This is a genomic window from Erythrobacter donghaensis (assembly GCF_002155425.1).
GTDB lineage: Bacteria > Pseudomonadota > Alphaproteobacteria > Sphingomonadales > Sphingomonadaceae > Erythrobacter > Erythrobacter donghaensis.
Map to the genome: position 1 here is coordinate 217930 of NZ_MUYG01000007.1, position 55276 is coordinate 273205.

Sequence of the window (55276 nt, forward strand, 5' to 3'; positions counted from 1 at the left end):
CATCACCGGCTTCGATCCGCGGTAGAGGTTCCCCGCCTCGGCCAGCTTCAGCAGCTCGGCGACGATCACCGCCTCGCTCTCCTTCTGCATGGTGAGGTAGGGGTGGTCCCAATCGCCCATGATGCCGAGGCGCTTCAGCTGCCCGCGCTGCACGTCGACCCAGCGCTGCGCATAGGCGCGGCACTCGTCGCGGAAGGCCTTGACCGCCGCCTCGTCACGCCCTGCGCCGGTGAGTACGGGCTTGGTCTTCTTCTCTTTGCGGTACTGCTCCTCGACCTTCCATTCGATGGGGAGGCCGTGGCAGTCCCAGCCGGGCACGTAAGGCGCATCGCGGCCCAGCAGGTTCTGGGTGCGGCAGACCATGTCCTTGAGGATGTGGTTCAGCGCATGGCCCACGTGGATGTCGCCATTGGCATAGGGCGGGCCATCGTGGAGGATGAATTTCTCGCGCCCCCGGCGGGCTTTCCGCAGCGCCTCATACAGCCCGATCTGCTCCCAGCGCGCGGCAATGCCCGGCTCCTTCTGGGGGAGGCCGGCCTTCATGGGGAAATCGGTCTTCGGCAGGAAGACGGTGTCCCGGTAATCGCGCGCTGCGGTATCGTCAGTCATGGTGCGCGGGGCCTTAGCGGGCGGGCGGGCTTTGCGCAATTTGTCTTAAGGGAAGAGAGTTCACGCAGAGACGCGGAGAAGAAAGGGGAGACGCGGAGGGGTTTTACCTGCCGAAGGCATTTTCCAAAATTGCGGCAGCGCGGCTTGTCGCCATGTCACAGGTGGATTGCGGTTTTGCCGCAGGCGCTACATCTCTGCGTCTCCACTTCTTCTCTGCGGTCTCTGCGTGAATCCATTCAACCGAGCAACCGCCGCGCTTCGGCGCAGTCCTTGTCCATCTGTTCGATCAGCGCGTCGAGGCTGTTGAACTTCGCCTCGCCGCGCAGGAAGTGGTGGAAGGCCACCTCGATCTCCTGACCGTAAAGGTCGCCGGAGAAGTCGAAGAAGTAGGGCTCCAGCAATTCCTTGGGCGGTTCGAACTGCGGGCGGATGCCGATATTGGCCGCGCCTTGCAGCACCTGCCCGGTGGCAAGGATACGCCCGGTCACGGCGTAGATGCCATATTTGGGGCGCAGGTAGGTCTCGACCCCGAGGTTCGCGGTGGGATAGCCGATCGTCCGCCCGCGCTTGTCGCCGTGTTCGACGATGCCGCGAATGGCAAAGGGCCGGGTGAGCAGGCGCGCGGCCTCCTGCGGGTCGCCGTCCCTGAGTGCCTGGCGGATGCGGCTGGAGGAGACCACCTCGCCGCCCTCCGCCACAGGTTCCACCACCCGCGATTGCAGGCCCAATTCGCCGCCGAGGGTGCGTAGCAGATCGACATTGCCCTTCGCGCCCTTGCCGAAAGTGAAATCGCCCCCCGTGACCACCCCATGCGCGCCGAAACGCTCGATCAGGATGGTGCGGATGAAGTCCTCCGCGCTCGTGCCCGCCAGCTCGCCATCGAAGTGGAACACCAGCATCGCGGTCGCGCCCGCGGCCAGATACAATTCCTGCCGCTGTTCGAGCGTCGTCAGCCGGAAGGGCGGCACATCGGGCCGGAAGAAGCGCACCGGGTGGGGATCGAAGGTGGCGATGATCGAGGGGCGGCCCTCGGCCTGCGCCCAGCGGATCGCCTCGCCTGCCACGGCCTGATGCCCGCGGTGGAACCCGTCGAAATTGCCGAGCGCGATCACCGCGCCGCGCAGCGCTTGCGGAACGGGGTCGCGGTGGTCGAGCCAGCGCATCAGATTGCGCCCTCTCGACGGTAGGTGAGGAACGAGAACGCCGGGTAATCGCCAACCGCCGGGTGATCCTCGCGCAAGGTCAGCTCCCAGCCCTTGCCCGGTTCCGCCATGAAGGTGTCGCCTTCGTACTCGGCGTGAATCTGCGTGAGTTCGATCCGATGGGCCAGCGGCATGAACACGTCGTAGATCGCCGCCCCGCCGATCACCGCGACCTCGCCGCTGTCGTTCCCCTCCGCCGCGAGCGCGAGCGCTTCCTTGACCGATCCGGCCATTGCCACGCCCTCGGCCACGAAATTGTCCCGGCGCGAGAGGACGATATGGCGGCGACCGGGGAGCAGGCCGGGCAGGCTCTCGAAGGTCTTGCGGCCCATCACCATGGGTTTGCCCATGGTCAGCGCCTTGAAGCGCTTCAGGTCGGCGGGCAGACGCCAGGGCAGGTCGCCCTCGTTGCCGATCGCGCCATTGGCGGCGCGGGCGTAGATCAGCACGATTTCGGGGGTCATCGAACAGCATGCCCCACGCGGGTGACGTGGCCCATCTTGCGCCCCTCGCGCGCTTCGGCCTTGCCGTAGAGGTGGAGGTGCGGCTCGCCCGGTTCGGCCAGAATGGCGTGAGCCTTGAGCGCATCTTCTCCGACGATGTTGCGCATCTCGATCGCCTCGAAGCGGGTCTTGGTGCCCCCCAGCGGCAGGCCCGCGATGGCGCGAATGTGGTTTTCGAACTGGCTGGTGGCCGCGCCTTCGATGGTCCAGTGGCCCGAGTTGTGAACCCGCGGGGCCATTTCGTTGAACACCGGGCCGTCTCGCGTCGCGAAGAACTCCAGCGTCAGCACGCCGACATAGCCCAGCCCCTCGGCAACCTTGGCGGCCAGCTGCCGCGCCTCGCCCACCTGTGCCTCGACCAGCGCGCCGGCTGGCAGCACCGAGCGGGAAAGCATCCCGCCTTCGTGCATGTTGGCGGTTGAGTCCCAGAACTTCACCGCTCCGTCACGCCCGCGCACGAGGATCACCGAGAACTCGGTCTCGTAGGTGACGAAGCCTTCGTAGATGCAGGTAACGCCGGGATAGGCCACCGCGCCCGCCTCGATCGCGGAGCGCACCCGCCACTGGCCCTTGCCGTCATAGCCGTCGCGCGCGGTCTTGAGGATGCCGGGGGTGCCGATGGCGGCAATCGCGGCGGCGAGATCCGCGGCGCTCTCGACCTTGGCATAGGGCGCAGGGGTGCCGCCGAGGTCTGCCGCGAAGGCCTTTTCGTTGAGCCGGTCCTGCGCCACTTCCAGCGCGCGCGGGGGGCAGGGGAGAAGCGCCTCGGGGATCGCCGCGACGGTGCTGACGGGCACGTTCTCGAACTCCCACGTCACCACGTCGCAGGCAGCCGCAAAAGCTTCGAGCGCGGCGGCATCGTCCCAATCGGCGGTGATGAAATCGCTGCACGCCTCGGCCGCGACATTGTCGCCCGCGGGCGCATAGCCGACCACGCGGTAGCCCAGTTGCAGCGCGGCGACGGCCATCATCCGGCCCAGCTGCCCGCCGCCCAGAATGCCGATGGTGGAGCCCGGTGGCAGCATCAGCCTTCAGGCACCTCGGCCACGGCTGCGCTTTTGGCCGCGCGCCAGTCCTGCAGCCGTTCGGACAGCGCCTCGTCCGAGAGCGCCAAGATCGAGGCCGCCAGCAGCCCGGCGTTCTTCGCCCCCGCTTCACCGATCGCCAGCGTGCCGACCGGGACGCCGCCCGGCATTTGCACGATCGAGAGCAGGCTATCCATGCCGGAGAGCGCCTTCGATTGCACCGGCACGCCCAGCACCGGCAGATGCGTCATGCTGGCGATCATGCCCGGCAGATGCGCCGCGCCGCCTGCGCCTGCTATGATGACGCTGAACCCCTCACCCTCGGCCCCCTTGGCGAAGGCCATCATCCGGTCGGGCGTGCGATGGGCCGATGTGATGCGCGCCTCGTAGGGCACCTCCAGCTCGTCGAGCACCTCGGCGGCGGCCTTCATGGTCGGCCAGTCCGACTGGCTCCCCATCACGATCGCGACTTTGCCCCCGGTCACGTCCATCATGCGTCCTTCAGATAATAGCGCTCACCCGTGACCGCGGCGCCATCGAAGTCATAGATGATCGGTTGGCCGGTGGGGATTTCCAGATCGGTGATATCGTCGTCGGAAATGTTCGACAGGTGCTTCACCAGCGCGCGCAGCGAATTGCCGTGGGCCGAGATGATCACCGTCTCGCCGCGCGCCAGCACGGGGAGGATGTCGCTTTCCCAATAGGGCAGCACGCGTTCAATGGTCAGCTTGAGGCTTTCGGTGCTGGGAATGGCAATCCCGGCATAGCGCGGGTCGGCGGCGAGATCGAATTCGCTCCCCGCTGCCATTTCCGGCGGCGGCACGTCGAAGCTGCGGCGCCAGATCAGCACCTGCTCGTCGCCGTGCTTCTCGCGGGTCTCCTGCTTGTCGAGCCCGGTCAGGCCGCCATAGTGCCGTTCGTTGAGGCGCCAGTCCTTGATCACCGGGATCCACAGCCGCCCGGCCTCTTCCAGCGCGAGATTGAGCGTCTTGATCGCGCGGGTCTGTAGCGAGGTGAAGCCGACCGTCGGCAGCACGCCCTTGGCCTGCATCAGCGCGCCGGCGGCCTTGGCCTCGGCCACGCCCTGCTCGGTCAGATCGACATCCCACCAGCCGGTGAAGCGGTTTTCGAGGTTCCACTGGCTCTGGCCGTGGCGGACGAGGATGAGCTTCGACATTGTGACTCCGGTTGCATGGGCCGTGCGCCCCTCAATCGCTGAGTGGTGGCGGCGTTAGCTTTCGGAAGGGCGATTGGAAAGGGGCTGCGGATGATCCGAATCGCCCCCGGTGCCTGCCACCGCGCGGCTTTGGGCCTTCCTGCGCCGCAGGTTCTCGCGCAGTTTCGCTGCGAGCCGTTCTTTGCGCGACATATTCTTGCGGGGCTCTTCACTCATGCGAAACGCATTGGCCTTATGGCCGCGCTTCTTCAAGTCCGCTTGACATAGCGACCCGGCGCGACAATAGGGCGCGCCTGTTTCCGGCGCTGCTGTAGCTCAGTGGTAGAGCGCACCCTTGGTAAGGGTGAGGTCGGGAGTTCAATCCTCCCCAGCAGCACCAGCACCCTCGCTGCGCTGACGCGCCGGAAGCCTTCCACCATATCCGCAATTCCGGGCCGAGCCGCCCCGTGCGTGCGCGATCGCGTGCAGCGCGCCCAATCCACGTGCCTGATCCATGTGTGGCAATTTGACGACACGGCGACGAATTGTTGCCTGCGCCGTTGCTTTCCTGACATCCGACGTTGACGCATCACCCTTGGCGGGTAACTTTGTTACTTGCCAGCAAAGCGCAAGAGGGTCGCGCTAGGCTGATTGCCAAGATCGAGGCCATGCGGCTGCGGCACCCAGCCCACCGAAATGGCCCGAGGATTTCGCAGGAGAGAATTCGCAGCGCGCGCTGCCCGTTGCGGCATCGTGTTCGTGCGCAGTTTTGCGCCCGTTGGGCGGCCCGTAGGGGCCGTGCGGCCGGGCCCGTGCCATTATGACCGATCAGGGGAAGACAATGCAAAAGAATGACCAGGTTCTCCACTCCGGCTCGCCGATCGCGCTTGCGGTCGCCTTGCTCGCAGCCGGCCTCTCCAGCGCGCCCGCCATGGCTGCCGACGCCGCCGCTGACAGCGATGCGCCGGCCGACATCGTCCTGACCGGGGCCGCCGCGGCCGCACTGGTGCAGGACGACGCCATGGCCGAGGACGAGCCCGATACCGTCATGATCGTCACCGGCACCCGCCGCACCAACCGCACCGTGTCGGAAAGCCCGGTGCCGATCGATGTGATCACCGGCGAACAGCTCAGCCAGTCTGGCCTCACCGAAACCGCGCGCCTGCTGCGCGATCTGGTGCCCTCGCTGAACTTCCCGCAGCCCTCGATCACCGACGGCACCGATGCGATCCGCCCGGCGACCTTGCGCGGCCTCGGCCCCGACCAGACGCTGGTGCTGGTCAATGGCAAGCGCCGCCATGCCGCCGCGCTGCTCAACATCAACGGCTCGGTCGGGCGCGGCAGCACTGCGGTCGATATCAACCAGATCCCCGGCTCCTCGATCGGGCGGGTCGAAGTGCTGCGCGATGGCGCGGCGGCGCAATATGGCTCGGACGCAATCGCCGGGGTGATCAACTTCCAGCTGAACGATTCGCGCGAAGGCGGACGCTTCTTCGTCAATTACGGCGGGTTCAACACACGCATTGCCGGGGTGCCCGAAGTCTCTGGCGTGAACGGCACCGCCGGGCAGGTGCCGACGCTGACCGCGGATGGCGTGCTGCAGCTCAACACCACCGGGCGCGATATCAAGGCCACCGATGGCGAGGTGCTGACCGTGTCGGGCAATATCGGCCTGCCGCTCGGGCCGGAGGGCTTCCTCAACATCACCGCCGAATATCGCGACCGCAATGACACCAACCGCACCGGGTTCGATCCGCGGCGCAACTATGCGCAGAGCGGCCCGCTCGACCCGCGCGAGCTGACGCTCGACCGGCGCTATCACCGCTACGGCGATCCCAAGACCGAGGATCTCAACATCGTCGTCAACATGGGCATCCCGCTCGACGACAGCGTCGAATTCTACGCCTTCGGCACCTATGGCGAGCGCAAGGCCGAATCCGCCGGCTTCTATCGCCGCGCTGCCGATAGCCGCAACGTGGTGGCGATCTATCCCGACGGCTTCCTGCCGCTGATCAACACCGACACCACTGATTTCGCTATCGTCGGCGGGCTTGAGGGCGATTTCGACGGCTGGCTGTGGGACCTGTCGATGTCCTATGGCGAGAACACCACCGATTTCCGCATCACCAACACGCTCAACGCCTCGCTTGGCGCGGCCAGCCAGACCGAGTTCGACGCGGGCTCGCTCGCCTACAGCCAGCTGATGGCGAACCTCGGGGTGAGCCGCGAGCTGGAGATCTCGGGCATCGAGCAGATGACGCTGTCCTTCGGCGCGGAATGGCGGCGTGAGGAATTCCAGCTCGGCGCGGGCGAGGTCAATTCCTACATCGCCGGGCCGGTGCTGGTGGGCACCAACAACCCCTTCATCACCGGCGCGGGGGCGACCGCCTTTGCCGCGCCGGGCAGTCAGGTGTTCCCGGGCTTCCAGCCGGTGATCGGCGGGGTCGATGTCACCAACCCCAACAGCCGCGAGAACGTGTCGCTCTATGCCGAGCTCGACACAGACATCACCGACCGGCTCAACATCCAGATCGCCGGCCGTTTCGAAGACTATACCGACTTCGGCTCGACCCTCAACGGCAAGGCCGCCGCGCGGTTCGAGCTGATCGACGGCTTCGCCCTGCGCGGCGCGGTGTCGACCGGCTTCCGCGCGCCGTCGCTCCAGCAGCAGTTCTTTGCCGCGGCGGCGACCAACAATATCGGCGGGGTGCTGGTCGATGCGGTGACGCTGCCGGTGAGCAACCCGGTCGCCATCGCGCTGGGGGCGACCCCGCTGGAGGCCGAGAAGTCGTTCTCGTGGTCGGCAGGCGCGGTGTTCGACAAGGTCGACGGGTTCAACCTCACCTTCGATTACTACCAGATCGACATCGATGATCGCATCGTGCTGACCGACAACCTGACGGCCACCCGCAATGCCGCAGGCGCGCCGAGCGGGAGCAACCCGGGTCTGGGGATCGCGCAGATCCTCAACAATGCGGGCTTCACCAGCATCTCGGCGGCGCGGTTCTTCTTCAACGGGATCGACACCCGCACGCGCGGCTTCGACGTGATCGGCACCTATCGCACCAGCATCGGCGACTCGGCGACCCTGTCGCTGACGGCGGGCTACAACTGGAACGATATCGACATCACCGGCCGCCGCACCACGCCGGGCAGCCTCGCACAGGTGCCGGGGATCGACCTGTTCGGGCGGCTCGAATCCGAGCGGATCGAGCGCGGCCAGCCCAAGGACCGCATCAATCTGGGCGCCGATCTCGAATGGAACTGGCTGAGCGCCACGGTGCGCGCCAACCGCTTCGGCGAGGTGTTCTCGGCCGGGGCGAGCCCGATCAACGATCTGCTGCTCGAACCGCGCTGGATCACCGACCTCGAAATCCGCCTGCGGCCCGAAGGCTTTGCCGAAGGGATCGAGCTGGCGGTGGGCGCGAACAACCTGTTCGACCAATATCCCACCACCAACCCGACCGGGCGCGGCACCGATCCGGTGACGGGCAACCCGGGCAACCTGTCGGTCAACAACTACTTCCTGCCGTTCTCGTCCTTCTCGCCTTTCGGCTTCAACGGACGGTTCCTCTATGGACGGCTGAGCTTCTCGTTCTAAGGACAGCATAGGGCGCGGCGCGCGGCGGCTTTAAACGTCGCGCGCCGCCCCCACCCCCAAAAGTGCCAATCCGCCCCGTCCCGCCACTCGGCTATCCCCTCTCATCACAAGCACATGCCGGGGAGAGGCGCTATGGATCTGGGATTGAAGGGCAAGAAGGTCATCATGAACGGCGGGGCGCATGGCCTCGGGCTGCAATCTCTCAAGCTGTTCGCGGCCGAGGGCGCTGACATCGCCTTTTTCTCCCGCAAGGAAGACAAGATCGAAGCCGCCAAGGCCGCAATCGACGCCGCCGGGCCGGGCAAGGTCTTCGCCGAAGTCTTCGACATGGCCACCGGCACCGACGCCTATCAGGCGTGGCTGGAGAAGGCCGCCCAGGAACTCGGCGGGTGCGATATCTTCGTCCACACCGCTTCTGCCTCGGGCACAGGCGGGGCGGGCGACTGGCAGGCCTGCCTCGACATGGACCTGAAGGGCGCGGCCTTCGCGGTCGAGACGCTGACGCCTCACCTTGAGGCTTCGGACACCGGGTCGATCGTGATGCTGTCGAGCACCGCCGCGCTCGAGACCTTCATCGCCCCCAACCCCTTCAACGCGATCAAGGCCGCGCTGATCACCTATGCCTCGCAGCTGTCGCAGGCGCTCGCGCCCAAGGGCATCCGCGTGAACACCGTCAGCCCCGGCGCGGTCTATTACAAGGGCGGCAATTGGGAGGTGATCGAGGAGCACATGAAGCCGCTGTTCGACGCGACCCTCGCCAAGATGCCGATGGGCCGCTTCGGCGAGCCGGTGGAGGTCGCCAAGGCGATCGTCTTCGTGGCGAGCCCCGCGGTGCCTTACATGACCGGCGCGAACATCGTGGTGGACGGCGGCTTCACCCAGCGCGTGCAGTTTTAAGAGCAAACCTCCGTTCGCCTCGAGCGTAGTCGAGAGGCTTGGCGCGAGGTGTCTCGACTTCGCTCGACACGAACGGAACCTTGAGAGGTAAGAATCAAATGTCCCAGATCGCCAAAGAAATTGGGCGCGACACACTGCTCGACATCTATACCCGCACGATGAAGGTGAACCGCACCGACGAGAAGTTCCGCGAGCTGCTGATGGGCGGCAAGGTCGCGGTGATGTATTACTGCGTGCGCGGGCAGGAGCTGGTCTCGGCGGCGGCGATGGCGGCGCTTGAGAAGGACGATTACGTCGTCTGCACCTATCGCGGGCAGGGCGAGCAGACCGCCAAGGGCATCCCGATGGAGAAGTGGTGGGGCGAATGCCTCGGCAAGGCGACCGGCACCTGCAAGGGCAAGGGCGGCACCATGCACATCACCGATCCCGAAACGGGGATCATGGTGACGACCGGGGTGGTCGGTTCGGGCCTCCCCATCGCCAACGGCCTCGCGATGGCGAGCCAGAACAACGGCGACGGGCGCGTGACGCTGGTGAGCTTCGGTGACGGGGCGGCCAATATCGGCGGCTTCCACGAGGCGATGAACATGGCCCAGCTCTACAAGTTGCCGGTCGTCTTCCTGTGCCAGAACAACCGCTACGGCGAGCACACGGCTTACGCCGACCACACCGACAGCCCCAATATCGCCACCCGCGCGGCGGGTTATGGGATGCCGGGGGTGACGGTCGACGGCAACGACGTCCACCAGATCTACCCTGCGGTGAAGGAAGCGGTCGACCGCGCGCGGCGGGGCGAGGGGCCGACGCTGGTCGAGGCGATGTGCTACCGCATGATGGGCCACTTCTTCGGCAGCGACTTCAGCTACATGCCGCCCGAACACATCGCCGAGATGAAGGCGGAAGACCCGCTGCCGAAACTGCGCAAGGTGATGCTGGAACACCAGTTCACCGAGGAAGAACTGGACGCCATCGTCGCCGACATCGACGGGCAGATCAACGCGGCGGTCGAGCACGCGCTCGCCGCACCGCTGCCGGATGTGGGCGAAATCTACAAAGACGTGCTCGAGGAGACCGTCTGATGGCCCAGATCACCATGACCCAGGCGCTCAACCTCGCAATCGACGAGGCGATGGCTGACGATCCGGGCGTGTTCTGCCTGGGCGAGGATGTTAGCGCCAAGCAGGGCGGCGGGGTGTTCAAGGTCACGCAAGGCCTGACCGAAAAATACGGCGAGCACCGTATCCGCGCGACGCCGATTTCGGAGACCGCCATCATCGGCGCGGCGGTGGGTGCGGCGCTCGCCGGGCAGCGCCCGATTGCCGAAATCATGCTGATGAACTTCGTCGGCGTGTGCATGGACCAGATCGTCAACCACGCCGCCAAGCTCCGCTTCATGAGCGGCGGGCAGACCCCCTGCCCGATCGTGATCCGCACCACCACTGGCGTTGGCGTCGGCTTCGGCGGACAGCACTCGGATATGCTGGAGGCGTGGTTCGCGCACGTCGCGGGCATTCATGTCGTAACCCCCTCCAACCCCGCCGACGCGCGCGGGCTGATGCGGGCGAGCATCGACGCCAATGACCCGGTGATCTTCATTGAGAACATCCTGTGCTACGGCCTCAAGGCGGAAGACCCCGGCCCGGGCTACCGCGTGCCGCTCGGCAAGGCGGCGATCGCGCGGGAGGGGAGCGACATCTCGATCATCACCTATGGCCGCACGGTCATGGACGCGCTGGCGGTGGCCGATGACCTCGCCAAGGAAGGCATCAGCGTCGAGGTCATCGACTTGCGCACCATCGCTCCCTACGATGAGGCAACCGTGCTGGCGTCGGTGCGTAAGACCGGCCGCGCGCTGACGCTGCATGAAGCCGTGCGCCCCTTCGGCACCGGGGCAGAGATTGCCGCGAACATTCAGGAAAAGTGCTGGGACAGCCTCAAGGGGCCGGTGCGGCGGATCGGCGGGACATTCTCCGCGGTGCCCTTCGCCTCACACCTCGAGCAGGCGTGGATCCCGCAAAAGTCGGACATCGTCGCCCAGATCAAGGCATCGGTAGGTAAGCACTAAATGGCATCGGAAATCCGCATCCCCAAGCTCGGCATGAGCGCGGTCGAGATGACTCTCGTCGAATGGATGTTCGGCGACGGCGAGCGCGTCGAGAAGGGCGACATCATCTACACCGTCGAAACCGACAAGAGCACCACCGAGATCGAGGCGCAGGCCAGCGGGATCATCCGCCCGACGGGTGAGGAAGGGGCGGTCTACAAGGTGGGCGACCTGATCGGCACCATCGAAGAGTGAGCACGCCGCGCGAACTCTTGGCGAAGGTCTATGCCTCCGCCGGCACCGGCGACTGGGATGCGGTCGAGGCACTGATCCACCCCGATTTCGTGCTCTACGAGGCGAACTCGCTCCCCTTCGCGGGCGAATGGCGGGGCAAGGACGCGCTCCGGCGCTGCGCTGCCGCCATGTATGGCACCTGGAGCGAGGCCCACGTCGACATCCACGACATCACCGGCGGCGACACCCACGCCGTGGTCGTGCTCACCCTCACCATGCACCCCAAGGATAGCTCTGCCCCCTTCAGCCAGACCGTGTGCGAGGCGGGAACCTTCGAGGACGGCCTCCTGCGCACCCTGCGCATCCACTACTTCGACGCCGCCGAAATCGCCGCGCGGGCCTGAGTGCTCTCACATCCCCGGCTTCGCGATCATCCACACCGCCATCGCGATCATCATCAGGTTCTCGGTCAGCGAGACGAAGCCGAGCGGCACGTTGCTGTCGCCGCCGACACAGGCACATTTGAGCTCGCGCCGGTCGATATAGACCGCCTTGAACACGCTCACCGCGCCGATCGTGCCGATGAACAGCGCCACCGGCACCGACAGCCAATCGAGGACATGGGCGGTCATCAGCAGCCCCGCCAACCCTTCCGCATAAGGATAGATCACGCCGTAGGGCACCCAGCGCTTCGCCAGCAGGTCGTAGTTCAGGAACATCGTCGCAAAGCTCTCGACATCGCGCAGCTTGAGGTACGCGAGGCCGACCATCGAGAAGCTCACGAACCATTCGGCGGCGAGGATTGAGACCGGCTCGCCCGTGGCGACGAAACCCGCGCCGAGCGCCATCAGCGCCATCAGCGCGAACAGCACGATCACCGGGCGATAGGTGGTCGCCTTGGGGACGGCGACCTTGAGGCCGAAGTGGCGTCGCAGATCGTCATAGCCGCCGATGCGCCCCCCATCGATGAAGGTCTGCGGGGTGGTCGCGACCCCATGCTCGGCCTTGAACCGGTCGGTTTCCTCGCGGGTGGTCAGGAGATGATCCTCCACCGTATAGCCGCGCGAACGCAGCAGGTGCCGCGCCTTGAGGCCATAGGGGCAGGTGTGGCCGGGCATCACCATGCGGTAAAGAACGGCGGTTTTTGCGGGCGAGGACATGGCGAGGTTTCCGTTGAATGCTTCAGGATTGCCCGTATATAAGTCCCGTAGTGTGGTACGGTTTCAAGAGGCAGTGATGAAAATCGGCGATCTCGCCCGTGCGGGGAGTGTTTCGGTAGAGACGGTGCGCTTTTACCAGCGGCGCGGTCTTTTGGCCGAGCCGCCGCGCGGGGAGGGCGCGCGGCGTTATGCCGACAGCGATCTGGAGCGGTTGCGCTCGATCCGCGCGGCGCAGACGGCGGGCTTCACCCTCGAAGAAATCGCGACGCTGCTCGATCTCGACCAGCATGATCGTGCCGCCGCCCGCGCGCTTGCCGAAGCGCGGATCGCCGCGATCGACGAGAAGATCGCAACGCTGCACACGATGCGCAGCGCGCTCGAGACGCTGGTGACGGACTGCGCGCACGGCGGTGACGGGCCCTGTCCGATCCTTGCCGCCTTCAGCATGCCGCCCAAGCCCGAATCCGCCAGAAACCAAACCCGCGCGCGCCGCGTATAGCACCCCATGACCTCCCCAAACCTTTCCCGCCGCGGCTTTGTCGGAGCCGTGGGCGCCGCCGCCGGATTGGCCGCGATGCCCGCCTGGGCGCAGGGCCATTCGGTGCACCCCAAGCGCGGGGGCGCGCCGATCAAAGTCGGTTTCGACAGCCTCTCCGGCCCGGTGATCGATCTCACCGTGGCGCATGGCGAGCGGGTGGTGCAGGGGCGCAAGGGCCACGGCATCGCGGTCAATGGTTCAGTGCCGGGCCCGCTGATCCGGCTGCGCGAGGGCCAGAACGTCCGCCTCAACGTCACCAATCATCTCGCCGAGGACACCTCGATCCACTGGCACGGGCTGCTGCTGCCCTTCCACATGGACGGTGTGCCGGGGATCAGCTTTCCGGGCATCAAGCCGGGGCAGACCTTCACCTACGAATTCCCGATCCGCCAGTCGGGCACCTACTGGTATCACAGCCACTCGGGCCTTCAGGAGCAGCAGGGGCATTACGGCCCGCTGATCATCGACCCCGCCGGTGCGGAGCCGGTGGAATACGACCGCGAGTTCATCCTGCTGCTGAGCGAGTTCACCCCGCACCATCCCCATTTCATCATGGACCGGCTGCGCAAGGGCGAGGGCTATTTCAACTATCAGCAGACCAGTTGGGCCGACGAATACCCGCTCACCGCCGCAGACCGCCGGATGTGGGCCGAAATGCGCATGCCCGCGACTGACATCGCCGACGTGACCGGATCGACCTACACCTATCTCGCCAACGGCCGGGGGCCCAAGGAGGGGCTGGAGTTTCTGTTCACCCCCGGCGAACGGGTGCGGCTGCGCGTCATCAACGGTGCGGCGCAGACCTTCTTCAACTTGCGCATTCCCGGCCTCGCGATGACGGTGATCGCGGCAGACGGCCAGAACGTGAAGCCGGTCGAGGTCGACGAATTCCAGATCGGCACCGCCGAAACCTATGACGTGATCCTCACCCCCACCGCCGAAGCCTATACCATCGTCGCGGAGAGCATGGACCGGTCGGGCATGGCACTCGCAACGCTGGCGAGCCGCCCCGGCGCGCGCGCCGCGATCCCGCCGCCGAGGAAGCCTCCGCTGCTCGACATGGGCGACATGGGGATGAACCATGGGGACGGCGCGGGCCATAGCATGAAGGGCATGAAGATGCGCGACACGCTGCTGCTGCCACCCGATGTGAAAGTCGGCCCCGGAATCGACATGGTCTCCATGGCGCCGGTCGACAAGCTGGGCGATCCCGGCCTCGGCCTGCGCGATGTGGCGCACCGCGTGCTCAATTACCGGATGCTCTCGGCGCTGGAGCCCAACCGCGACACGCGCCGCCCCTCGCGCCTGCTGGAGCTGCACCTCACCGGCAACATGGAGCGCTACATGTGGTCCTTCGACGGCGAGATGTATTCCGCCGTCTCCGACAAACCGATCCGCTTTGCGTGGAACGAGCGGGTGCGGGTGAAGCTCGTCAACAACACCATGATGGCGCACCCGATCCACCTGCACGGGATGTTCTTCACCCTCGTCAACGGCGAGGATGCCGCGCACCAGCCGCGCAAGAACATCGTCATCGTCCAGCCCGGTGCGAGCGCGCAGTTCGATCTCACCGCAGACGAGCCGGGCGACTGGGCGTTCCACTGCCACCTGCTCTACCACATGCACGGCGGGATGATGCAGACCGTGACGGTGATGGGACCGGAATCGGGCGCATGAGAAAGTTTCTGTCGTTGCCGCTGCTGCTCGCCGCCGCGCCGCTCGCCGCGCAACACGCGGGGCATGAGATGGCCGCGCCCACGCCTGCGCAAGATCCCCACGCGGGCCATGACATGAGCCCTGCGCAGGACCCTCATGCCGGGCATGACATGACCTCGGCGCAGGCCGATCCCCACGCCGGGCACGCCATGACCGAACCGCCGCCCGTCTCGCCCGGCCCGACCATGGAGACTCCGCCGCCGCCCGCCGCCGGAAGCGGTCCGCCGCGCGCCGCCGATGCGATCTGGGGGGCAGAGGCCATGGCCGCCTCGCGCGAGGAATTGCGCAAGACCCACGGGGACTTCCCGGTGTTCTGGTTTCAGGGCGACCGCTTCGAGACTCAGGTGCGCGAGGGCGGGGATGCCTACCTGTGGGACATTCAGGGCTATTACGGCACCCCCACCAGCCGCCTGTGGTTCAAGTCCGAGGGCGAGGGCGAATGGGGCGGCGCCCCCGAGGACGCCGAGGTGCAGGCGCTCTATGCGCGCGCTTTCAAACCCTTCTGGGACGTGCAGGCGGGCATCCGTCACGATATCGCCGGGCCCGACACCACCCATGCGGTGATCGGCGTGCAGGGCCTTGCGCCCTACATGTTCGAGATCGACACCGCGCTGTTCCTCAGCACCCGCGGCGATCTGACCGCGCGGATCGAGGCCGAAGTCGACCAGCGCATTACCCAGCGCCTGATCCTTCAGCCGCGGATCGAGGCCAATCTGTCGGCGCAGGACATTCCCCTGCTGGGTGTGGGCGCGGGGCTCGACCAGATCGAGATCGGCGCGCGGCTGCGTTATGAATTCCGGCGCGAGTTCGCGCCCTATGTGGGCATCGAGCAATCGTGGCGCACCGGCGCGGGCGCCGATTTCGCCCGTGCGCGGGGCGAAGATCCCTCGACCACCAGCCTCGTCGCCGGCATCCGTTTCTGGTTCTGATCAATACTAAGGACACTGACCCCATGCGTATCCCCGCCCTTCTCGCTGCTCTCGCCCTGACCGCGCTCTCGCCCTCGGGCCTGGCCGCGCACGTTGCGCTGACCGCCTCGACCCCGACTGCGGGCAGCGCGGCCAAGGCCCCCAAGGTGGTCACGCTCACCTTCAGCCAAGCAGTCGACCCCTCGACCGCCGCGGCCAGCATCGTGATGACCGCGATGCCGGGCATGTCGAACCACGGCGAAATGGCGATCCGCAACTTCACCCCCAGCTGGTCGGCCGACAAGCGCACGCTGACGCTGACGCTCAAGAAGCCCCTGCCAGCCGGAACCTATGAAGTGCGCTGGCAGGCCGCCGCAGGCGATGGCCACGCGATGACCGGGACGCTGCATTTCACCGTCGGCTGACCCTCTCCGGAGCCCCCCCTCGACCGCTTACGGTGAATGGCGTATTCTCCCTGCCCGGAACGCCGCCATAGAGCGGGGGCCAAACAAGGGGGCCGATCCGGTGAAACAGTCGCTCGTCAACCTGCTGCCGCCCGCGACCGTCGCGGCGATCTGGGCCTTCTGGGCCTTTGCCCCTGCCGCATGGGTCGAGGGCGGCTGGGCGATCATGGCGGTGGGGCTGGGCACGCTGGTGCTGGTGCAGGCGCTCGAGCTGGTGTTCGAACGGCACGAAGGCTGGCGCATCAACCGCCGCGAGCTGGCGACCGACGTGTTCTATGTCGTCTTCGGTTACGGGGTGATCGGCTTTCTCACCGAAACGCTGGTCAACGGGCCGCTGTCGCAGCTGAAAGAAGCGCTCGGCATCGCCACCCCCTGGCTCGCGGACAGCCCCTTCATGGTGCAGGTGCTGGTGGTGATGTTCACCTTCGAATTCGGCCAGTACTGGATGCACCGCGCGATGCACAACTGGCACCCGCTGTGGCTGACCCACGCGCCGCATCACCACATCACCCAGCTGAACGCATTGAAGGGCTTTATCGGCAACCCGATCGAGCTGTTCCTGATCAGCCTCGGCGTGATCGCGCTGCTCGATGTCGATCTGAACGCCCTGTTCGCCGCGATCACCGCGAGCGGCGCGATCGCCACCTATGCCCACGCCAACGTGCGGGCCAATCCGCCGATCTGGTTCGGGTTTTTCTTCACGACGATCCGCCATCACAGCCTGCACCACACCGCGCTGAGCTACGAGGACACGCGCTGCAATTACGGCAACAGCGTGATTTTCTGGGACCGGCTGTTCGGCACCTTCAAGGACGGCGAGAGCGAGATTGTCGGGCAGGACGATCGGCGGCGGTTGTCGATCAAGGAACAGTGGCTGTTCCCGCTGCGCCCCTGGCTGGAGAAGCGCAAGGCGGCGAGGGGGTAGGCGCGTCCGCTTTCGGGCGCTGCGTCAGAGGGGCGGGTTACCAGCCACATTGGCGCCAAGGGCGTCATCAGGTGTTGAGTAACACTACCCCCACCAGCGCCATAATCAGTATTATAAGCGCTATGATGAAGAATACGGCCAGCGGGAAGCAAGTTCCCAGATCGTCATCGCTGGCAATGGCGACACACAAGAAACCAATTGTACCAGAAATCAATGTCGCGACAGGGCCAAATAATGTTCCTGCGACAAGAGTTACGCCTATGGCGATCAGAGATGAATAGGCGAAGCGCTTTAACCTGAGTTTTGTTTTCTTCTCCACTCAGTTTCATCTCCAGTAAGCGCTGATGAAAGCCTATTTTCAGGCCGAGTGCGAGAGCAATCTCAGCTTTTGCCGGGATGACGACATACAGCAACCGCCAACAACCGCACCGTGGTCGCTTTCCGAACGGCAGGCCTGTCCCCGCAAGGGCGCAAGCCTGCCGTCCCGCTTAGCGTCGTGCCTCACCCCCCCTTGCGGCTCGCCGCTGCGGCGTCGATTGCCTTCTTGTCCCAGGTCACGCGGGTCTGGGTCTGGGGGTTGAAGCGGTTGTCTTCATACTGCGCCGCCTTGGCCGCCGCGATTTCGGCCTTGGTGAGGAATTCGCTCGGCTTCAGTGCGAAGACGTCGATCCCGCGGGTGATCTCGGTGCCGTAGATGTGGCCCTTGTACCAGTAGACCGACCAGTAGCCGCCCAGCACCATCTGCTTCATGTCGATCGGCCCGCGGTCGAAATAGGCGATTTCCTTGGGGTTGGCGCTGTCGGTGAAGTCCATCACCGAAAGCCCGCCCTGATACCACGCCTGCGCGAACAGATCGCGGCCCGGCACCGGGATGATCGAGCCGTTGTGCGCGACGCAGTTCTCTTTGTCGCTCTGCGGGGCAGGCATCTTGTAGTGGGCGCGGAACTTGAGCTTGCCGTCGACGATATCGTAAATCGCATTGGCGCCCCAGGTCTTGGGGTCGGAAGCCTTGCAGCGCGGCCGCCCGCCGCCGCCCCACTCGTCGGTGAAGATCACCTTGGTGCCATCATTGTTGAAGGTCGCCGAGTGCCAATAGGCAAAGGTGGTGTCAGTCGCCACGTCGATCCGCTTCGGGTTCAAGGGATCGGCGATGTCGAACAGGATGCCGTTGCCTGAACACGCGCCCGCGGCGAGCTTCAGCGCCGGGAAGACAGTGATGTCGTGGCACTGATCGGTCGGCGCGGTGCGCTGGGTGCCGTCGCCGTGATCGCCGCCGGTCCACAGGCCCGCGATGGTGCCGGTGCTCTCGTCGGCGAAGACCCGCGGGCTCTTGACGATGCGCGCCTGCGAGGGATCGGCGAGCGGGATCTCGATCACGTCGATCGAGAACAGCGCGGTGCGCGCGTCGCCCGGAATCTCGCCGATGCAGCCCGCCAGTTCCTCGGTCTCGCGCACCCCGGCGGTGCCCGAGTTGTAGACGATCAGGCGGGTATCGTCGGCGCTGACGACCGAGTGGGTGTGGCTCCCCCGGCAGGTCTGCACCTGACCCACCTGACGCGGGGCAGCGAGGTTGGAGATGTCGAAGATCCTGAGGCCGCGGAAGCGGTCTTCATTGACCTTGCCCGGCGCGCCTTCCAGCCCGCAGTCGACGCGCCCGCGGGTCTGCTCGACGCTCATGACGAGGATATTGCCGACCACCGAGACATCGCCCTGCCCGCCGGGGCAGACGACCGAGCTCATCAGGTTCGGCACGCCATCGGTGCCCAGCTTGTAGATGTTGAACCCGTGGTAGGAGCCTGCGACCATCACATCGTCGAAAAAGGCGATGTCGGTGTTGGCGAAATCGAGCAGCGGGGAGCGCTCGGCAAATTCGGTGAGGTCTTCCTCCTCGCGCTCGGGCGTAGCGGCGCCATCAACAGCGGCTTCCGCGACCTTGGCGGCGGCGGCTTCGGCGGCGCTTTCAACGGTCTCGGGCTCGGCCCCATCCTCGGCCCCGTCCTTCTCCTTGTCCTTCTTGGGCGGGACGGGCGGGCGCAGATCGGCCGGGTTGGCGGGGTTGAAGAAGCCCGCCGGCTTGGGCAGGGTCGCGACCTTGGTCAGATTGAGGATCGCCTCACCCGCATTGTCGAAGCCCGCCGCAAGGCCGGTGCGCGGATCGCCTGACAGGCCGGCGAGGAGCTTGTCCATCCGCTCGATCTCGGTGGTCTGCTCCTTGTCGATGTCGTTCACGAACTGGTAGAGCACCGGGTCGGCCGCCGTGCCGTCCTCGCGCAGCAATTCCTCGACCATGTCGACCGCGCCGTCGTGGTGGGCGATCATCAGGGTCAGGAACTGGCGGTCGAACTCCACGCCCTTGGCAGCGGCCAGCGCCTTCATCTGTTCGGGGGAGGCCATGCCCTTCATCATGTGGTGCATGTGATCGCCGTGGCCCGCCATCATCGGGTCTTCGATCGGCTCGCCCCGCTCGGTCAGCCAGCCTTTCATGAAGGCGATTTCATCGGCCTGGCTGGATTCGATCCGCCCGGCGATGGTCAGCAGATCCTGCGTATTGGTGCGCTCCTTCACCAGCTTCGCCATGTCGAGCGCCTGCGTGTGGTGCACGATCATGGCTTGCATGAAAGCCACGTCAGACGCGGTGTAGCTCGCCTGCGCCAGCTTGACCGCCTCATCGGCAGTGAGCGTCTTCGACGCCTGCCCCGGCGCGCCCGGCTGGACGATCTGGACGCTTTGCGCATGCGCAAGGCTGGAGGCGGAAAGCAGCAGGGCAGCAAGCGCGGTGCGCGCGGCGGCGGTATCGGTCATGAAAGTCCCCTTGGATCGATGCTTGACCGGCAACCTGACGCAGTCCGGCGCGCAGTCAAGGGGCCATGCGGCGGGGCAAGCCGCATATCGACGAACCTCACACCCCGGTCGAGCAGCCGCATGGTGGCCTCTGATGCTCAGGTTCGCTGATGCGAACCCATGCGCCTCCCGCCCCGGCTCGACTTGGTTAAGCGACTCTGTCTTACAGGGCGCACCTTTCATCGCATGCGCCGAGGCGAGGGCTTGCCGCGCCGAATCGGGCGTGGATAAGCCTATCGTTAAGCCCCCGGAAACCCTGTTGGAGTAGCTTGTCCTTATGACACGCCCCCGCTTTCTCGCCGTCTTCACCGGGCTTCTTGCCTCTTTTGCGGCGATGGCGAGCAGCCCGGCGGCCGCGAATGCCGATGAAATTCAGGAAAGTTTCGAGGCCACATTCGGCACCGAAGTGCGCCAGCCGCCGAGCTTCGAGGCGCTTTATGCCGGCCATTTCGAACAGCGCATCCGCGAACTCGCCAATCCGGCCGAAGGGCGCATCGGGGTGGCAGCGATCGACCTTGCCACGGGTGAGGAGATCATGGTGCTGGGCGACCAGCTGTTTCCGATGGCCTCGACCAGCAAAGTCGCCGTGGCGGCGACCTATATGTCGATGGTCGAACAGGGCCGCTTTTCGCTGACCAGCGAATTTCCGCTGATGCTGCCGGTGCGATCGGCCAAGTATTCCTCGCCCAAGGCGCCGGTGCGGGCCGGGCAGACGATGCAGGCGATCGACCTGATCGAGATCATGATCACCCGTTCCTCCAACCCCGCGACCGACGCGCTGCTGGCCGCCGTGGGCGGGCCCGATGTGGTCAACAACTGGGTGCGGCGGCAGGGGATCGGCGAATTCTCGATCAACCGCGACATCGCCACGCTGGTGCGCGACGATGGCGAGTACAACCCCGTCACCCATATCGACAGCCGCGATGCCGCCACCCCGCGCGCGATGGTGCGGCTGCTGGCCGGGCTCTATCGCGGCGAATTCCTGTCGGATGAAAGCCGCCGGGTGATCCTTGGCGCGATGAGCCGCACGGTCACCGGCAAGAATCGCATCCCGGCCTATATCCCGCTCGAAGCGCGGGTCAGCCACAAGACCGGATCGCTGTTCAATACGTCGAGCGATATCGGCCTGATCGAATGCCCCGATGGCCGCGTGATTGCGGTGGCGATCTATGTCACCGGACAGGGCACCAAGCTGGCCCGGCAGGACCGGATCGCCGCGATCGCCCGCGCGCTCTATGATGGGTTCGCGGTGCGCGCCCAGCAGAACCCGACGCGCAACTGGGCCAACGCGCCTTACGCGACGGGGGGCTGAGGGGCCTTCTTATACCGAGGTTCGCTGATGCGAACCCATGCACCTCCCGCCCCGCCTCCCGCGTCTGGGATCAGGAAGGATTCCGGGGGAATGCTTCCCCCGGACGGCGGCCACCAATGATGCCATCATGCTATGGTGGCCGGGTGGGGAGGCGGGGCGGGAGGTCTGCGTCGCGCGCTAGCGCGACCTGGTATAACGCCAAAAACCGGACAGCAAAAAAGGCGGCCCCGGATGGGAGCCGCCCTCTTGTTTTGCTGTCCCCGCCTGACCGGCAGGGCCGTGCGCGATTACTCGGCAGCGGCGTCCACGTCGGCTGCGGCAGCAGCGGCGGCATCGCCGATTTCGTCGGTGGTCTTCACCGCGGTGTCGGCAGCGTCGTCGGCAGCGGCTTCGATCTCGCCAGCGGCTTCGGTGGCGGTGTCGGTGATGGCTTCGCCCGCGGCGTCGGCGTCGGCTTCCATGGCGTTGACGGTTTCGTCGGCTTCGGCTTCGGTGGTCTCGCTGCAAGCGGCGAGGCCGAGGGCCGAGGTGGCGATGGCGGCGGCGAGGATGATCTTGCGCATGGTGAAACTCCCTGAACTGCGAATGGTACGCGCCCTTTGCGGGTCACGCCGAGACCGGTCGCACCAGCGCCCGGTCCGATGCACAGATAGGGGCATAGCGTGGCAGGGACAAGCGAAATGGGGCAGGGCGCCGCAATTATGCCCTTTTTTCGCCACAATCTGACGCATCCCAGCGCCCGAACGCGTCCTTGCGCCAAGCCTCTACCCGCCGGCCACGCCGGGTGCTAGCAGGCGGCATGTCCGAAAAGCAGCACCTCTATCTCGTCGATGGCTCGTCCTATATCTTCCGGGCCTATCACCGCCTGCCGCCGCTGACGAACCCGGAAGGCACGCCGGTGGGCGCGGTCTATGGCTACACCACGATGCTGTGGAAGCTCGCCGCCGATCTCGACGCGGCGGACGGGCCGACGCATCTCGCGGTGATCCTCGATGCCGGGTCGGAGAGCTTCCGCAACGACATCTACGATCAGTACAAGGCCAACCGCCCGGAACCGCCCGAGGATCTGGTGCCGCAATTCCCGCTGATCCGCGACGCCACCCGCGCCTTCAGCCTGCCCTGCATCGAGGTGCCGGGGCTTGAGGCGGATGACCTCATCGCCACCTACGCCCGCCGCGCGCAGGAACAGGGATGGGACGTCACCATCGTCAGCTCCGACAAGGACCTGATGCAGCTGATCGGCGAGGTCGACGGCGCGAAGATCGACATGCTCGATACGATGAAGAACCAACGCATCTGGCTGGAGGAGGTCGAGGAGAAATTCGGCGTCGGCCCTGAACTGGTCGGCGATGTGCTGGCGCTGATGGGCGACAGCGTCGACAACGTGCCGGGGATCTACGGGATCGGGCCAAAGACCGCGAGCAAGCTGATCGCCGAACACGGCTCGCTCACCGCCGCGCTGGATTCCGCGCCCGACATGAAGCCCTCCAAGCTCAAGGAGCGCCTGATCGAGGGCCGCAAGGATGCGGAACTCTCCAAGGTGCTGGTGACGCTGAAAGAGGATTGCGACCTTCCCCAGCCGCTGGGCGAGATGAAGCTCGGCCCGGTGCCGCCCGAACCGCTGGCGGCGTTCCTCCAGACCCACGGCTTCACCTCGCTGCTGCGGCGGCTGGACAGCGGCGCGGGGAGCCCGTCGCGCACCACCGATCTCAATCCGCCCAAGCCGACCACTGCGGCAGCGAATGGTAGCGGGGAGGGCAACCGCCAGCCGCTGCCCGAGATGCCGCCGGTCGACCATTCGGCTTACGAGACGGTGCAGACCCTCGAACGCCTCGAAGCATGGGTCGCCCGCGCCCGCGCGGCGCAGGCGGTGGCGGTCGATACCGAGACCACTTCGCTTGATGCGATCCGGGCCGATCTGGTCGGCGTCAGCCTCGCGCTGGGGCCGAACGATGCCTGCTACATCCCCTTGGGCCACGGTGGCAGCGACATGTTCGCCGAAAAGCCCGAGCAGGTGCCGATGAAAGACGCCATCGCGGCGCTGAAGCCGCTGCTGGAGGATGAGGCCGTCCTCAAGATCTTCCAGAACGGCAAGTATGATCTCAACGTGCTGGCGCGGCAGGGGATCATGGTCGCCCCGATCGACGACACGATGGTGATCAGCTTCGATCTCGACGCCGGGCGCGGCGAGGACGGGATGGGCGGCGGTCACGGGATGGACGAGCTGAGCCAGCGTCACCTCGGCCACACCCCGATCCCGTTCAAGGACCTGTGCGGCAGTGGCAAGAAGGCTATCGGCTTCAACGAGGTGCCCTTGGACCGCGCCACGGCCTACGCCGCCGAGGATGCCGATGTGACATGGCGGCTTCACGCCCTGCTGAAGCCGCGCCTCGCGGTCGAGGGCGGCAGCAAGATCTACGAGCGGGTCGACCGCCCGCTGATCGCGGTGGTCGCAGGCATGGAGCGCGAAGGCATCAGGGTCGATCGCGCGCGCCTCGCCAAGCTGTCGGAGGAATTCGCCATCGAAATCGGGCGGCTCGAAGGCGAGATCCACGCCATTGCCGGACAGGAATTCACCGTCGGCAGCCCCAAGCAATTGGGCGACATCCTGTTCGACAAGATGGGCTTCAAGGGCGGCAAGAAGGGCAAGAGCGGGCAATATTCGACCGACCAGTCGGTGCTCGAAAATCTCGCCAAGGACGAGGCCGCCAGGCCCATCGCCAACAAGGTGCTCGAATGGCGCCAGCTGGCGAAGCTCAAGTCGACCTATACCGACGCGCTGCAAGAGGCGATCAACCCCGATACGGGCCGGGTGCACACGAGCTATTCACTGGTGGGCGCGCAGACCGGGCGCTTGTCTTCGACCGATCCGAACCTCCAGAACATTCCGATCCGCACCGCGATCGGCCGCCAGATTCGCGAGGCCTTTGTGCCCGAGGCGGGCAATGTGCTGCTCGCGGCGGACTATTCGCAGATCGAACTGCGGCTGGCCGCGCATATGGCCGATGTCGAAAGCCTCAAGGAGGCGTTTGCCGAGGGCGAGGACATCCACGCCCGCACCGCGCGCGAGATGTTCGGCGAAGTCACCCGCGACACCCGCGCCCGCGCCAAGACGATCAACTTCGCGATCCTCTACGGCATCTCACGCTGGGGCCTCGCGGGGCGGCTGGAGGTCGAGCCGGACGAGGCGCAGGCGATGATCGACACCTATTTCCAGCGCTTCCCCGGCATCCAGCGCTACATCCACGAAACGCTGGAGAGCGTCAGGGCCAAGGGCTATTCCGAGACACTGTTCGGCCGCAAGACGTGGTTTCCGCGGATCAATTCGAAGAACCAGGCCGAACGGCAAGGCAGCGAACGCGCCGCGATCAACGCGCCGATCCAGGGCACCAGCGCCGACATCATCAAGCGCGCGATGGCGCGGATGCTCCCGGCGCTGGCCGACGCAGGGCTGCACGACGTGCGGATGCTGCTGCAGGTGCATGACGAGCTGGTGTTCGAACTGCCCGAAGCCCGGGTGGAAGCCGCCACCCCGATCATCCGTCAGGTGATGGCCGAGGCGGCGCTCCCCGCGGTGGAGCTGACCGTACCGCTCGGCGTCGATATCGGCACCGGGGCAAGCTGGGACGCGGCGCATTGAAACCTGAACTCCGTTCGCCCTGAGCTTGTCGAAGGGCCGCTTTTCTTGGGCCTCGCACGACGGCAGCAAGAGAGGACGGTCCTTCGACAAGCTCAGGACGAACGGAAATTGAACCTACGCAAAATGTTTCACGTGAAACATTTAGCGAACGGGCCGTGCCTGCTCAATCGTGCTTCTTCTCCCGCGTCGGGGTCAGCATGTCGGGCGAGAGGAAGCCGATCGGCTGCACTGCCGCCGCGCGCTTCTTCAGTTCGCCGCGCATTTGCTTGTATTCCTCCTCCATTTCGACCGTCACCGTGGCGCGCGAATCCTTGAGCGCGGCGTCGAAGTCGCGGCGCTCGACCGCGCTGACTTCGCCGCCCACGCGGCGCAGCGCGGCAAGACCCGCACGGCGCACCACGTCCTCAAGATCGGCGCCGGTGAAGCGCTCCGTCTCGGCTGCGATGGCGCCGAGGTCGACATCATCGGCCAGCGGCATCTTGGCGGTGTGAATGCCGAGAATGTGCTCGCGGCCCGGCTTGTCGGGGGTGCCGACATAGACCAGCTCGTCGAAGCGGCCCGGACGCAGCAGCGCGGGGTCGACCAGCGTCGGGCGATTGGTCGCGCCGACCACGACCACCGATTGCAGCTCCTCCAGCCCGTCCATCTCGGCAAGGATGGTGTTGACCACCCGGCCCGTCACCTGCGGTTCGCCCTGGCCTGAGCCGCGCGCGGGGACCAGCGAATCGATTTCGTCGATGAACACCACGCAGGGCGCGACCGCGCGGGCGCGGGCGAAGAGGCGGGCGATCTGCTGCTCGCTCTCGCCATACCACTTCGACAAGAGGTCGGAGCTCTTCATCGAGATGAAGTTCGCCTCGGCCTCCTTGGCGACCGCCTTGGCGAGCAGGGTCTTTCCCGTTCCCGGCGGGCCATAGAGCAGGAAGCCCTTGGCCGGACGAATGCCGAGGCGGCGGAAGGCGTCGGGGTTCTTGAGCGGCAGCTCGATCCCCTCCTTCAGCTTGTCGATCGCCTCGCCCGCGCCGCCGATATCGTCCCACGCGACATTGGGCACCTGCACCATCACCTCGCGCATCGCCGAGGGCTGGACGCGCTTGAGCGCCGAGAGGAAGTCGTCGCGGGTGACGCACAGGTCTTCGAGCACCTCGGGCGGCACGGTGCGCTCGTCGAGGTCGAGCCGCGGCATGATGCGGCGCACCGCCTCGATCGCAGCCTCGCGGGCGAGCGCGGCGATATCCGCGCCGACGAAGCCGTGGGTGACGCGCGCCAGTTCGTCGAGATCGACCTCCTGTTCGAGCGGCATCCCGCGGGTGTGGATGCTGAGAATCTCGCGCCGCCCGCGCTGGTCGGGAACGCCGATCACAATCTCGCGGTCAAAGCGACCCGGGCGGCGCAATGCCTCGTCAATGGCGTCGGGACGATTGGTCGCTGCTATGACAACGAGATTGGCACGCTTCTCCAGCCCATCCATCAGGGTCAGCAGCTGGGCGACAAGGCGCTTTTCCGCTTCGCCCGGCACTTGCGTGCGCTTGGGCGCGATGGAGTCGATCTCGTCGATGAAGATGATCGCGGGCGCGGCGCGGGCGGCTTCATCGAAAACTTCGCGCAGGCGCTTTTCGGATTCGCCATAGCCCGAGCCCATGATTTCCGGGCCGTTGATGGTGAAGAATTCCGCATCGCTTTCATTGGCGACCGCTTGAGCGAGGCGGGTCTTGCCGGTGCCCGGCGGGCCGTGGAGCAGCACGCCCTTAGGCGGCTCGACCCCCAGACGGATGAACAGTTCGGGGTAGCGTAGCGGTAGCTCGACCATTTCGCGCAGGGCCCGGATGGTTTCCTCCATGCCGCCGACATCGTCATAGTTGACGACCGCGCGGCCATCGCGCGGTTCCTCGAACTCGGCGCGCAGCTCGACCTCGGTGTTCTCGTCGATGTGGACGATGCCCTTGGGGCTGGTCGAAGCGACGGTCAGGCGGATTTGCGTGAGCGCATAGGCGGGCGCGCGCAGCAGCTGGCGCACGTCGGCGGGCATGTTCTGCACCGGCTGCTGGCCGGTGGTGGCGACAAGGTCTCCGGCAACCAGCGGGCGCTGGAAGAAGTTGCGCTTCAGCGCTTGTGTCGGCCCCTGCAAGCGCATTTCGCGCTGGGCGGGGGCGAAGACCACGCGGGTCGCGGGCCGCGATTCGCCGCGCGCGATTTCCACATGCTCGCCCGAGCCGCCCTGCGCATTGCCGCGCTGGAGACCGTCGAGGCGCACTACGTCGAGCGCGTCGTCTTCGGGATAGGCGGCCATGGCGATCGCAGCGGTGACGCGCTTGCCGCGAATCTCGACCACGTCGCCCTCGGTGATCCCGAGCTTCTGGAAGGCCGAACGCGGGATGCGGGCGATGCCGGCCCCCGATTCTTCCTGCCGGGCAGGCGCGACCTGCAGGCGCACGGTGCGGGTCGGAGTGTCGGTTTCGGCGTCGGCCATGAGGGATTCCTGTGCAACGGGTGTCAGCCCGATAGCTAGGAACAGCGGCAATCGAATGCAATCGGCGAGGGAGCGGCGAGGCTTTGCCGGGCGGCGGTGCGCAGGGCGAGCGGGGCCGGAAAGCGATAGCGCTACCGGGCAAGAAAAAAGCCCGGCAACAAGTGCCGGGCTTGAAAAGTTTGGGAGAGGATGCCTGAAAGGCAGGCTCTAATTGCCCCAGTTTCCCCGATTGTGCAAGTGCGAAAGATACCTAGTTTGTTGCAAAGAGCGCAACTAGAGCCGGATTTTGTGCAGTTTTGTGCGAAAGTTTGCAAATTTCTGCCCAAAATGGCGGCATCCGCCTAAAGCTTGGGCAGAATTTTCGCCGAGTCGCTCTTGTGCGCCGCAACATGAAAGTCGATTCGACTTCGAGGCGGCACGGGCGTGACAGCGCCGCCGGAACGCTCTAATCACGTGGGCGATCCCGCCCGCCGGGGTCGCTTTAGCGTGACACCATACGAGGCAGCGAGGCCCCCATGACCAAGCTTTACCCCGACGCCGCCAGTGCGCTTGCCGGCGTGCTCCGCGATGACATGATGATCGCCGCGGGGGGCTTTGGCCTGTGCGGTCTGCCCGAACGGCTGCTGGACGCGATTCGTGACAGCGGCGTGAAAGGTCTCACCTTTGCCAGCAACAATGCGGGGATCGACAACGAGGGCATCGGCAAGCTGCTGCGCACGCGGCAGGTCACAAAGATGATCAGCTCCTATGTCGGCGAGAACAAGGAGTTCGAGCGGCAATATCTGGCGGGCGAGCTGGAAGTCGAGTTCTGTCCGCAGGGCACGCTGGCCGAGCGGATGCGCGCAGGCGGCGCGGGCATCCCCGGCTTCTACACCCGCACCGGCGTCGGCACCGAAGTCGCCAAGGGCAAGGAACACAAGGACTTCCCCGATCGTGACGGGGTGATGCAGACCTATATTCTCGAACACGGGATCTTCGCCGACCTTGCCATCGTCAAGGCGTGGAAGGCCGACGAGACGGGCAATGTCGTGTTCCGCAAGACCGCGCGCAATTTCAACCTGCCCGCCGCGACCTGCGGGAAGGTCTGCGTGGTCGAGGTTGAGGAGGTTGTGCCCGCAGGCGCGCTCGATCCCGATCAGATCCATCTGGCGGGCGTGTTCGTGAACCGCATCGTGCTCGGCGCGCCCTATGACAAGAAGATCGAGTTCCGCACCGTTCGCGAGAGGGAGACGGCGTGATGGATAAGAGGTTTCTGGCCCTGCCGCTGCTGCTGCTGGCAGGATCGTCGCTGTCGGGCTGCGTCGCGGCGGCGATTCCGGCGCTGGCGGGCGCAGGCGTGTTCGGCACGCGGATCGACGGCAAGGACGCGGGCGAGAGCAGGGCGGAGGTGGCGGCGGCGACCGCGCCCGCTCCCGCACCGGCTCCCAGCCCCGCCGCAACTCCGGCACCCGCCCCAACCCCCGCACCTACCACCGTGCGGATCCCTGCGCTGCCAGCGGCATCGGCACCCGCGCCCTCGCGTCCCGATCCGCAGCCCGCACCAGGCCTTGCGGTGACGATCCCCCCGCCCGCCACAAGCGCGCCGCCTGCCGCCCGCCCGGCCGTGACCGCGCCTGCACCGGCCGCGACCACGCCGCCTCCGGTGACGGTCGTGCCACCACCCGTTCAGGCCGCGCCCGTTCAGGTCGGCCCCCGTCCGGCTCCGGCTCCGGTGACGACAGCGCCGCGCCCGCAATTGCCGCCCGCTGCTGCCGCCGCTCCGGCCGCTGCCACTGCCGCAGCGCCTGTCGCCGTGCCGCCGGCTGCCGCCTATCCCGATCCCGCGCGCCCGCTCACGCCCGAGCAGTCGAGCTTCGCCCGCTTCGTGCGCTATGGGCAGGCCTCGGCACTCGGCGGCAAGCGCGGGGCCGACCTGCCCTCGGCGATCCTCAGCGATCCGGTCGCGCTCGATGGCCAGCGCCGCCGTTGTTCGCCGGGCGAGCAGCCGGTTGCGGTGATCGATCTCGATCCGGCGGGCGGCGTGTTCCGGCCGCCTGCCAACCCGGCCCAGCAGCCCGGCCTCGCGCTCGGGCTGGCGGTGCTGCGCGAGGCGGGGGTGGAGATCGCCTGGCTGTCCGACATGCCGACCACGCAATCGGGCGCGCTGCGTGTCGCGCTGGAAAAGTCGGGGCTCGACCCGCGCGGCGAGGATATCATTTCGCTGCGCCGTGACGGTGCCGACACCAAGGATCAGCGCCGCGACAGTCTCGCCGCGATCACCTGCATCATCGCCATCGCCGGGGACGAACGGCCCGATTTCGACACGCGCTTCAAATATCTGCGCTCGCCCGAGGCAGGCGCGGGGCTGGAGCCGCTGATCGGCGACGGCTGGTTCCTGATCGCGCCGCTGCTGGGGGAGTGAGCCGGTGAGAGTGCTTCTGCGTGCGTTGGCGCTGCTGGCCCTGACGCTGGCCGCGCCGCTGGCGGCGGAGGATACGCCGCTGCCACATTCCCCCTGGCTCGCGTTCAGGTTCGAGCAGGGCGGGAAGCAGGTGCCTCTGGTCAACACCGATCTGTTGCGCAGCGAGGTGACACTGAAGCGCGCGCCCTTCACCATCCTGCTGCCTGTGCGCGGGGATGACGATGCCTATCTGCTGACGGCTTGGACCGACGACAGCATCTTCGCCGCCGCCGATCCGACCGCCCGCGCCAAGCCCACGCCGCCGGCAGACCCGCCGATCTATTTCGGCCGCTATACCGCGATGGCTGACACCGCAGCCGGGTCCGGCACGCTGATGCTGCGCGATGATGGACATCATTACCTAAGCGGGATCAGGCTGGGGCCGGACCGCTGTCGTCACAGCCTCACGTTCTCCACGCTGGGGGGCAAGGACGCCGCAGGCCAATGGCAGGAAGTGCCGATGCGGGCTGTGAAAGGCCCGCTCTACCTCGTCGCGTGGTTCGACGCGGACGGTGATGGGGTGATGCGCCACGGCGAATACGAATTTCTCGTCCTCAATTTCCGTTAGCATTCAGGAGTTTCCCCCGCATGGCCGAAGCCGCAACCCTCACCGGCTGGACCCGCGACCAGATGGCCGCCCGCGCTGCGCGCGAATTGAAGGATGGCTATTACGTCAACCTCGGCATCGGCATCCCGACGCTGGTCGCCAACCACATCCCCGAAGGGATGCTGGTGACGCTTCAGAGCGAGAACGGGATGCTTGGCATCGGGCCCTTTCCCTTTGAGGACGAGGTCGATCCCGATCTCATCAACGCAGGGAAACAGACCATCTCGGAGCTGCCGCACAGCGCTTATTTCGACTCCGCCACCAGCTTTGCGATGATCCGCGGCGGGCATATCGACCTCACCGTGCTGGGTGCGATGGAGGTGGCCGAGAACGGCGACATCGCCAACTGGATGATCCCGGGCAAGATGATCAAGGGCATGGGCGGGGCGATGGATCTGGTCGCCGGGGTCAAGCAGATCATCGTGGTGATGGACCACACCGCCAAGGACGGCTCGCCCAAGTTCATTCCCCAATGCACCTTGCCGCTGACCGGCGCGGGCGTGGTCGACATGATCATCACCAACCTCGCGGTGTTCCAGCGTGCAGGCAAGGGTGAGCCCTTCCGCCTGATCGAGATGGCGCCGGGCGTCACCGAGGCCGATATCGCCGCGACCACCACTGCGCATTACCTCGCTGCATGAAGCGGGGGCTTGTTATCGGCGGGCTCGGCCTGCTGGCGGCGATCGGCGGCGTGCTGGCCTTCACTTCGCCGCCGCGGCTGCTGTCGTGGTATGACCGCGTCGCGGGCGGCACCGAGGGTGCGCGGCTGGTGGCCGAGGGCGTGGCCTTCGGCAGCCACGGGCAGAGCCTCGACATCTGGGCGCCCGAGGACGCTGCCGCAGCAGGCCCGCTTCCGGTGGTGATCTTCTGGTATGGCGGCGGCTGGGCCAAGGGCGACCGCGCCTCCTATGCCTTTGCCGGGCGGGCGCTGGCCCGCGAGGGGTTTCTGGTGGTGATCCCGGACTATCGCAAGGTGCCCGAAGTGCGCTTCCCTGCCTTCCTCGACGACGGGGCCGAAGCGGCCGCGTGGGTGGAAGACAACATCGCCCAGCACGGCGGCGATCCGGGGCGTGTGGCGGTGATGGGGCATTCGGCGGGGGGCTATCAGGCGGTGATGCTGGCGCTGGATGCCAAGCGGCTGGCGGCGGCGGGAGTCGCGCCGGGCTTCATCAAGGCAGGTGTCGGCCTGTCCGGCCCCTACGACTTCTACCCCTTCACCTCGGAACGCGCGATCGACGCGATGAGCCAGTGGCCGCATCCCGAAGAGACCCAGCCGATCACCTTCGCCCGCGCCGACGCCCCGCCGCTGCTGCTGGTGACCTCGGACGGGGACGAGACGGTGCGGGTCAAGAACGCCCGCAATCTTGCCGCGCGCTTGCGCGAACAGGGCGCGCTGGCGGACATGATCAATTACGGCCCGCTCACCCATGAAGAGGTGGTGATGGCGCTGTCGGTGCCGTTCCGCGACAAGGGCCCGGTGCTGGCGGACAGCGTGCGGTTCCTACACCGGCAGCTCGGCAAATAGGCCATGTGGCTCGATAAGCCTCGCAACCCCAACGCGCCGCTCGCGGGCCTGAAGGTGGTGGAGCTGGCGCGGGTGCTGGCGGGGCCGTTCTGCGGGCAGATCCTCGCGGATCTCGGCGCGGACGTGATCAAGGTCGAAAGCCCTGAGGGCGACGGCACCCGGCTGTGGGGGCCGCCTTGGGTCGAGCGGGTGGACGCAGCTGGCAAGACCCACCGCGAGGCGGCCTATTACCACGCCTGCAACCGCGGCAAACGCTCGATCATCGCCGACTTCGCCGACACGGACGACCTCGCGCGGGTGCGGGGCCTGTGCGCCGGGGCCGACGTGGTGATCGAGAACTTCAAGACCGGCAGCCTCGCCAAGTTCGGCCTCGACTACGCGAGCCTTGCCGCCGCCAATCCCGGCCTCGTCTATTGCTCGATCACGGGCTTCGGCCAGACCGGGCCGCGGGCGCATGAGGCGGGATACGATTTCGTCGCGCAGGGGATGAGCGGGCTGATGTCGCTCACCGGCGAGCCCGAGGGGCATCCGGTCAAAATGGGCATCTCGATCAGCGATCTCGCGACCGGCGTGTGGGCCGCGAACGGCGTGCAGGCGGCGCTGCTGATGCGGGCGCGCACCGGCAGGGGCCAGCAGGTCGACATGAGCCTGATGGATTGCAGCGTCGGATTGCTTGCCAATCAGGCGACCTACCTCTTCACCACCGGCCAAAACCCGCCGCGGATGGGCAATGCCCATGCGCAGGTCGCGCCCTACGGAGTGTTCGCGGTGAGCGACGGCCATGTGATCCTCGCGCCCGCCAATGACGGGCTGTTTCACAAGCTGATGGCGGTGCTGGGTCTCGACGCTCTGGCAAGCGAACCGCGCTTTGCCACCAATGGCGACCGCACCGCCAACGCCGCCGCGCTCGATGGCGAGATTGCGGCGGCTTGCGCGGGGTGGAGCAAGCAGGGCCTGCTCGATGCCTGCCATGCAGCGGGTGTTCCTGCAGGCCCGATCAACCGGCTGGACGAGGTCTTCGCCGACCCCCAAGTGGTCGCGCGCGGGATGCGGGTGGAGCTGGGCGGGATGGCGGGGGTGCGCAGTCCCTTCGTTTTCTCGGAAGGGCAGCTGGCGCTCGACCGGCCCTCGCCGATCCACGGGGAAGACACGCCCGAAGCTTAGCGCTTGCGATCGTCTCCAATTTCTGTATTTTCAGAAATAGAGAAAGACGAGGCGAGTCGTGGCCGATCTGATGGACATTCCCGAGGCGCGCGCCTTCATCCTCCACTGGGGGGAAATGGGTACCGCATGGGGCGTCAACCGCTCGGTCGCGCAGGTCCATGCGCTGCTCTATCTCAGCGACTGGCCCTTGCACGCCGAGGAAATCTGCGAAGTGCTGGGCCTTGCGCGCTCCAACGTTTCAACCGGGCTCAAGGAGCTGCAGGGCTACGGCATCGTCCGCCGCGTCCATATCGAGGGCGACCGGCGCGACCATTTCGTCGCCGAGACCGACCTGTGGGAGGTGCTGATGCGTCTCGCCGAGGAGCGCAAGAAGCGCGAGTTCGACCCCACCATCCGCCTGCTCGGAGAACTGTCCGACAGCGTCAAGGCGCGCGGCGAGGTGCCCGTGCACGTGCGTGAGCGGATCGGGCGGATGCACGAATTCATCGGCACGCTGACCGGCTGGTACGCCGACGTGCGCCACCTGCCCAAGCCCACATTGGTGCGGCTGATGAAGCTCGGCCGCGGCATCGCCCGCTTCCTGCCGGGCGGCGGTAGCGACCGACACTGATCTGACATTGGAGCGAAGGAGAACCCCTTGGAGCACACCTGCACGACGTGACTTCGGTAATTTCAGAAATAACAGGAGAAGAAGATGTACGATATCTATGCCTATGTCGCTTACCTGATCGTCAGCATCGGCCTCACCATCTGGGTGGCGCAGACCCTGTCGAAGAACGGCCTCGTGTTTCTGGTGGAATGCTTCGGGCATGACCGGACGCTGGCGGAATCGACCAATCACCTGCTGGTGGTGGGCTTCTACCTCGTCAATCTCGGCTGGATCCTGCTGACCCTGCGCTTCGGCACCTCGCCCGAGACCGCGGCGGACATGATCCGCTTCCTGTCGACCAAGATCGGCATCGTCGTGGTCGCGCTCGGCTTCATGCACTTCTTCAACATGAACGCGATTGCCAAGTTCGGCCGCAAGGTCGGCGCCTGGTTCCGCGAGGAGCAATGGGCCGCCGCCGCACGGCCCGAGGCGGGCGAGGTCTGATCGCCGAGCGGGGCGGCCGCAACGCCGCCCCGCCTCACCACAGGAGGCTGCGATGAAAGAAGCCTTGATCGCTTTTGCCCGCGCTGTCGGGTGGGGCACACTGGCTGGGGGTTTGCCTTGGACTCTGCTGCTCTTTGTGCCGATGGCGTGGGATATGATCGATTACGCTAGTATCGGCGAAATTGTCGTGCTGGCCGTTACGCCACTAACGCTGTCGGGCGTTATGGTGCTGGTTTCGGCGGTCATGTTCGGACTTCCGCTGACGACATTCTTGTCCGTGCAAAAACGCGAGACTTGGAGTGCATACGCCTGTGCAGGCCTTGTGCTCGGCGCCATTGTGCCAGTCGTTCTCATCGCCCTGACAGACGGTCCCGATGATCTCGAGATCCTGTTTTTCGTTCTTCCGGGTGCCTTCGCAGGCCTCGTCACCGGAACCAGCTGGGGCCGCTGGCGGGAGGCGCAGCGTGTGGCGCGCAGTGACGGTCTATGACAGCAGCCGCGCCCCCGCGCGCCACAGCCGCTCGAAGGGCCCTTGCCCCACCTTCGCCACCCACCACCGCGACCACGCCAGCATCGCCGCCACCGGCACTGCGCCGATCGCGAAGGCCTGCCAGCGGCTCACCTCGCCGAACAGGCCGAGGCCCCAGTGGGCGAAAACGCTCGCGAGGATCACGCTCGTCAGCAAATAGTTAGTAAGCGACAGCCGCCCCGCCGCCGCGAGCCTTGCGGTCAGGCCGGTGTCGCGGGTCAGGAAGGCCATCGCCAGCGCGGCATAGGCGAGCGCCAGCGCCATGTCGAAAGGCGCGGACAGCACCAGCGCCACCGGGCCGACCAGCGGTGCGGCAAAGCCCTCGCTCACCAGCCATCCCGCCATCAGCAGCAGCCCCGGCAGCGCCACCAGCGCGGCGAGGCCCGCGACCCGTTGCAGCCGGAAAGTGCGCCACGCGCCCTTCAGCATTCCGCCGCGCCACAGCCCCATGCCCAGCGCCATTGCCGAGAGGTTCAGCGGCAGCGCCGCCACCAGCGCGGTCATCTGTCCCGGGATGCCCAGGCTGCGGCGCACCACGCGCTCGGCCAGCCCCTCGCGCCCCTGTTCCAGCAGCATCAGGATCGTGGGCGGATCGTGCCCGAACTGGCGCTGCGCCCACAGCATTCCGTCAGTGCCCGCATGGCCGGCAAGATACATCGCCATCGGCCCGCCGAGCACCACTAGGCCGAGCATCAGGTGGACGCCCAGCAATCCGATGGCGACGCTCACCAGCCCGCGCGCCGAGAGTCCCGCCAGCAGCGGCAGCGCGCATCCGGCCAGCGCATAGGCGCGCAGCACGTCATTGCTGGCCAGCAGGATCGCATGGGCAAGGCCGATAACGAACAGCACCGCCATGCGCGCATAATGCGCCCGCCACGGTGCCGCGCCTGCACGCTCGATCAAAATCAGGCACCCCGCGCCGAACAGCATCGCGAAGAGCGTGCGGAACTTGTCCTCGATGAAGACGAAGCTTGCCAGCCACACCCAGTAATCGGGCGGGCTCACCCCGCCATAGGCGAGCGGGTTGTAATAGGCAGGGGCCGGCAGCGCGAAGGCGAGCACGTTCATGCCCACGATCCCGGCAACCGCCACGCCCCGCAGCGCGTCGAGCGCGAGGATGCGTTCCGAAGCGGGTGAGGGTGCCGTCACAGGCAGCACCCTAACCGAAAATCAGGCCAGCGCAGCCTTCAGATCGTCGACTAGGTCGAGCCGCTCCCACGGGAACAGGTCGCCCTCTGCCGCGCGGCCGAAGTGGCCATAGGCGGCGGTCGGCTGGTAGATCGGCTTATTGAGGCCGAGATGCGTGCGGATCGAACGCGGGGTCAGCCCGCCCAGCTTGGCGATGCCGAGGATCGCTTTTTCGATGGCGTCGTCGCCGACGGTGCCGGTCTCGTGCGTGTCTACATAGAGGCTGAGCGGCTTCGAAACGCCGATCGCATAGGCGATCTGGATGGTGCAGCGCGTGGCGAGGCCCGCGGCGACCACGTTCTTGGCAAGGTAGCGAGTGATGTAGGCCGCCGAGCGGTCAACCTTGGTCGGGTCCTTGCCGCTGAACGCGCCGCCGCCGTGCGGGGCCGCGCCGCCATAGGTGTCGACGATGATCTTGCGGCCCGTGAGCCCTGCGTCGCCATCAGGCCCGCCGATTTCGAAGCTGCCGGTGGGGTTGATGAAATATTCGGTCTCGCACAGCAGGTTCGCCGGGATCACGTCGGCGATGACGCCCTTGACGTAGGCTTCGAGCTCGGCCTGCTTGGCCGGGTCGTTCTCGTCGTAACCGGGCTTGTGCTGGGTCGAGACGACGATCGCAGTGGCTGCCACCGGGGTCGAGCCTTCGTAGCGCAGGGTCACCTGGCTCTTGGCGTCGGGCTCGAGGAAGGGCGCCGCGCCCGAGTGGCGATCGGCGGCCATGCGCTCGAGGATCTTGTGGCTGTAATAGAGCGTGGCGGGCATGAGGCCGGGGGTCTCGTCGGTGGCGTAACCGAACATGATGCCCTGGTCGCCCGCGCCTTCGTCCTTGTTCTCCTTGGCGTCCACACCCTGCGCGATGTGGGCGGACTGGCCGTGGAGGTTGTTTTCGAAACGGAAGGTTTCCCAGTGGAAGCCGTCCTGCTCATAGCCGATGCGCTTCACCGTGTTGCGCACGGTCGCTTCGATCTCTTCCTGCGCGCCCTCGGCCCATTCGCCGTTCTCGAACACGCCCTTGCAGCGGATTTCGCCGGCCAGCACCACCAGCTGGGTGGTGGTCAGGGTTTCGCAGGCGATGCGCGCTTCGGGGTCCTTCGACAGGAACAGATCGACGATCGCGTCCGAAATCTGGTCCGAGACCTTGTCGGGATGGCCTTCGGAAACGCTTTCGGAGGTGAAGAGATAATCGTGGCGCATGGATTTCCCCGGAGGTGTGAAGTGCGATTCGATGCCGAGAGCGCAACCTTATAGAGATATAAGGAAACCTTTATGTCTGGCAGTTCGCCACCGCCCTAGCCGCGCGCGCGGATGAGCGCAAGCACTCTCGGCAGACCCAGACCGAGCGCAAAGAACAGCCCGGCCCAGGCCAGCGTCAGGGTATGACCCCAGCGGGCGAACAGGGTCGGCGGCTTGGCTTCGGGCACGAAGCCTTCGAGCGCCTCGGCCTTGCCCCTCCCGATATGGCCGCGTACCACGCCATCGGCGTCGATCACTGCGCTGATCCCGGTGGTGGTGGAGCGTAGCACCGGCAGCCCTTCCTCGATCGCGCGCATCCGCGATTGCCCGACGAATTGCGGCGAGCCCCAGCGGCCGAACCAGCCGTCGTTCGAGGGGTTGAAGATGAAGTCGGGCCGGTTCGCGGGATCGGTCACTTCGCCCGAAAACACGATCTCGTAACAGATCTGCACCCCGACCTTGCCATGCACCCCCAGATCGAGCGTGCGCGGGCCGGGGCCGGGCAGGTAGTCGATATTCCCCGCCACCAGCCGCGACAGGCCGAGCGGCTCCAGCAGCGGGCGCAGCGGCAGGTATTCGCCATAGGGCACCAGATGCGCCTTGTCGTAGCCGCCGATAATCGCGCCTTCGCCATTCAGCGCCATCACCGAATTGCGCGCGCTCACAGCGCCGGGGCGGCCCTTGTTGGGGCCATCCGGCAGCGTGCCGATGTTGAGATTGACCACCCCGGTCAGCAGCGTCGATTGCGGCCCGATCACCTTGCCGATCCGCGCGCGCGCCAACGCGGGATCGCCGCCCGCCGTCATCTGGAAGTAGTAACGCTCGGGATAGCCGTCCTCGAGATAGTCCGGCACCGCGCTTTCGGGCCACAGCACCAGCCGCGACTGGTCGCGGCCCGGCGCGGTGAGGCGGGCGATGCGGGCGAACTGCTCCTCGAACTTGGCGCCGTCGTTGATTTCGGCCTGCGGGATATAAGGCTGGACGAGGGTGTAGCGGAGATTGGAAACCTTGTTGCCGGGGAAAGGCACGTGCATCAGCGCCACAAGGATCAAGCATGCAGGCAAAACCTTGAGCCAGCCTCGTTCCACGATTGCTCTGACCAGCCCCGAGGCCACGATGATCGTGAAGCCTGAGAAGGCGTATGTCCCCATCCACGGGAGTATTGGCGCTGCGCCGGGCGTATCCCATCCGCCCAGCAGCGTCAGCCCGACAGGCGGCCACGGATAGCCGGTGAACACCCAGCCGCGCAGCCATTCAGTGACGATCCATGCGCCCGCCAGCACCAGTCCGAAGGCCCAGGCGGGGCGCTTCTTCGCCAGCAGATGCGCGGCGAGCGCGGCGAGTGCGGGATACCATGCGAGGTAGATGCACAGCAGCGGCACCGCCGCCCAGCCGAGCACCTCGGGCATCTTGGCCTGATGGGTGAAGGCGGTCGCGATCCAGTTGTTGGCGAGCGTCAGATGCGCCCAGCCGAACAGCCAGCCCCGCCACAGCGCCTGCTTCCAGCTATCGGCGGAATGGATCAGCCACACGAACCCCGCCAGCGCGGCGAGGCCCAGCGGCCACAGATGCAGCGGCGGATAGGCGCAGGCCCCGACGAGGCCCAGCACGATGGCGGCCAGCGCCGGACGACGCTGCGCCAGCGCAGGCACTGCGGCCGCCGCTGCCGCCAGCCGCTCCTTCATGGTACTTATTCGACGGTTTCGAGCGCGCCGCTGTCGCCGCCCGCATCGTCACCCCGGATCGAGGGCGGCAGGATCGCGCTGTCGATACCGCCCTGATTGGCATCATCGGCGCTCTTGCGCGGCTTGCGGGTGCGCGCGGGCTTCTCGCTGCGCTCGGCCCGCGCCGGACGCTCTGCACGATCGGCGCGCTTTTCGCTCCGCTCACCGTCACCGCGATTTTCGCGCGGCTTGCGCTGCTGCGGGCGACGTTGACCGCGCTGGCGGCCCTCGCCCTGATCCTCGCCGCGATCTTCGGCAAGGAAGCTTTCGCCTTCCTGTCCGGGCTCGCCTTCGGTCACTTCGGAACGCGGCGTCGCATCGGCCTGTTCGTAGGGCGAGCGCGTCGGCGTGTCGCTGCGGCGGCCGAAATCGAAATCGTCCTCGAAATCCTCGGCCTGCTCGCGCTCGTCATTGCGGCGGTTGCCGTTGTTGCTGTTGCCGCCGCCGCGCTGCTCGTCCTGCCGTGCCTTGTTGTCGGCGATCACGCGGAAATAGTGATCGGCAAACTGGAGGTAGTACTCCATCTGCACGCGGTCACCATTGTGCTGGGCGTCCTGCGCGAGCTTCTTGTACTTGTCGAGCATCTGCGGGGCGTTGCCGCGTGCGCGGCTGTCGATCCGGTTCAGCTGGGCGCCATTGCCGCCCTGATTGCGGTTGCCGCGTCCACGACGACGGTTATTCCGGTTATTGTTATTCAAGGAAGTTGTTCCTTATCAGCGACCTGCGGTGAAATCTTTAACTGCACGCGCGGTCAACAGACCCCTTGCCCATGCGCCATGTCAGGCCATGCCCGAACCATGTCGCGCGCTCCGCTCTGTCGCAGCCGGGGGCTTGCCCTGACGGCCGTATCAGCTGAGTTTAGGAGCTTGGTCCAGCGACTTGCGCCCTTCGCATTTCGTCTGGCCAGCTATGGACGTAGCGATGCAATCGCGGTTTGCCAAGCTTTTCTGTCACCCGAGCACCAGCGCACGCGGCCTTTGCGCAAGATCGCGGCGCAATGTGACCGAAAAGCCCGCCGCTTCGGCCAGCGCCGTCACGGTTGCGGCCTGACTCGCCCCGATCTCGAGGATTGCGAGCGCTTGCGCGTTCATCAGTGCGCGCAATTGCGGGATGAGGACGCGGTAATCGTCGAGCCCCTCGGGCCCGGCGAACAGCGCGCTGGCGGGCTCGTAATCGCGCACCTGCGCGTCGAGCGCGGCATCGGCTTCGACATAGGGCGGATTGCACAGGACGAGGTCGAAGGTGCCCAGATCGTCGGCCCAGCCGGCGGTATGCCAGTCGCGGTGGAGCCATTCGCTGCGCGCGGCGAGGCCCAGCGCGGCGGCATTGCCCGAAGCGACCGCCAGCGCTTCTTGCGAGGCGTCGATCCCCACCCCGCGCCAACCGGGTCGCTCGGCCAGCAGCGCGAGCAGCAGCGCGCCCGAGCCGGTGCCGAGGTCGATCGCCCGGCCTGCCTCCCCTGCGTGCTCCAACGCGGCAACCACCAGCGTCTCGCTATCGCCGCGCGGGATGAGGGTGGCGGGGGTGACCTTGAGGGTGAGGCCGTAGAACTCGGCTGCGCCGGTGATGTAGGCGACCGGTTCCTGCGCAGCGCGGCGTTCGACCAGCGCGGCGAAGCCCTCGGGCGCGGGATCGCGCATCGCTTTCAGCAGCATGTCCGAGCGGGTGAGGCCGAGCGCCTGGGCCATCAGCACCTCGGCATCGAGCCGCGCGGTGTCACTCGTTGCAGCAAGGCGTTCGGCAGCGGCGCGGATGGCTTCGCCGACGATCATTCCACCCTCCGTTCGCCTCGCACGTAGGCGAGAGGCAATAGCGCAGGTGTCTCGACTTCGCTCGACACGAACGGAGTTTGAGGGCCGTTCCTCACTCCGCCAGCGCCGCCAGCCGCTTGCCCTCGTCCTCGGCGATCAGCGCGTCGACCAGCTCGGCAAGGCCCGGCCCGGCGAGCACTTCTTCCAGCTTGTGCAGCGTCAGCCCGATGCGGTGATCGGTCACGCGGCCTTGCGGGAAGTTGTAGGTGCGGATGCGCTCCGAGCGGTCGCCGCTGCCGACCATCGCCTTCCTGGCCTCGGCCTCGGCGCCCTGGGTGGCCTCGCGCTGGGCATCGTAGAGCCGCGTGCGCAGCACTTGCATCGCCTTTTCCTTGTTCTTGTGCTGGCTGCGCCCATCCTGACAGGTGACCACGGTGCCGGTCGGCAGGTGGGTGATGCGCACCGCCGAATCGGTGGTGTTGACGTGCTGGCCCCCGGCTCCAGAGGCGCGGTAAACGTCGATCTTGAGGTCCTTGTCCTCGATCTGCACGTCCACCTCGTCGGGCTCGGCGAGCACCGCGACGGTCGCGGCCGAGGTGTGGATGCGCCCGCCGCTTTCGGTCACGGGCACGCGCTGGACGCGGTGGACGCCGCTTTCGAACTTCAGCTTCGCAAACACGCCGGTGCCGGTGACGTTGGCGATCACTTCCTTGTAGCCGCCGATGTCCGAGGCGTTGATGCTGACCGGCTCGACCTTCCAGCCCTGCTCGGCGGCATAGCGTTCGTACATGCGGTAGAGATCGGCGGCGAACAGCGCGGCCTCGTCACCCCCGGTGCCAGCGCGGATTTCGAGCATTGCGGGCTTGGCGTCCGCGCTGTCGCGCGGCAGCAGCGCGATGGCCAAGCGGCGTTCGAGATCGGGGAGGGTGGCCTTGATCTGGGCGAGCTCGTCCTCGGCCATCGCCTTCATCTCGGGGTCGGCGAGCATGTCTTGCAGGCCGTCCATCTCCTCACGCGCGGATTTCACCTCGGCGGCGATCTTCGCCACCGGTTCGAGTTCCGCATAATCGCGAGAGGCGCGGACAAAGGCCTCGCCCTCGAGCGTGCCGGACGCCATGCGCGCTTCAAGCTCCGCAAAGCGGTGCGCGATCTGGTCAAGGCGTTCGGGGGGGATTTTCACGATTTTTTCTTCTATCCTCAGTCCGCACTTGATGCGGGCCTTGGCTAATTAATGGCAGGCCCCGGAAAAGGAAGCCTGGCCCCGGGTCAAGCCCGGGGTGACGAAAGGGGCTGAATGCGAGACTTCAGAACGGCGGACAGCGCTTGACTGAGTTCGCCAGAAAAAGTGTCGTAACCGTTCGCACCAACCCGCAGAATCGCGCGCGGCTGCTGTTTCACAGCCTTGTCATAGCGCTTCTTGGGCGAACCGGTCGCCATGATTTCAGCGACGATCCCGGCATTGCGAAGGTCTGCGAGCAAAGAGAATGCGGCGCCGAGGCCCGCGTCATCTTCGACAAGCACCATCGCCTCGAGCGGTTCGGCCTCCCGCGTCCCAACCAGCATCGCCAGCCGCTCGATCCCCGCAGCCCAACCCACCGCAGGCGTTGGCGCGCCGCCCAGCGACTCCATCAGCCCATCGTAGCGCCCGCCGCCAAGCACGGTGCTCTGCGACCCCAACGCGGCGGCCGAAGCACTCCCCTCGTCGGGGATGAATTCGAAGGCCGTGTGGCGGTAGTAGTCGAGGCCCCGGACGAGGCTTTCGGCCCGCACCCACTTCGCGCCTGCCGCGTCCAGCCCACACGTCACCGCCGCGAAGAAGGCGCTCGCCTCCTCCGACAGAAAGGCGTCGATCTTGGGCGCATCGGCGAGGAACGGCTTGTCCCTCGGATCCTTCGAATCGAGGATCCGCAGCGGGTTCTTCTCCAGCCGCTCCTGCGATTCTTCCGAAAGCTGATCCTTCACCGCGCGGAAATATTCGATCAGGGCCGCACGCCACGCCTCGCGGCTCGCGCCGTCGCCCAGTGTATTAAGGTGCAGGGTGACATCGTGGATGCCAAGCTCGCGCAAAAGCTGATCCGCCATCGCCAGCAGTTCCACATCCGCCTGCGGCTCGGCCGCGCCGATCACCTCGGCGTCGATCTGGTGGAACTGGCGGTAGCGGCCCTTCTGCGGGCGCTCGTAGCGGAACAGCGGGCCGTGGGTCGCGACCTTCAGCGGCGCATATTGCTGCCAGCCATTGGTCAGGAAGGCACGCGCGATCCCGGCGGTGAATTCGGGGCGCAGGGTCAGGCTCTCGCCGCCGCGGTCGTCGAAGGAATACATCTCCTTCGACACCACATCGGTGGTCTCGCCGAGCGAGCGCGCGAACACCTCGGTCTTCTCGAACACCGGCATTTCCACCCGGCGGAAGCGGTAGAGGCGGCGCACGCGCTCGAAGGTTTCGACCACGAAGGCGAAAGCCTCGGCATCGGCGCCGAAAATGTCCTGGGTGCCGCGGATGGCCTGAGGGGTTTTCTTGCTCATAGCGGTGCGCGATTAGGCCCACACAGCCCCTTTCGCAATCCTGCGACACGCTTTAAGGCGCGCGGCACCTCCTCTTGCAACGCACAGAACAAAGAGACCAACCATGCGCATCGACAAGATCCCCACCGGGGTGAACCCGCCCGACGATCTCAACGTCATCATCGAAGTGCCCACCGGGGGCGAGCCGGTGAAGTATGAATTCGACAAGGAAAGCGGCGCGCTGTTCGTCGACCGCATCCTGCACACGCCGATGCGCTATCCGGCGAACTACGGCTTCGTGCCGCACACGCTGTCGCCCGACGGCGACCCGCTAGATGCGCTGGTGATTGCGCGTTCGCCTTTCATCCCCGGCTGCGTGGTGCGCTGCCGCCCGATCGGCGTGCTCAACCTCGAAGACGAGCATGGCGGGGACGAAAAGCTGATCTGCGTGCCGGTGGACACCACCTTCCCCTATTACTCGGACGTGGCCGAGACAAAGGATCTGCCCTCGATCATCTTCCAGCAGATCGAGCACTTCTTCACCCACTACAAGGATCTGGAAGCCGAAAAGTGGGTGCGCGTGGGCAAGTGGGGCGACGCCGCCGAAGCGCGCCAGATCACCATCGAGGCGATCGAGCGGTATAAAAAGGGTTCCTGATTGCGTGCCCGCGGTTGCGGGCACATCCTCGGCGAGTTTCAGGCCCTTGCGGGCCTGATCGCCTGCGGGGCGGCCGCGTGGCCTTGCGGTCGCTGGCGCGACCGAAACACCGCCACGCTATGAGGGTTGCGCCTTGTTCGGACGCCCCCGCGCAGGCGGGGGCGCACCGAATCAGAGCCTTTCGTCCATCAGCTTGAGCATATCCGCCTCCGGCCGCGGGCCGTAGTGCGAGATCACTTCCGAGGCGCAGATCGCGCCGCGCTTGAGGCAGCGGGTCAGCGGCTCGCCCTTGACGTAGCCCGACAGGAAGCCCGCCGCGAACTGGTCGCCCGCGCCGGTGGTGTCGACGACCTTCAGCACCGGCACGGCGGCGACTTCGGCACGCTCGCCATGGGCAATCGCAACCGCGCCCTTTTCGGAGCGGGTCGCGACCAGCACCGGCACCTTGCCCGCGATTTGCGCGAGGCCCGTCTCGAAATCGTCCTCGCCCGTCAGGGTCGCCAGCTCGCTTTCGTTGACGAACAGGATGTCGATCACGCCATCGTCGATCATGCTGCGGAAATCGTCGCCGTGGCGCGCGATGACGAAGCTTTCCGAGGCCGTGAAGGCGATCTTGCGGCCCGCTGCGCGCGCGACCTCGATTGCGCGGCGCATCGCGCGGCGGGGCTCTTCCGGGTCCCACAGATAGCCTTCGAGATAGAGGATCGCCCCGCTGGCGATCAGGTCTTCGTCAAGCGCGGCGGCGGGCAGGAACTGGCCCGCGCCGAGGAAGGTGTTCATCGTGCGCTCGCCGTCGGGCGTGACGAAGATCAGCACGCGGCCGGTGGCGGGTTCGGAATCCTTGTCGCTGGTGGGGCGCGCCGGGGTGTCGAAATCAATGCCGGTGGCGCGCATGTCGTGGCGGAACACCTTGCCGAGCTGATCGTCGGCGACCTGGCCGATGAAGGCGCATTGCAGGCCGAGCGTGGCAAGGCCCGCCAGCGTGTTGGCCGCCGACCCGCCGGAGATTTCGCGCGCGGGCGGCATGGCTTCGTAGAGCGCGTCGGCGCGCGCTTCGTCGATCAGGGTCATGCCGCCGCGGTTAAGCTCGAGCTCCTCGATCAGCTCCTCCCCGCAAGAGGCAATTACGTCGACCACGGCATTGCCAATGGCGATCACGTCGTAACGGGGCGGGGTGGTTTCGGGCACGGCAGGTTCCTCGGATGGCAAAACTGCGCGCCGCCTAGCCGCCTTCGCCCGCTACGCCAAGCCATCTGTGTGCGGTGCAGCATCCCCGCGTTGACTTCACCGGCGGGGCGACGCATCGCAGCGGGCCATGTCTCACGTTCCCGCTGCCGTGACGAAGGCCTTTGGCCAGCTGGGCGACCGCGCCGTGCGCCGGGTCGCGGCCAAGAGCATCGCGGTGACGCTGGCGGTGTTCGCGGCGGCGGGCGTGGGGATCTATTTCGGGCTGGCGACGCTGGTTGCGCAGGTCGGCTGGGACGAGGCTTGGGCCGGTGTGGCGGCGGTGGTGCTCGGTCTGCTCGCTGCGTGGCTGCTGTTCCGCGCGGTGGCGCTGACGGTGCTCCAGTTCTTCGCCGACGAGGTGGTGGCTGCGGTCGAGGCACGGCACTATCCCGCGCTGGCCAAGGCCGCGCAGCCCCTGCCGCTGACGCGCGAGATGGCGGTGGCGAGCCGGGGCCTCATGCGGATGCTGGGCTACAACCTCCTCGCCCTGCCGCTGGCGGCGGTGCTGCTGTTCACTGCGGTGGGGCCGGGGCTGGTGTTCCTCGCCGTCAACGCCGTGCTGCTGGGGCGCGAGTGCACCGACATGGCGTGGCTGCGGCATTGCCGGGGGGCGGAGAGCGCCAATCCCGTGCCCTTCGCCGAGCGGGTGGTGCTGGGCGCGGTGGTGGCGGCGATGATGCTGGTGCCGGTGCTGGGCCTGATCGCCCCGGTGATCGGCGCGGCGGCGGGCACCCATCTGGTGCTGCGACGCCTGTCTGGCGAGGTAGACACATGATCGCGGCGCGGCTGGCCATGACTGCGGGTCTCGGGCTGGCCCTCGCCGCCTGTGCGGGGCCCGGAAAACCCGCGCCCGCACGCGCCCCTGCTGCCGCCGCGCCGCCACGCAGCACCATCGTGGTGGTGCCCCAGGTGATGGCGCCGCAGGGCCTCGTCGGGGTGATCGGATCACCCCCCGCAGCGCTGCTCAGCCGCTTCGGCACCCCCCGGCTCGACGTGGCCGAGGGCGATGCGCGGAAGCTCCAGTTCGCCGGGAGCGCCTGCGTGCTGGACATCTATCTCTACCCCCTCGCCGCCGCCGCCGAACCGACCGCGACCCATGTCGAAGCCCGGCTGCGGCAGGGCGGCGCTCCAGCCGATCCCGCCGCCTGCATTCGCGAAGTCGAGGGGCGGTAACCCCGTCTTAAGCCTGTTCGTGCCATGACCCTGCGCAAGTTTTCAGGGGACAGCACCAGCATGACCACCCAATTCACCGCCGTAGCCAAGGCCGCGCTTGCCGATGGCCGGATCACCGCCGAGGAACTGCTCGCCCTGCGCCGCGAAGGCTGGGGCGACGGGATCATCACCCGCGCCGAGGCCGAGACGCTGTTCGAGCTCAACCGCGCGCTGAAGGATCGCAGCCCCGAATGGTGCGACTTCTTCGTCGAGGCGGTGGGCGAACACGTGCTCAACGGCACCCCGCCCCGCCTGCAATGCTCGGACGAGGAAGCCGAATGGCTGATCGCGCAGATCGAGGCCGATGGCGCGGTCGAGAGCATGGTCGAGCTTGAATGCATGGTGCGCATCATCGAACGCGCCGAGAACACGCCTGACCGGCTCAAGGCCTATGTGCTGGGCGTGGTCGAGCGTGAGGTGCTGAGCGGCACCGGCCCGACCCGCTGCGGCGGCGAACTCGCTGCGACACGTATCACCTCGGCTGAATGCCGGATCATCCGCCGGGTGATCTTTGCTAGCGGCGGCCACGGCCCTGCCGCTGTCACCCGCTTCGATGCCGAAATGCTGTTCCGCCTGAAGGACGCGACCCTCGCCGAGGAAAACGCCGACGAATGGGGCGATCTGTTCATCGACGGGGTGCTCAACTATCTCAAGGGCTTCACCCTCAAGCACGCGCAGCTGAGCCACGAACGCCGCCGCGAGCTGGAGGCCTTCGTCGCCGACAATCAGGCGAGCGTCGGGCGCTTCTTCGGCCGCATGGTGCGCGAGGCGCCCAAGACGGCGAACCACTTCGGCAAGGTGTTCGGCAAGAAGCAGGCCGGCCCGGATTACGGCGCGCAAGCCGCAGCGGGCGCGGCGATCACCGATTTCGAGAGCGAATGGCTCGAAAAGATGATCAACGCCGATGGCGAGGTCGACGAACTGGAAACCCGCCTGATCGAACGGCTCGCGGCGGAAGATTGAGCGCTTAGCTGTCGAACTCGAGCGGGGCGGCGGCGCCACCCTGCTTCGGGAGTGGCCCGCTTGGCGGGACAGCGGGCACAGCGAGGCCCGCCTCCGGCGGCTTGCGCTTGCTGTTGCCGTAGTGCCCGCGCTGAAGCTGCTTCAAAGCTAGCGTGAAATGCACGATCTCGGCCTTGAGCATGATCCGCTCGTTCTGATCTTCGGTAGCGGCGAGACGGGCTTCGAGCGCTTCAAGCTCTCCGGTCAGCCGGTCGACGATCGCCTGCAATTCGCGCGCACGCTGGGCTTTGAGCTCCTCAACCCTCTGAAGCGGGCTATCATTGCTGCGCTTTGCCATGGCGGTGTCTTACCACACCAACACAGCCATGGCGAGTCCCGCCTCAGACCATGAAGCTTTCGCCGCAGCCGCAGGCACCCTTGGCATTGGGGTTTTCGAACACGAAGCCGGCGGTGAAATCGTCCTCGCGCCAGTCCATCACGCTGCCGACGAGATAGAGCACGCTCGCGCCGTCGATGTAGAACACGCCGCCGGGGGTGAGGATCTTCTCGTCGAACTTGGCTTCGGTGGTGACGTAGTCCACCGAATAGGCGAGGCCCGAACAGCCGCGCCGGGGCGTGGATAGCTTGACGCCGATCGCGTCCTCCGGCGCCTTGCTCATCAATTCTGCGACGCGCGCCTCGGCGCTCGGCGTCAGGGTGACGGCGGCCTTCGGAGCGGGGCGTGCAGTCGTGGTGGTCTCGGTCATGTCAGCCTCTTTTGCCAGAACAGCGCGTGCCCGGTGGCGGGATCGAGCTGGTAGTCGCCATAGCCTTCGCGCGCATAGAGATGGCGCGCGGGATTGCCGCTCAACACCTCCAATGTGACCTTGCAGGCCCCGCGCTTCAAGGCCTCGGCCTCGACGGCGGCGAGCAGCGCTTTGCCGACGCCCTTGCCGCGTGTCTCCGGCAGCACTGCGAGATCGTGGATATTGACCAGCGGCGCGGCGGCGAAGGTCGAATAGCCCATGAAGCAGTTGGCGAGGCCGACAGCCCGATCTTCAAGCCGTGCGATCAGCGAGAAAGCCTGCGGGTTTGCCGCGAGGTCGTCCGTCAGCCGCGCCTTGGTCGTCTCGGAGAGCGGCGCGCCGCCGCCCATCGGATCCCGCGCATAGGCATCGAGCAGCGCCACCACGTCCGCCGCATCGTGCGGATCGCGGTAGTCCGCGAGAGTGATCGTGAGGGCCTGTGCCAGCGTCACAGCATCCCCAGTTCGAGCCGTGCTTCGTCGCTCATCTTGTGCGGGCCCCACGGCGGATCCCAGACGAGATTGACCTCGGCATCGCGGATCCCCGGCACGCTCGAGACGCGCAGTTCGACTTCGCCCGGCATGGTCTCGGCCACCGGGCAATGCGGCGTCGTCAGCGTCATGGTGACGGTGGCGTCGCGGTTGTCGTCCACCTCGACCCCGTAGATCAGGCCGAGATCGTAGATGTTGACCGGGATTTCCGGGTCGAAAATCTCGCGCAGCGCGGCGATCACGTCAGCCTGAAGTTCGCTACCATCGCCGCCGACCGCCGCTTCGCCGGTCTTGGCGGCGAGGAAGCCTTCGAGATAGTCACGGTTGCGCGGTGCAGCGGGCGCATCGGTGTCGATCGCATCTTCCACACGGGCGCGCGGGGGTTTTTCGGCTGAGCTGTCCATCGCTCTCATCCTCTTCCAAAAATCTTGCGGGTGCGGGCGATCCCGGCGAGCAGCGCGTCGACATCGGCCTCGGTCGAATAGAGGCCGAAGCTGGCGCGCGCGGTGGCGGGAACGCCGAGGTAATCCATCAGCGGCTGGGCGCAATGGTGCCCGGCGCGGATCGCGACATTGCTCTCGTCGAGGATCGTGCCGAGGTCGTGCGGGTGAATGTCATCAAGCGCGAAGCTGACGATCCCGGCGCTGTCGGCGGGGCCAAACAGCGTGACGTCATTCAGTGCCCCGAGTTCGCGGCGCAGGCGGGCGACCAGCGCCTGTTCATGCGCGTGGATGCGCTGTGGGCCGATGGCGCTGACGTAATCGGCGGCGGCGGCAAAGGCGATCGCCTCGGTGATCGCGGGGGTGCCGGCCTCGAACCGCTGGGGGCCATCGGCATAGGTGGTCTTGGCGAAGGTCACCCGGTCGATCATCGCCCCGCCGCCCTGATAGGGGGGCATCTCGGCGAGCAGCTCCTTCTTCGCCCACAGTGCCCCGATCCCGGTCGGGCCATAGAGCTTGTGCGCGGAGAAGACGTAGAGATCGCATGCCAACGACATGACATCGACCTGCATATGCGGCGCCGACTGGCAGCCATCGAGCAGCAGCAAAGCGCCCACGCGATGCGCCATCGCGGCGGCGCGCGGGGCATCGAGCAGCGCGCCGGTGACGTTGGAGACATGGCCCCACGCGACCAGCTTGTGACGCTCGGTCAGCATCGCCTCGGCCGCGTCGAGGTCGATGCAGTGATCGTCCGTCAACGGGCAGACGTCGATGATTGCGCCGACCTCTTCCGCCACCATCTGCCAGGGCACGATGTTCGAATGATGCTCGGCCTGCGAGAGCAGGATGCGGTCGCCTGCCTTGAGGTTCGCGCGGCCCCAGGTCTGCGCGACGAGGTTGATCGCTTCCGTAGCGCCGCGGGCGAAGACCAGCTCGTCCTCGTGCCCGCCGATGAACTGCGCGACGGTGCGCCGCGCCGCTTCGTAAGCCAGCGTCATCTCCGCCGAGCGGGTGTAGACCCCGCGGTGGACGGTCGCGTAATCCTCCCCCAGCGCGCGCGCCATGGCGTTGATGACAGCGCGCGGCTTTTGCGCGGTGGCGGCGGTGTCGAGGTAGTGCCAGGGTGTGCCGTCATGGGTGACCATGCCGGGAAAATCGCGACGAGCCTCGGCGAGGAGCGCCCCCGCGCAGGCGGGGGCCTCGGTCGGTTCAGTGCCTTGCGGCCTGAGGTCCCCGCCTGCGCGGGGACTCGCAAGGTTGGAATTAGTCACAGCTTGGCCCCCTCCAGCGCCGCCAGCGCCGCGTCGAGCAGAGTCTCGCGCTGGGCCTCGTCGTCCAGCGCCACGAAGGCGTCGCCGATGAAGGCCTGCACCATCAGCCGCTGTGCCGTGGCGGGATCGACCCCGCGTGCCATCATGTAGAAGCGCGCTGCCTCGTCGAGCGCGCCCACCGTCGCGCCGTGGGCGCACTTGACGTCGTCGGCAAAGATTTCGAGCTGCGGGACGGCATTGGCGCTCGCCCCGGCTTCGAGCAGCAGGCCCTTGAAATCCTGCGCCGCGTCGGTCTTCTGCGCGTGGCGCGCGACCTTGATTTCGCCGAGGAAATTGCCCGTGCCGGTGTTCCAGTGGACGGCGCGGATGGTCTGGTTGCTGGTCGCCTCGGGCTCGGCATGGATCACCTGCGTCACGAATTCGCGCGTCGCGGTGCCGCCGCCGATGGTGACGCCGCCGAATTCGAAATGCGCGGCTCTCGCGAGATGCACTTCGACCTCGACGCGGGTGTAATCGCTGCCCGCATTGGTGACGAACAGCTCGGCCCGCGCGCCTTCGCCAAGCCGGATGCGGATGCGGTGCAACTCGGGCGAGGCCGATCCGACCACCATCGCATGACGGCGCGTCTCGCCGGGCGCGAGAGTGATTTCCTTCCACTGGTCGAGCGCCGCCATGCCCAGCCGCGCGAGCGCGTCCATGTCGGCATAGCGCCAGGCCTCGTCACGGCGCGTGGGGAGGGTGAGAGTGGCTGCTTCGGTCATTTCGACCCCTTCTTCATCGCCCGTTCCACCTCGCGCACGAGGCCCGCACGTCTGGTGCGAATGCAGGCATCAACGGCGGCAGTATCGGCGGCGCCTTTGCGCACGCATTTGGTCACCGCGCGGCACAGCTTGTCATCGAGGCTGGCCCGCCCGGTCGATCGATCAAGCCCGCAATGCCAGCGACCCTCGCGATCCTGGCCGACATTGACCGACACGCTGCGCAGATTGGCCAGCACCAAGATCTCGCTGTCCGGCTCGGACAGTGGCAGCGGGGCGACGGGCGCGGCCAGCAGCAGGGCGGCGGCGAGGATCATGACCGCTTGCTCCGGCGTGCGGCAGCAAGGGCGGCAATGCCCGCCTCGCGCCGGGAAACCACGCATTCGCCAATGCCCGCGTCTTTCAGCAGCGCGTCGGCCCGGCGGTTCATCTCGTCCTTGGGCAGCTTGGACTCGCCCAGCGCGACAAATTGCGGCGCAATCGGCGCGATGCATTGCACCATCGCGTCGCAGCCGATAGCGTCAATTGCCTTGTCGCCGGTCGAGCGCTTGGTCTTGCAGGTGACATTGCCCTTGCTGAGCTTCCAGTCGCCGCGCCAGGTGCGCAGCTTGTTGGCGATCACCTCGATCTCGTGATCGACGGGCGGTTCCGCCACCGGTTGGGCGGCAGAGAGCGCCAGAGAAAGTGTCAGCAGGTGCGTCACGCCATCACCGCGTCATAGCCCTCGGCTTCGAGCCGCAGGGCGAGTTCCGGCCCGCCGGTCTCGACGATGCGGCCACCGGCGAGGATGCTCACCTTGTCGGGCTTCACCACGTCGAGCAGGCGCTGGTAGTGGGTGATGAGCAGCACGGCCTTGTCGGGCGAGCGCATGATGGAATTGATCCCCGCGCCCACGATCCGCAGCGCATCGATATCGAGGCCAGAGTCGGTCTCGTCCAGCACCGCGAAGGCGGGGTCGAGGATGCCCATCTGCACCATCTCGGCGCGCTTCTTCTCGCCGCCGGAGAAGCCGACATTCACCTGCCGCTTGAGCATGTCCATGTCCATCTTGAGCAGGCCCGCCTTGTCCTTGGCGAGTTTGAGGAACTCGCCCCCGCTCAAGGGCTCCTCCCCGCGCGCCTTGCGCTGGGAATTGAGCGCTTCGCGCAGGAACTGGACGTTGGAAACGCCGGGGATCTCGACCGGATACTGGAAACCGAGGAACAGCCCCTTGGCCGCGCGTTCATGCGGTTCCAGCGCCAGCAGGTCCTCGCCCCGGAAGGTCACGCTGCCCGCGGTCACCTCGTAACCGGGCTTGCCGCCAAGCACGTTCGACAGGGTCGATTTGCCCGCGCCGTTGGGGCCCATGATCGCATGGATCTCGCCCGCCGGGACGCTGAGCGACAGGCCCTTGAGGATCGGCTTGGGGTTCTCCGGCCCGCCAACGGTGGCGTGGAGGTTCTCGATGATGAGCATTACGGCTTGTCCTTGCTGGCTTCGGCGGCGGCGGCGGCGGCGGCGCTGGCGTCGGTGCGCGCCTTGACCACGCTGGCGTCGCGCAGTTCGATCACGAGGCCCTTGGGCTTGCCCGCCTCATAGGCGGTGCTGGCCGCGTCGGCCCCGGCCATGCGCGAGAGGAATTGCTGGTCGAGATCGCGCCCGCGCGCGACGTGGATCTTGCCGATATTGTCGAACAGGCGGTCCACTTCCTCGGGGCTCATGGTGGTCTTGGCCCCGTCGAGCATGGCGTTCGACTGCGCGATCGACTTGGCCTTCACGGCGGCGCAGCGCGTGATGTCGGTCTGGTGCTGGGCCTCCAGATCGGCCTTGCCCGCAATCGTGCGGTTGGTGACCGTGAGGCAGCGGCGATAATCGGCGACGAAGGGCTGGATCAGGCGCGGATATTCGACCGTCCAGGTTTCCGGATTGTCGTTCTTGATCGCGACGGCGGCCTCGCCAGCGGCTTGCAGGGCAAAGAGGGGGGCAAAAACGAGGGTTGCGATCACGGCTTGCGGCTCCGGGTTGAAGGTCTGGTGCTGGCGGAACGATCCGCACCGCGATCGGTTGCGCGGTCTGTTCCTCTGGGCTTGGGGCGGTCGTAGGTCTGCTTGGGGTTCGCCGCTTTGTGCGCGCGGGCAGCGGCTTTGCGTTCCTCGATCCGCTCGCGCATGACTTGCGTGAGTTGCTTGAGCACCGCGTCGATATCGGTGAGGATATCGGTCGCCGCAATCCGCATCACCTTGATTCCGACGCTTTCGAGGCTCTTGTCGCGCCGCTTGGCGAGGGCATCGTTCTGCCCCTCCTCGTCGATCGCCAGCGCGAGGCCGAGGTTGTGGCAGTTGAAATCGACGATCGCCGAGCCGACGACGGCGAAGCGCTTGAAGGTGTAGCGGCCCAGATCAGCCTTGGAGAACTTCTCGGCCAGCGCCTTGTGCGCTTCGGACGAATGGCGGCGCAGCTCGCGCGCCTGTTCGTGCAGCGCGTCGAGGCGGGAATCCGAAATCTCCCACCCGCGGCCCTTCTTCTTGAGCGCGGGTGCTTCGGCGGTGGCAGCCTCTGGGTTGAGGGCGAGGGTTTTACGGGTGGTCATTGCCAGTTACCCTCGCCGGTTGTGAGCTTGCGAATAGCGAAGTCCTTCAATGCATTCTGGTGGATGCGGGAGACGGTCGTCATTTCCTCGTCGTTTTCATCGAGCTTCCGTCCGAACATTTGTTGGACGTTGTACCGAGAATAGGCCTCGATTGGGCCTTGGCACTTTGCGACTGCGACGTCTGCCTGCGCCCGGTCAACTTTGCCGTCTGGGGCCACTTTCTCAAAACAGCTCTCAATCTTGCTGACGTATGTCGAGCGCTCGTCTGCGGCGACTGCGCCGCCGCAGGCCGCGAGGACGACGCATGCAGAGAGAGGCGCCAAAGCCCTCACCCCACGCTCCCCTCAAGCATACCACCTTCGTCACCCTGAACTTGTTTCAGGGTCCATTTCTCCGCCCGCGCCGTCCGCGCTTGAGGCAGGATGGATGCTGAAACGAGTTCAGCATGACGGGTGTGGCGAGCCTTGGTCATCCCACCGAACCTTCCAGCGAGATCGCCAGCAGCTTCTGCGCTTCGACCGCAAATTCCATCGGCAGCTCTTTGAGCACGTCCTTGGCAAAGCCGTTGACGATCAGCGCCACGGCTTCCTCTTCGCCGAGGCCGCGCTGCATCGCGTAGAACAGCTGTTCGTCGCTGATCTTGCTGGTGGTCGCCTCGTGCTCGATCTGGGCGGTGGGGTTCTTCACCTCGATATAGGGCACGGTGTGCGCGCCGCATTGATCGCCGAGCAGCAGGCTGTCGCACTGGGTGAAGTTGCGCACGCCGCTGGCCGTCGGGCCGACGCGGACGAGGCCGCGGTAGGTGTTGTTCGACTTGCCCGCCGAAACCCCCTTGGAGATGATCGTCGAGCGGCTGTTCTTGCCGTTGTGGATCATCTTGGTGCCGGTGTCGGCCTGCTGGTAATTGTTGGTGACCGCGACCGAGTAGAACTCGCCCACGCTGTCCTCGCCGTTGAGGACGCAGGAAGGATACTTCCACGTCACCGCCGAGCCAGTTTCGACCTGCGTCCAGCTGACCTTCGAACGGTCCCCCTGGCACAGCGCGCGCTTGGTGACGAAGTTGTAGATGCCGCCCTTGCCCTCGGCATTGCCAGGGTACCAGTTCTGCACGGTCGAATACTTGATCTCGGCATCATCCATCGCGACCAGCTCGACCACGGCGGCGTGGAGCTGGTTTTCGTCGCGCATCGGGGCGGTGCAGCCTTCGAGGTAGCTGACATAGGCGCCCTTGTCGGCGATGATCAGCGTGCGTTCGAACTGCCCGGTGTTTTCGGCATTGATGCGGAAATAGGTGCTGAGCTCCATCGGGCAGCGCACGCCTTCGGGCACATAGACGAAGGTGCCGTCGGAGAAGACCGCGCAGTTCAGCGCCGCGAAGTAGTTGTCGCGCACCGGCACGACGCGGCCCAGCCACTTCTTCACCAGATCGGGATATTCGCGGATCGCCTCGGAGATCGAGAGGAAGATCACGCCCGCGCGCAGCAGTTCCTCGCGGAAGCTGGTGGCGACGCTGACGGAATCGAACACCGCGTCCACCGCCACCTTCTTCGCACCCTTGACCCCGGCGAGCACTTCCTGCTCGCCCAGAGGAATGCCGAGCTTGTCGTAGACCCGCTTGATCTCGGGATCGAGGTCGTCGAGCGAATCGAGCTCGATCTTCTTCTTGGGCGCGGCGTAGTAATAGGCGTCCTGATAGTCGATCTTGGGGTAGCCAACCTTGGCCCAATCGGGCTCTTCCATGGTCTGCCACAGGCGGAAAGCCTTGAGCCGCCATTCGAGCATCCATTCTGGCTCGTTCTTCTTGGCGCTGATGAAGCGGACGGTGTCTTCGGTCAGGCCCTTCTCGGCGAATTCGGTTTCGATGTCCGACGACCAGCCATGCTCGTAATCGGCGACCTTGG

59 protein-coding genes and 1 tRNA gene (2 of these 60 running past the window's edge) are annotated in these 55276 nt (G+C 66.5%); 27 read left to right on the forward strand and 33 right to left on the reverse strand.

Annotation, left to right across the window (positions count from 1 at the left end):
* The 7 genes from ileS to BZF59_RS16325 all read right to left on the reverse strand — a co-directional run.
* Positions 1 to 609, reverse strand: the 5' end (the start) of a protein-coding gene (gene ileS / locus BZF59_RS04040) for an isoleucine--tRNA ligase (protein WP_086606960.1). It extends 2334 nt beyond the left edge of the window; only the first 609 of its 2943 coding nucleotides appear in the window; its start codon is at positions 607 to 609; its stop codon lies off the left edge, out of view.
* 236 nt (positions 610 to 845) lie between these two features.
* Entirely contained in the window at positions 846 to 1772 is a 927-nt protein-coding gene (locus tag BZF59_RS04045) for a bifunctional riboflavin kinase/FAD synthetase (protein WP_086606961.1), read from the reverse strand.
* A complete protein-coding gene (locus BZF59_RS04050) occupies positions 1772 to 2275 on the reverse strand; it encodes a dihydrofolate reductase (RefSeq protein ID WP_086606962.1) in 504 nt (167 codons plus the stop codon). The genes BZF59_RS04045 and BZF59_RS04050 overlap by 1 nt, the downstream gene beginning before the upstream one ends.
* On the reverse strand, positions 2272 to 3339 hold the full coding sequence (locus BZF59_RS04055; RefSeq protein WP_086606963.1) for a 5-(carboxyamino)imidazole ribonucleotide synthase: 1068 nt from the start codon (positions 3337 to 3339) through the stop codon (positions 2272 to 2274). Before BZF59_RS04055 ends, BZF59_RS04050 begins: the two co-directional genes overlap by 4 nt.
* A complete protein-coding gene (gene purE / locus BZF59_RS04060) occupies positions 3339 to 3830 on the reverse strand; it encodes a 5-(carboxyamino)imidazole ribonucleotide mutase (RefSeq protein WP_086606964.1) in 492 nt (163 codons plus the stop codon). Before purE ends, BZF59_RS04055 begins: the two co-directional genes overlap by 1 nt.
* Positions 3830 to 4516 carry a 2,3-diphosphoglycerate-dependent phosphoglycerate mutase gene (gpmA, locus tag BZF59_RS04065; RefSeq protein ID WP_086606965.1) on the reverse strand — a complete coding sequence of 229 codons (687 nt, stop codon included), beginning with the start codon at positions 4514 to 4516 and terminating at the stop codon, positions 3830 to 3832. Before gpmA ends, purE begins: the two co-directional genes overlap by 1 nt.
* Positions 4517 to 4570: 54 nt before the next feature.
* On the reverse strand, positions 4571 to 4768 hold the full coding sequence (locus tag BZF59_RS16325; RefSeq protein WP_143738085.1) for a hypothetical protein: 198 nt from the start codon (positions 4766 to 4768) through the stop codon (positions 4571 to 4573).
* A 52-nt stretch (positions 4769 to 4820) separates the two neighbouring features.
* Between BZF59_RS16325 and BZF59_RS04070 the strand changes: the two genes are divergently transcribed.
* The 7 genes from BZF59_RS04070 to BZF59_RS04100 all read left to right on the forward strand — a co-directional run bounded on the left by BZF59_RS04070 (position 4821) and on the right by BZF59_RS04100 (position 11675).
* Positions 4821 to 4895: transfer RNA gene (locus BZF59_RS04070), tRNA-Thr, on the forward strand.
* Between the two features lie 441 nt (positions 4896 to 5336).
* Complete coding sequence (locus tag BZF59_RS04075; RefSeq protein WP_211277344.1) at positions 5337 to 8096, forward strand: TonB-dependent receptor plug domain-containing protein; 2760 nt, start codon at positions 5337 to 5339, stop codon at positions 8094 to 8096.
* A 132-nt stretch (positions 8097 to 8228) separates the two neighbouring features.
* Positions 8229 to 8993 carry an SDR family NAD(P)-dependent oxidoreductase gene (locus BZF59_RS04080; protein ID WP_086606966.1) on the forward strand — a complete coding sequence of 255 codons (765 nt, stop codon included), beginning with the start codon at positions 8229 to 8231 and terminating at the stop codon, positions 8991 to 8993.
* 98 nt (positions 8994 to 9091) lie between these two features.
* Positions 9092 to 10072 (forward strand): thiamine pyrophosphate-dependent dehydrogenase E1 component subunit alpha, encoded by a 981-nt coding sequence (locus tag BZF59_RS04085; RefSeq protein WP_086606967.1) that lies wholly within the window; start codon positions 9092 to 9094, stop codon positions 10070 to 10072.
* Entirely contained in the window at positions 10072 to 11058 is a 987-nt protein-coding gene (locus BZF59_RS04090; RefSeq protein ID WP_086606968.1) for an alpha-ketoacid dehydrogenase subunit beta, read from the forward strand. Before BZF59_RS04085 ends, BZF59_RS04090 begins: the two co-directional genes overlap by 1 nt.
* Positions 11059 to 11292 carry a biotin/lipoyl-containing protein gene (locus BZF59_RS04095; RefSeq protein WP_066532098.1) on the forward strand — a complete coding sequence of 78 codons (234 nt, stop codon included), beginning with the start codon at positions 11059 to 11061 and terminating at the stop codon, positions 11290 to 11292.
* Positions 11289 to 11675 carry a nuclear transport factor 2 family protein gene (locus BZF59_RS04100; RefSeq protein WP_086606969.1) on the forward strand — a complete coding sequence of 129 codons (387 nt, stop codon included), beginning with the start codon at positions 11289 to 11291 and terminating at the stop codon, positions 11673 to 11675. The genes BZF59_RS04095 and BZF59_RS04100 overlap by 4 nt, the downstream gene beginning before the upstream one ends.
* A gap of 6 nt (positions 11676 to 11681) precedes the next feature.
* On the opposite strand, the gene BZF59_RS04105 is transcribed toward BZF59_RS04100, so the two are convergent.
* Complete coding sequence (locus BZF59_RS04105) at positions 11682 to 12431, reverse strand: MauE/DoxX family redox-associated membrane protein (protein WP_086606970.1); 750 nt, start codon at positions 12429 to 12431, stop codon at positions 11682 to 11684.
* A gap of 76 nt (positions 12432 to 12507) precedes the next feature.
* Here BZF59_RS04105 and BZF59_RS04110 point away from each other — a divergent pair, with 76 nt between their 5' ends.
* From BZF59_RS04110 to BZF59_RS04130, 5 genes are all read left to right on the forward strand, one after another.
* Positions 12508 to 12930: a MerR family transcriptional regulator gene (locus tag BZF59_RS04110; RefSeq protein ID WP_086606971.1), complete on the forward strand. Its 423-nt coding sequence runs from the start codon at positions 12508 to 12510 to the stop codon at positions 12928 to 12930.
* Between the two features lie 6 nt (positions 12931 to 12936).
* On the forward strand, positions 12937 to 14646 hold the full coding sequence (locus BZF59_RS04115) for a copper resistance system multicopper oxidase (RefSeq protein ID WP_086606972.1): 1710 nt from the start codon (positions 12937 to 12939) through the stop codon (positions 14644 to 14646).
* Positions 14643 to 15614 carry a copper resistance protein B gene (locus tag BZF59_RS04120; RefSeq protein WP_143738086.1) on the forward strand — a complete coding sequence of 324 codons (972 nt, stop codon included), beginning with the start codon at positions 14643 to 14645 and terminating at the stop codon, positions 15612 to 15614. Before BZF59_RS04115 ends, BZF59_RS04120 begins: the two co-directional genes overlap by 4 nt.
* Positions 15615 to 15637: 23 nt before the next feature.
* Positions 15638 to 16018, forward strand: a complete 381-nt coding sequence (locus tag BZF59_RS04125; protein WP_086606973.1) for a copper resistance protein CopC — start codon at positions 15638 to 15640, stop codon at positions 16016 to 16018.
* 100 nt (positions 16019 to 16118) lie between these two features.
* Entirely contained in the window at positions 16119 to 16982 is an 864-nt protein-coding gene (locus BZF59_RS04130) for a sterol desaturase family protein (RefSeq protein WP_086606974.1), read from the forward strand.
* A gap of 67 nt (positions 16983 to 17049) precedes the next feature.
* Here BZF59_RS04130 and BZF59_RS15995 read toward each other — a convergent pair whose 3' ends face one another.
* Both BZF59_RS15995 and BZF59_RS04135 read right to left on the reverse strand, forming a co-directional pair.
* On the reverse strand, positions 17050 to 17301 hold the full coding sequence (locus BZF59_RS15995) for a hypothetical protein (RefSeq protein ID WP_143738087.1): 252 nt from the start codon (positions 17299 to 17301) through the stop codon (positions 17050 to 17052).
* Positions 17302 to 17483: 182 nt separating this feature from the next.
* Positions 17484 to 19784, reverse strand: a complete 2301-nt coding sequence (locus BZF59_RS04135) for a DUF305 domain-containing protein (RefSeq protein ID WP_086606975.1) — start codon at positions 19782 to 19784, stop codon at positions 17484 to 17486.
* A 316-nt stretch (positions 19785 to 20100) separates the two neighbouring features.
* Between BZF59_RS04135 and BZF59_RS04140 the strand changes: the two genes are divergently transcribed.
* On the forward strand, positions 20101 to 21135 hold the full coding sequence (locus BZF59_RS04140) for a serine hydrolase (protein ID WP_086606976.1): 1035 nt from the start codon (positions 20101 to 20103) through the stop codon (positions 21133 to 21135).
* 287 nt (positions 21136 to 21422) lie between these two features.
* Here the strand turns inward: BZF59_RS04140 and BZF59_RS04145 are convergent, their stop codons facing one another.
* Positions 21423 to 21698 carry a hypothetical protein gene (locus BZF59_RS04145; protein ID WP_086606977.1) on the reverse strand — a complete coding sequence of 92 codons (276 nt, stop codon included), beginning with the start codon at positions 21696 to 21698 and terminating at the stop codon, positions 21423 to 21425.
* A 236-nt stretch (positions 21699 to 21934) separates the two neighbouring features.
* On the opposite strand from BZF59_RS04145, the gene polA reads away from it, so the two are divergent.
* Positions 21935 to 24775: a DNA polymerase I gene (gene polA, locus BZF59_RS04150; protein WP_086606978.1), complete on the forward strand. Its 2841-nt coding sequence runs from the start codon at positions 21935 to 21937 to the stop codon at positions 24773 to 24775.
* Positions 24776 to 24938: 163 nt separating this feature from the next.
* Here polA and BZF59_RS04155 read toward each other — a convergent pair whose 3' ends face one another.
* Positions 24939 to 27245, reverse strand: coding sequence for a CDC48 family AAA ATPase (locus BZF59_RS04155; RefSeq protein WP_086606979.1), 2307 nt, complete (start codon positions 27243 to 27245; stop codon positions 24939 to 24941).
* A gap of 515 nt (positions 27246 to 27760) precedes the next feature.
* On the opposite strand from BZF59_RS04155, the gene BZF59_RS04160 reads away from it, so the two are divergent.
* The 9 genes from BZF59_RS04160 to BZF59_RS04200 all read left to right on the forward strand — a co-directional run bounded on the left by BZF59_RS04160 (position 27761) and on the right by BZF59_RS04200 (position 34564).
* The gene (locus BZF59_RS04160) at positions 27761 to 28483 is read left to right on the forward strand and encodes a CoA transferase subunit A (protein WP_086606980.1); all 723 of its coding nucleotides are present in this window, start codon (positions 27761 to 27763) and stop codon (positions 28481 to 28483) included.
* On the forward strand, positions 28483 to 29646 hold the full coding sequence (locus BZF59_RS04165; RefSeq protein ID WP_086606981.1) for a hypothetical protein: 1164 nt from the start codon (positions 28483 to 28485) through the stop codon (positions 29644 to 29646). Before BZF59_RS04160 ends, BZF59_RS04165 begins: the two co-directional genes overlap by 1 nt.
* Before the next feature lie 4 nt (positions 29647 to 29650).
* The gene (locus BZF59_RS04170; protein WP_143738088.1) at positions 29651 to 30253 is read left to right on the forward strand and encodes a hypothetical protein; all 603 of its coding nucleotides are present in this window, start codon (positions 29651 to 29653) and stop codon (positions 30251 to 30253) included.
* Between the two features lie 20 nt (positions 30254 to 30273).
* Positions 30274 to 30933, forward strand: coding sequence for a CoA transferase subunit B (locus BZF59_RS04175; RefSeq protein WP_086606983.1), 660 nt, complete (start codon positions 30274 to 30276; stop codon positions 30931 to 30933).
* A complete protein-coding gene (locus BZF59_RS04180) occupies positions 30930 to 31817 on the forward strand; it encodes an alpha/beta hydrolase (RefSeq protein WP_086606984.1) in 888 nt (295 codons plus the stop codon). Before BZF59_RS04175 ends, BZF59_RS04180 begins: the two co-directional genes overlap by 4 nt.
* A 3-nt stretch (positions 31818 to 31820) precedes the next feature.
* Entirely contained in the window at positions 31821 to 32981 is a 1161-nt protein-coding gene (locus tag BZF59_RS04185) for a CaiB/BaiF CoA transferase family protein (RefSeq protein ID WP_086606985.1), read from the forward strand.
* A 58-nt stretch (positions 32982 to 33039) separates the two neighbouring features.
* Positions 33040 to 33591, forward strand: coding sequence for a GbsR/MarR family transcriptional regulator (locus BZF59_RS04190; RefSeq protein WP_245806010.1), 552 nt, complete (start codon positions 33040 to 33042; stop codon positions 33589 to 33591).
* Between the two features lie 84 nt (positions 33592 to 33675).
* Positions 33676 to 34074 (forward strand): hypothetical protein, encoded by a 399-nt coding sequence (locus BZF59_RS04195; RefSeq protein WP_086606986.1) that lies wholly within the window; start codon positions 33676 to 33678, stop codon positions 34072 to 34074.
* A gap of 52 nt (positions 34075 to 34126) precedes the next feature.
* Positions 34127 to 34564, forward strand: a complete 438-nt coding sequence (locus BZF59_RS04200) for a hypothetical protein (protein ID WP_086606987.1) — start codon at positions 34127 to 34129, stop codon at positions 34562 to 34564.
* On the opposite strand, the gene BZF59_RS04205 is transcribed toward BZF59_RS04200, so the two are convergent.
* From BZF59_RS04205 to hisS, 7 genes are all read right to left on the reverse strand, one after another.
* Positions 34559 to 35752, reverse strand: a complete 1194-nt coding sequence (locus BZF59_RS04205; protein ID WP_086607084.1) for a DUF418 domain-containing protein — start codon at positions 35750 to 35752, stop codon at positions 34559 to 34561. The genes BZF59_RS04200 and BZF59_RS04205 overlap by 6 nt on opposite strands.
* A gap of 21 nt (positions 35753 to 35773) precedes the next feature.
* Complete coding sequence (gene metK, locus BZF59_RS04210) at positions 35774 to 36985, reverse strand: methionine adenosyltransferase (protein WP_086606988.1); 1212 nt, start codon at positions 36983 to 36985, stop codon at positions 35774 to 35776.
* A gap of 95 nt (positions 36986 to 37080) precedes the next feature.
* The gene (gene lnt / locus BZF59_RS04215; protein ID WP_086606989.1) at positions 37081 to 38709 is read right to left on the reverse strand and encodes an apolipoprotein N-acyltransferase; all 1629 of its coding nucleotides are present in this window, start codon (positions 38707 to 38709) and stop codon (positions 37081 to 37083) included.
* Positions 38710 to 38714: 5 nt separating this feature from the next.
* On the reverse strand, positions 38715 to 39446 hold the full coding sequence (locus BZF59_RS04220; RefSeq protein WP_086606990.1) for a DUF4167 domain-containing protein: 732 nt from the start codon (positions 39444 to 39446) through the stop codon (positions 38715 to 38717).
* Between the two features lie 252 nt (positions 39447 to 39698).
* A complete protein-coding gene (gene prmC, locus BZF59_RS04225; RefSeq protein WP_086606991.1) occupies positions 39699 to 40520 on the reverse strand; it encodes a peptide chain release factor N(5)-glutamine methyltransferase in 822 nt (273 codons plus the stop codon).
* Between the two features lie 91 nt (positions 40521 to 40611).
* Positions 40612 to 41679, reverse strand: a complete 1068-nt coding sequence (gene prfA / locus BZF59_RS04230) for a peptide chain release factor 1 (RefSeq protein WP_086606992.1) — start codon at positions 41677 to 41679, stop codon at positions 40612 to 40614.
* A gap of 86 nt (positions 41680 to 41765) precedes the next feature.
* On the reverse strand, positions 41766 to 43022 hold the full coding sequence (gene hisS / locus BZF59_RS04235) for a histidine--tRNA ligase (protein WP_245806011.1): 1257 nt from the start codon (positions 43020 to 43022) through the stop codon (positions 41766 to 41768).
* Between the two features lie 103 nt (positions 43023 to 43125).
* Here hisS and ppa point away from each other — a divergent pair, with 103 nt between their 5' ends.
* Positions 43126 to 43659: an inorganic diphosphatase gene (ppa, locus tag BZF59_RS04240; protein ID WP_086606993.1), complete on the forward strand. Its 534-nt coding sequence runs from the start codon at positions 43126 to 43128 to the stop codon at positions 43657 to 43659.
* Between the two features lie 171 nt (positions 43660 to 43830).
* On the opposite strand, the gene BZF59_RS04245 is transcribed toward ppa, so the two are convergent.
* Positions 43831 to 44847: an adenosine kinase gene (locus tag BZF59_RS04245; RefSeq protein ID WP_086606994.1), complete on the reverse strand. Its 1017-nt coding sequence runs from the start codon at positions 44845 to 44847 to the stop codon at positions 43831 to 43833.
* Positions 44848 to 44974: 127 nt separating this feature from the next.
* Between BZF59_RS04245 and BZF59_RS04250 the strand changes: the two genes are divergently transcribed.
* From BZF59_RS04250 to BZF59_RS04260, 3 genes are read left to right on the forward strand one after another with little or no spacing between them, the layout of a single operon-like run.
* A complete protein-coding gene (locus BZF59_RS04250) occupies positions 44975 to 45661 on the forward strand; it encodes an EI24 domain-containing protein (RefSeq protein ID WP_086606995.1) in 687 nt (228 codons plus the stop codon).
* A 17-nt stretch (positions 45662 to 45678) separates the two neighbouring features.
* The gene (locus BZF59_RS04255) at positions 45679 to 46059 is read left to right on the forward strand and encodes a hypothetical protein (RefSeq protein WP_245806012.1); all 381 of its coding nucleotides are present in this window, start codon (positions 45679 to 45681) and stop codon (positions 46057 to 46059) included.
* Between the two features lie 60 nt (positions 46060 to 46119).
* Complete coding sequence (locus tag BZF59_RS04260) at positions 46120 to 47061, forward strand: hypothetical protein (protein WP_086606997.1); 942 nt, start codon at positions 46120 to 46122, stop codon at positions 47059 to 47061.
* Between the two features lie 4 nt (positions 47062 to 47065).
* Here the strand turns inward: BZF59_RS04260 and BZF59_RS04265 are convergent, their stop codons facing one another.
* The 13 genes from BZF59_RS04265 to sufB all read right to left on the reverse strand — a co-directional run.
* Positions 47066 to 47398 (reverse strand): hypothetical protein, encoded by a 333-nt coding sequence (locus tag BZF59_RS04265; RefSeq protein ID WP_086606998.1) that lies wholly within the window; start codon positions 47396 to 47398, stop codon positions 47066 to 47068.
* A 43-nt stretch (positions 47399 to 47441) separates the two neighbouring features.
* Positions 47442 to 47807 carry a HesB/IscA family protein gene (locus tag BZF59_RS04270; protein WP_086606999.1) on the reverse strand — a complete coding sequence of 122 codons (366 nt, stop codon included), beginning with the start codon at positions 47805 to 47807 and terminating at the stop codon, positions 47442 to 47444.
* Entirely contained in the window at positions 47804 to 48298 is a 495-nt protein-coding gene (locus tag BZF59_RS04275; RefSeq protein ID WP_086607000.1) for a GNAT family N-acetyltransferase, read from the reverse strand. Before BZF59_RS04275 ends, BZF59_RS04270 begins: the two co-directional genes overlap by 4 nt.
* A complete protein-coding gene (locus tag BZF59_RS04280; RefSeq protein ID WP_086607001.1) occupies positions 48295 to 48741 on the reverse strand; it encodes an SUF system Fe-S cluster assembly protein in 447 nt (148 codons plus the stop codon). Before BZF59_RS04280 ends, BZF59_RS04275 begins: the two co-directional genes overlap by 4 nt.
* Before the next feature lie 5 nt (positions 48742 to 48746).
* Positions 48747 to 49922, reverse strand: a complete 1176-nt coding sequence (locus BZF59_RS04285) for a cysteine desulfurase (protein WP_245806022.1) — start codon at positions 49920 to 49922, stop codon at positions 48747 to 48749.
* A 122-nt stretch (positions 49923 to 50044) separates the two neighbouring features.
* Positions 50045 to 50809: a SufD family Fe-S cluster assembly protein gene (locus BZF59_RS04290; RefSeq protein WP_086607003.1), complete on the reverse strand. Its 765-nt coding sequence runs from the start codon at positions 50807 to 50809 to the stop codon at positions 50045 to 50047.
* Positions 50806 to 51123 carry a hypothetical protein gene (locus BZF59_RS04295; RefSeq protein ID WP_086607004.1) on the reverse strand — a complete coding sequence of 106 codons (318 nt, stop codon included), beginning with the start codon at positions 51121 to 51123 and terminating at the stop codon, positions 50806 to 50808. The genes BZF59_RS04290 and BZF59_RS04295 overlap by 4 nt, the downstream gene beginning before the upstream one ends.
* Positions 51120 to 51461: a hypothetical protein gene (locus BZF59_RS04300; protein ID WP_086607005.1), complete on the reverse strand. Its 342-nt coding sequence runs from the start codon at positions 51459 to 51461 to the stop codon at positions 51120 to 51122. Before BZF59_RS04300 ends, BZF59_RS04295 begins: the two co-directional genes overlap by 4 nt.
* A gap of 44 nt (positions 51462 to 51505) precedes the next feature.
* Positions 51506 to 52261 carry a Fe-S cluster assembly ATPase SufC gene (gene sufC, locus BZF59_RS04305; RefSeq protein WP_086607006.1) on the reverse strand — a complete coding sequence of 252 codons (756 nt, stop codon included), beginning with the start codon at positions 52259 to 52261 and terminating at the stop codon, positions 51506 to 51508.
* On the reverse strand, positions 52261 to 52791 hold the full coding sequence (locus tag BZF59_RS04310; RefSeq protein ID WP_086607007.1) for a hypothetical protein: 531 nt from the start codon (positions 52789 to 52791) through the stop codon (positions 52261 to 52263). The genes sufC and BZF59_RS04310 overlap by 1 nt, the downstream gene beginning before the upstream one ends.
* The gene (locus BZF59_RS04315; RefSeq protein ID WP_086607008.1) at positions 52788 to 53375 is read right to left on the reverse strand and encodes an endonuclease domain-containing protein; all 588 of its coding nucleotides are present in this window, start codon (positions 53373 to 53375) and stop codon (positions 52788 to 52790) included. Before BZF59_RS04315 ends, BZF59_RS04310 begins: the two co-directional genes overlap by 4 nt.
* Complete coding sequence (locus BZF59_RS04320; RefSeq protein ID WP_143738089.1) at positions 53372 to 53698, reverse strand: hypothetical protein; 327 nt, start codon at positions 53696 to 53698, stop codon at positions 53372 to 53374. The genes BZF59_RS04315 and BZF59_RS04320 overlap by 4 nt, the downstream gene beginning before the upstream one ends.
* Before the next feature lie 145 nt (positions 53699 to 53843).
* Positions 53844 to 55276 carry the 3' portion of a Fe-S cluster assembly protein SufB gene (gene sufB / locus BZF59_RS04325; protein WP_086607010.1) on the reverse strand. The gene runs 49 nt beyond the window's last position, so 1433 of the gene's 1482 nt are visible here — the last part of the coding sequence; its start codon lies beyond the right edge, outside the window; it ends in the stop codon at positions 53844 to 53846.

Bases quoted from the DNA above. Each gene is read 5' to 3' on its own strand.
- BZF59_RS04270 (WP_086606999.1), bottom strand. From the start codon at position 47,807: ATGACCGAGACCACCACGACTGCACGCCCCGCTCCGAAGGCCGCCGTC.
- BZF59_RS04045 (WP_086606961.1), bottom strand. From the start codon at position 1,772: ATGCGCTGGCTCGACCACCGCGACCCCGTTCCGCAAGCGCTGCGCGGC.
- purE (WP_086606964.1), bottom strand. From the start codon at position 3,830: ATGGACGTGACCGGGGGCAAAGTCGCGATCGTGATGGGGAGCCAGTCG.
- BZF59_RS04155 (WP_086606979.1), bottom strand. From the start codon at position 27,245: ATGGCCGACGCCGAAACCGACACTCCGACCCGCACCGTGCGCCTGCAG.
- BZF59_RS04055 (WP_086606963.1), bottom strand. From the start codon at position 3,339: ATGCTGCCACCGGGCTCCACCATCGGCATTCTGGGCGGCGGGCAGCTG.
- BZF59_RS04195 (WP_086606986.1), top strand. From the start codon at position 33,676: ATGTACGATATCTATGCCTATGTCGCTTACCTGATCGTCAGCATCGGC.
- BZF59_RS04180 (WP_086606984.1), top strand. From the start codon at position 30,930: ATGAAGCGGGGGCTTGTTATCGGCGGGCTCGGCCTGCTGGCGGCGATC.
- BZF59_RS04265 (WP_086606998.1), bottom strand. From the start codon at position 47,398: ATGGCAAAGCGCAGCAATGATAGCCCGCTTCAGAGGGTTGAGGAGCTC.
- hisS (WP_245806011.1), bottom strand. From the start codon at position 43,022: ATGAGCAAGAAAACCCCTCAGGCCATCCGCGGCACCCAGGACATTTTC.
- ppa (WP_086606993.1), top strand. From the start codon at position 43,126: ATGCGCATCGACAAGATCCCCACCGGGGTGAACCCGCCCGACGATCTC.
- metK (WP_086606988.1), bottom strand. From the start codon at position 36,985: ATGCGCCACGATTATCTCTTCACCTCCGAAAGCGTTTCCGAAGGCCAT.
- BZF59_RS04185 (WP_086606985.1), top strand. From the start codon at position 31,821: ATGTGGCTCGATAAGCCTCGCAACCCCAACGCGCCGCTCGCGGGCCTG.
- gpmA (WP_086606965.1), bottom strand. From the start codon at position 4,516: ATGTCGAAGCTCATCCTCGTCCGCCACGGCCAGAGCCAGTGGAACCTC.
- polA (WP_086606978.1), top strand. From the start codon at position 21,935: ATGTCCGAAAAGCAGCACCTCTATCTCGTCGATGGCTCGTCCTATATC.
- BZF59_RS04295 (WP_086607004.1), bottom strand. From the start codon at position 51,123: ATGATCCTCGCCGCCGCCCTGCTGCTGGCCGCGCCCGTCGCCCCGCTG.
- BZF59_RS04280 (WP_086607001.1), bottom strand. From the start codon at position 48,741: ATGGACAGCTCAGCCGAAAAACCCCCGCGCGCCCGTGTGGAAGATGCG.
- lnt (WP_086606989.1), bottom strand. From the start codon at position 38,709: ATGAAGGAGCGGCTGGCGGCAGCGGCGGCCGCAGTGCCTGCGCTGGCG.
- BZF59_RS04075 (WP_211277344.1), top strand. From the start codon at position 5,337: ATGCAAAAGAATGACCAGGTTCTCCACTCCGGCTCGCCGATCGCGCTT.
- BZF59_RS04260 (WP_086606997.1), top strand. From the start codon at position 46,120: ATGACCACCCAATTCACCGCCGTAGCCAAGGCCGCGCTTGCCGATGGC.
- BZF59_RS04080 (WP_086606966.1), top strand. From the start codon at position 8,229: ATGGATCTGGGATTGAAGGGCAAGAAGGTCATCATGAACGGCGGGGCG.
- BZF59_RS04255 (WP_245806012.1), top strand. From the start codon at position 45,679: ATGACTGCGGGTCTCGGGCTGGCCCTCGCCGCCTGTGCGGGGCCCGGA.
- BZF59_RS04290 (WP_086607003.1), bottom strand. From the start codon at position 50,809: ATGACCGAAGCAGCCACTCTCACCCTCCCCACGCGCCGTGACGAGGCC.
- BZF59_RS04140 (WP_086606976.1), top strand. From the start codon at position 20,101: ATGACACGCCCCCGCTTTCTCGCCGTCTTCACCGGGCTTCTTGCCTCT.
- BZF59_RS04105 (WP_086606970.1), bottom strand. From the start codon at position 12,431: ATGTCCTCGCCCGCAAAAACCGCCGTTCTTTACCGCATGGTGATGCCC.
- BZF59_RS04050 (WP_086606962.1), bottom strand. From the start codon at position 2,275: ATGACCCCCGAAATCGTGCTGATCTACGCCCGCGCCGCCAATGGCGCG.
- BZF59_RS04200 (WP_086606987.1), top strand. From the start codon at position 34,127: ATGAAAGAAGCCTTGATCGCTTTTGCCCGCGCTGTCGGGTGGGGCACA.
- BZF59_RS04125 (WP_086606973.1), top strand. From the start codon at position 15,638: ATGCGTATCCCCGCCCTTCTCGCTGCTCTCGCCCTGACCGCGCTCTCG.
- BZF59_RS04165 (WP_086606981.1), top strand. From the start codon at position 28,483: ATGGATAAGAGGTTTCTGGCCCTGCCGCTGCTGCTGCTGGCAGGATCG.
- BZF59_RS04085 (WP_086606967.1), top strand. From the start codon at position 9,092: ATGTCCCAGATCGCCAAAGAAATTGGGCGCGACACACTGCTCGACATC.
- BZF59_RS04090 (WP_086606968.1), top strand. From the start codon at position 10,072: ATGGCCCAGATCACCATGACCCAGGCGCTCAACCTCGCAATCGACGAG.
- BZF59_RS04115 (WP_086606972.1), top strand. From the start codon at position 12,937: ATGACCTCCCCAAACCTTTCCCGCCGCGGCTTTGTCGGAGCCGTGGGC.
- BZF59_RS04175 (WP_086606983.1), top strand. From the start codon at position 30,274: ATGGCCGAAGCCGCAACCCTCACCGGCTGGACCCGCGACCAGATGGCC.
- BZF59_RS04095 (WP_066532098.1), top strand. From the start codon at position 11,059: ATGGCATCGGAAATCCGCATCCCCAAGCTCGGCATGAGCGCGGTCGAG.
- BZF59_RS04160 (WP_086606980.1), top strand. From the start codon at position 27,761: ATGACCAAGCTTTACCCCGACGCCGCCAGTGCGCTTGCCGGCGTGCTC.
- BZF59_RS04110 (WP_086606971.1), top strand. From the start codon at position 12,508: ATGAAAATCGGCGATCTCGCCCGTGCGGGGAGTGTTTCGGTAGAGACG.
- BZF59_RS04120 (WP_143738086.1), top strand. From the start codon at position 14,643: ATGAGAAAGTTTCTGTCGTTGCCGCTGCTGCTCGCCGCCGCGCCGCTC.
- prmC (WP_086606991.1), bottom strand. From the start codon at position 40,520: ATGATCGTCGGCGAAGCCATCCGCGCCGCTGCCGAACGCCTTGCTGCA.
- BZF59_RS04250 (WP_086606995.1), top strand. From the start codon at position 44,975: ATGTCTCACGTTCCCGCTGCCGTGACGAAGGCCTTTGGCCAGCTGGGC.
- sufC (WP_086607006.1), bottom strand. From the start codon at position 52,261: ATGCTCATCATCGAGAACCTCCACGCCACCGTTGGCGGGCCGGAGAAC.
- BZF59_RS04285 (WP_245806022.1), bottom strand. From the start codon at position 49,922: ATGGTCACCCATGACGGCACACCCTGGCACTACCTCGACACCGCCGCC.
- BZF59_RS04315 (WP_086607008.1), bottom strand. From the start codon at position 53,375: ATGACCACCCGTAAAACCCTCGCCCTCAACCCAGAGGCTGCCACCGCC.
- BZF59_RS04145 (WP_086606977.1), bottom strand. From the start codon at position 21,698: ATGCGCAAGATCATCCTCGCCGCCGCCATCGCCACCTCGGCCCTCGGC.
- BZF59_RS04135 (WP_086606975.1), bottom strand. From the start codon at position 19,784: ATGACCGATACCGCCGCCGCGCGCACCGCGCTTGCTGCCCTGCTGCTT.